The organism is Agreia sp. PsM10 (assembly GCF_030433855.1).
GTDB lineage: Bacteria > Actinomycetota > Actinomycetes > Actinomycetales > Microbacteriaceae > Agreia.
This window is the reverse complement of sequence record NZ_JARUXC010000009.1, coordinates 1-53,093: the sequence shown is the minus strand read 5'-3', so window position 1 is coordinate 53,093 and position 53,093 is coordinate 1. Positions and strand designations below refer to the sequence as shown.

The 53,093-nt window shown below is 67.4% G+C and carries 61 protein-coding genes; 25 read left to right on the top strand and 36 right to left on the bottom strand.

All coding sequences use genetic code 11. The annotated features are described in order from the left end of the window. Nucleotides 1–36: 36 nt before the first annotated feature. Together QCD70_RS12450 and QCD70_RS12445 are read right to left on the bottom strand one after the other, a co-directional pair. Entirely contained in the window at nucleotides 37–666 is a 630-nt protein-coding gene (locus QCD70_RS12450; RefSeq protein ID WP_301216678.1) for a class F sortase, read from the bottom strand. A gap of 80 nt (nucleotides 667–746) precedes the next feature. After that, entirely contained in the window at nucleotides 747–1,577 is an 831-nt protein-coding gene (locus tag QCD70_RS12445; protein ID WP_301216676.1) for a DUF4397 domain-containing protein, read from the bottom strand. Nucleotides 1,578–1,734: 157 nt separating this feature from the next. On the opposite strand from QCD70_RS12445, the gene mgrA reads away from it, so the two are divergent. Beyond that, complete coding sequence (mgrA, locus tag QCD70_RS12440) at nucleotides 1,735–2,760, top strand: L-glyceraldehyde 3-phosphate reductase (RefSeq protein ID WP_301216674.1); 1,026 nt, start codon at nucleotides 1,735–1,737, stop codon at nucleotides 2,758–2,760. A gap of 57 nt (nucleotides 2,761–2,817) precedes the next feature. Here the strand turns inward: mgrA and QCD70_RS12435 are convergent, their stop codons facing one another. The 11 genes from QCD70_RS12435 to QCD70_RS12385 form a co-directional block, all read right to left on the bottom strand. Then, on the bottom strand, nucleotides 2,818–3,657 hold the full coding sequence (locus QCD70_RS12435; protein ID WP_301216672.1) for an HpcH/HpaI aldolase/citrate lyase family protein: 840 nt from the start codon (nucleotides 3,655–3,657) through the stop codon (nucleotides 2,818–2,820). A 102-nt stretch (nucleotides 3,658–3,759) separates the two neighbouring features. After that, a complete protein-coding gene (locus tag QCD70_RS12430; RefSeq protein ID WP_301216670.1) occupies nucleotides 3,760–4,503 on the bottom strand; it encodes an SDR family NAD(P)-dependent oxidoreductase in 744 nt (247 codons plus the stop codon). Then, on the bottom strand, nucleotides 4,500–5,768 hold the full coding sequence (locus QCD70_RS12425; protein ID WP_301216668.1) for a flavin-containing monooxygenase: 1,269 nt from the start codon (nucleotides 5,766–5,768) through the stop codon (nucleotides 4,500–4,502). Before QCD70_RS12425 ends, QCD70_RS12430 begins: the two co-directional genes overlap by 4 nt. Before the next feature lie 86 nt (nucleotides 5,769–5,854). After that, nucleotides 5,855–6,568 carry a GntR family transcriptional regulator gene (locus QCD70_RS12420; RefSeq protein WP_301216666.1) on the bottom strand — a complete coding sequence of 238 codons (714 nt, stop codon included), beginning with the start codon at nucleotides 6,566–6,568 and terminating at the stop codon, nucleotides 5,855–5,857. A gap of 38 nt (nucleotides 6,569–6,606) precedes the next feature. After that, complete coding sequence (locus QCD70_RS12415) at nucleotides 6,607–7,344, bottom strand: ABC transporter ATP-binding protein (RefSeq protein ID WP_301216664.1); 738 nt, start codon at nucleotides 7,342–7,344, stop codon at nucleotides 6,607–6,609. Beyond that, a complete protein-coding gene (locus tag QCD70_RS12410) occupies nucleotides 7,331–8,128 on the bottom strand; it encodes an ABC transporter ATP-binding protein (protein ID WP_301216662.1) in 798 nt (265 codons plus the stop codon). The genes QCD70_RS12415 and QCD70_RS12410 overlap by 14 nt, the downstream gene beginning before the upstream one ends. After that, nucleotides 8,125–8,841 carry an SDR family NAD(P)-dependent oxidoreductase gene (locus tag QCD70_RS12405; RefSeq protein ID WP_301216660.1) on the bottom strand — a complete coding sequence of 239 codons (717 nt, stop codon included), beginning with the start codon at nucleotides 8,839–8,841 and terminating at the stop codon, nucleotides 8,125–8,127. Before QCD70_RS12405 ends, QCD70_RS12410 begins: the two co-directional genes overlap by 4 nt. Then, complete coding sequence (locus QCD70_RS12400; RefSeq protein ID WP_301216658.1) at nucleotides 8,838–9,680, bottom strand: aspartate/glutamate racemase family protein; 843 nt, start codon at nucleotides 9,678–9,680, stop codon at nucleotides 8,838–8,840. Before QCD70_RS12400 ends, QCD70_RS12405 begins: the two co-directional genes overlap by 4 nt. 8 nt (nucleotides 9,681–9,688) lie before the next feature. Next, on the bottom strand, nucleotides 9,689–10,723 hold the full coding sequence (locus QCD70_RS12395; RefSeq protein ID WP_301216656.1) for a branched-chain amino acid ABC transporter permease: 1,035 nt from the start codon (nucleotides 10,721–10,723) through the stop codon (nucleotides 9,689–9,691). Continuing rightward, nucleotides 10,720–11,598: a branched-chain amino acid ABC transporter permease gene (locus tag QCD70_RS12390; protein WP_301216654.1), complete on the bottom strand. Its 879-nt coding sequence runs from the start codon at nucleotides 11,596–11,598 to the stop codon at nucleotides 10,720–10,722. Before QCD70_RS12390 ends, QCD70_RS12395 begins: the two co-directional genes overlap by 4 nt. 33 nt (nucleotides 11,599–11,631) lie before the next feature. Further along, complete coding sequence (locus QCD70_RS12385; protein ID WP_301216652.1) at nucleotides 11,632–12,792, bottom strand: ABC transporter substrate-binding protein; 1,161 nt, start codon at nucleotides 12,790–12,792, stop codon at nucleotides 11,632–11,634. A gap of 338 nt (nucleotides 12,793–13,130) precedes the next feature. Here QCD70_RS12385 and QCD70_RS12380 point away from each other — a divergent pair, with 338 nt between their 5' ends. The 4 genes from QCD70_RS12380 (at nucleotide 13,131) to QCD70_RS12365 (ending at nucleotide 15,941) form a co-directional block, all read left to right on the top strand. Then, a complete protein-coding gene (locus QCD70_RS12380; protein WP_301216650.1) occupies nucleotides 13,131–14,363 on the top strand; it encodes a pyridoxal phosphate-dependent aminotransferase in 1,233 nt (410 codons plus the stop codon). After that, on the top strand, nucleotides 14,360–14,758 hold the full coding sequence (locus QCD70_RS12375) for a RidA family protein (protein ID WP_301216648.1): 399 nt from the start codon (nucleotides 14,360–14,362) through the stop codon (nucleotides 14,756–14,758). The genes QCD70_RS12380 and QCD70_RS12375 overlap by 4 nt, the downstream gene beginning before the upstream one ends. A 120-nt stretch (nucleotides 14,759–14,878) precedes the next feature. Then, nucleotides 14,879–15,544 (top strand): GntR family transcriptional regulator, encoded by a 666-nt coding sequence (locus QCD70_RS12370; RefSeq protein WP_301216646.1) that lies wholly within the window; start codon nucleotides 14,879–14,881, stop codon nucleotides 15,542–15,544. A gap of 43 nt (nucleotides 15,545–15,587) precedes the next feature. Beyond that, a complete protein-coding gene (locus QCD70_RS12365; protein WP_301216644.1) occupies nucleotides 15,588–15,941 on the top strand; it encodes a hypothetical protein in 354 nt (117 codons plus the stop codon). Here the strand turns inward: QCD70_RS12365 and QCD70_RS12360 are convergent. Continuing rightward, on the bottom strand, nucleotides 15,938–16,381 hold the full coding sequence (locus tag QCD70_RS12360; RefSeq protein WP_301216642.1) for a MarR family winged helix-turn-helix transcriptional regulator: 444 nt from the start codon (nucleotides 16,379–16,381) through the stop codon (nucleotides 15,938–15,940). The two genes, QCD70_RS12365 and QCD70_RS12360, sit on opposite strands and share 4 nt — an antisense overlap. A gap of 58 nt (nucleotides 16,382–16,439) precedes the next feature. Between QCD70_RS12360 and QCD70_RS12355 the strand changes: the two genes are divergently transcribed. Then, entirely contained in the window at nucleotides 16,440–16,805 is a 366-nt protein-coding gene (locus tag QCD70_RS12355) for a VOC family protein (protein ID WP_301216640.1), read from the top strand. Nucleotides 16,806–16,938: 133 nt separating this feature from the next. Here the strand turns inward: QCD70_RS12355 and QCD70_RS12350 are convergent, their stop codons facing one another. Beyond that, nucleotides 16,939–17,616 (bottom strand): NADPH-dependent F420 reductase, encoded by a 678-nt coding sequence (locus QCD70_RS12350; RefSeq protein WP_301216638.1) that lies wholly within the window; start codon nucleotides 17,614–17,616, stop codon nucleotides 16,939–16,941. Nucleotides 17,617–17,627: 11 nt separating this feature from the next. Continuing rightward, nucleotides 17,628–18,656 carry an LLM class flavin-dependent oxidoreductase gene (locus tag QCD70_RS12345; RefSeq protein WP_301216636.1) on the bottom strand — a complete coding sequence of 343 codons (1,029 nt, stop codon included), beginning with the start codon at nucleotides 18,654–18,656 and terminating at the stop codon, nucleotides 17,628–17,630. Nucleotides 18,657–18,705: 49 nt separating this feature from the next. On the opposite strand from QCD70_RS12345, the gene QCD70_RS12340 reads away from it, so the two are divergent. From QCD70_RS12340 to QCD70_RS12330, 3 genes are all read left to right on the top strand, one after another. Beyond that, nucleotides 18,706–19,272: a MarR family winged helix-turn-helix transcriptional regulator gene (locus QCD70_RS12340; protein WP_301216634.1), complete on the top strand. Its 567-nt coding sequence runs from the start codon at nucleotides 18,706–18,708 to the stop codon at nucleotides 19,270–19,272. Nucleotides 19,273–19,750: 478 nt separating this feature from the next. Continuing rightward, a complete protein-coding gene (locus QCD70_RS12335; RefSeq protein WP_301216632.1) occupies nucleotides 19,751–20,230 on the top strand; it encodes a hypothetical protein in 480 nt (159 codons plus the stop codon). Then, nucleotides 20,227–20,985, top strand: coding sequence for a ParA family protein (locus QCD70_RS12330; RefSeq protein WP_301216630.1), 759 nt, complete (start codon nucleotides 20,227–20,229; stop codon nucleotides 20,983–20,985). Before QCD70_RS12335 ends, QCD70_RS12330 begins: the two co-directional genes overlap by 4 nt. Nucleotides 20,986–20,991: 6 nt before the next feature. Here QCD70_RS12330 and QCD70_RS12325 read toward each other — a convergent pair whose 3' ends face one another. Both QCD70_RS12325 and QCD70_RS12320 read right to left on the bottom strand, forming a co-directional pair. After that, the gene (locus tag QCD70_RS12325) at nucleotides 20,992–22,737 is read right to left on the bottom strand and encodes an alkaline phosphatase family protein (protein WP_301216628.1); all 1,746 of its coding nucleotides are present in this window, start codon (nucleotides 22,735–22,737) and stop codon (nucleotides 20,992–20,994) included. 149 nt (nucleotides 22,738–22,886) lie between these two features. Beyond that, nucleotides 22,887–23,579, bottom strand: coding sequence for an SDR family NAD(P)-dependent oxidoreductase (locus QCD70_RS12320; RefSeq protein WP_301216626.1), 693 nt, complete (start codon nucleotides 23,577–23,579; stop codon nucleotides 22,887–22,889). 102 nt (nucleotides 23,580–23,681) lie between these two features. Here QCD70_RS12320 and QCD70_RS12315 point away from each other — a divergent pair, with 102 nt between their 5' ends. Then, a complete protein-coding gene (locus QCD70_RS12315) occupies nucleotides 23,682–24,539 on the top strand; it encodes a helix-turn-helix transcriptional regulator (RefSeq protein WP_301216624.1) in 858 nt (285 codons plus the stop codon). 77 nt (nucleotides 24,540–24,616) lie between these two features. On the opposite strand, the gene QCD70_RS12310 is transcribed toward QCD70_RS12315, so the two are convergent. Then, the gene (locus tag QCD70_RS12310) at nucleotides 24,617–25,363 is read right to left on the bottom strand and encodes a DUF429 domain-containing protein (RefSeq protein ID WP_301216623.1); all 747 of its coding nucleotides are present in this window, start codon (nucleotides 25,361–25,363) and stop codon (nucleotides 24,617–24,619) included. A gap of 89 nt (nucleotides 25,364–25,452) precedes the next feature. On the opposite strand from QCD70_RS12310, the gene QCD70_RS12305 reads away from it, so the two are divergent. Further along, nucleotides 25,453–25,947, top strand: coding sequence for a DUF4870 domain-containing protein (locus QCD70_RS12305; protein ID WP_301216621.1), 495 nt, complete (start codon nucleotides 25,453–25,455; stop codon nucleotides 25,945–25,947). On the opposite strand, the gene QCD70_RS12300 is transcribed toward QCD70_RS12305, so the two are convergent. After that, nucleotides 25,944–26,882, bottom strand: a complete 939-nt coding sequence (locus QCD70_RS12300) for an aldo/keto reductase (RefSeq protein ID WP_301216619.1) — start codon at nucleotides 26,880–26,882, stop codon at nucleotides 25,944–25,946. The two genes, QCD70_RS12305 and QCD70_RS12300, sit on opposite strands and share 4 nt — an antisense overlap. A 46-nt stretch (nucleotides 26,883–26,928) precedes the next feature. Beyond that, nucleotides 26,929–27,129, bottom strand: a complete 201-nt coding sequence (locus tag QCD70_RS12295) for a hypothetical protein (RefSeq protein WP_055946071.1) — start codon at nucleotides 27,127–27,129, stop codon at nucleotides 26,929–26,931. Between the two features lie 169 nt (nucleotides 27,130–27,298). On the opposite strand from QCD70_RS12295, the gene QCD70_RS12290 reads away from it, so the two are divergent. The 3 genes from QCD70_RS12290 to QCD70_RS12280 all read left to right on the top strand — a co-directional run bounded on the left by QCD70_RS12290 (nucleotide 27,299) and on the right by QCD70_RS12280 (nucleotide 29,277). Then, nucleotides 27,299–27,709 (top strand): DoxX family protein, encoded by a 411-nt coding sequence (locus QCD70_RS12290; RefSeq protein WP_301216615.1) that lies wholly within the window; start codon nucleotides 27,299–27,301, stop codon nucleotides 27,707–27,709. Between the two features lie 108 nt (nucleotides 27,710–27,817). Beyond that, nucleotides 27,818–28,615 (top strand): alpha/beta fold hydrolase, encoded by a 798-nt coding sequence (locus tag QCD70_RS12285; RefSeq protein ID WP_301216612.1) that lies wholly within the window; start codon nucleotides 27,818–27,820, stop codon nucleotides 28,613–28,615. Next, nucleotides 28,612–29,277 carry an esterase/lipase family protein gene (locus QCD70_RS12280; protein WP_301216610.1) on the top strand — a complete coding sequence of 222 codons (666 nt, stop codon included), beginning with the start codon at nucleotides 28,612–28,614 and terminating at the stop codon, nucleotides 29,275–29,277. Before QCD70_RS12285 ends, QCD70_RS12280 begins: the two co-directional genes overlap by 4 nt. Before the next feature lie 4 nt (nucleotides 29,278–29,281). Here QCD70_RS12280 and QCD70_RS12275 read toward each other — a convergent pair whose 3' ends face one another. Together QCD70_RS12275 and QCD70_RS12270 are read right to left on the bottom strand one after the other, a co-directional pair. Further along, nucleotides 29,282–29,830 (bottom strand): helix-turn-helix transcriptional regulator, encoded by a 549-nt coding sequence (locus QCD70_RS12275; protein ID WP_301216608.1) that lies wholly within the window; start codon nucleotides 29,828–29,830, stop codon nucleotides 29,282–29,284. 75 nt (nucleotides 29,831–29,905) lie between these two features. Further along, nucleotides 29,906–31,126 carry a low temperature requirement protein A gene (locus QCD70_RS12270; protein ID WP_301216606.1) on the bottom strand — a complete coding sequence of 407 codons (1,221 nt, stop codon included), beginning with the start codon at nucleotides 31,124–31,126 and terminating at the stop codon, nucleotides 29,906–29,908. Between the two features lie 145 nt (nucleotides 31,127–31,271). Here QCD70_RS12270 and QCD70_RS12265 point away from each other — a divergent pair, with 145 nt between their 5' ends. The 4 genes from QCD70_RS12265 to QCD70_RS12250 all read left to right on the top strand — a co-directional run bounded on the left by QCD70_RS12265 (nucleotide 31,272) and on the right by QCD70_RS12250 (nucleotide 33,959). Then, complete coding sequence (locus QCD70_RS12265) at nucleotides 31,272–32,240, top strand: ATP-binding cassette domain-containing protein (protein ID WP_301216604.1); 969 nt, start codon at nucleotides 31,272–31,274, stop codon at nucleotides 32,238–32,240. Next, complete coding sequence (locus QCD70_RS12260) at nucleotides 32,237–33,103, top strand: ABC transporter permease (RefSeq protein WP_301216603.1); 867 nt, start codon at nucleotides 32,237–32,239, stop codon at nucleotides 33,101–33,103. Before QCD70_RS12265 ends, QCD70_RS12260 begins: the two co-directional genes overlap by 4 nt. 4 nt (nucleotides 33,104–33,107) lie before the next feature. After that, nucleotides 33,108–33,557 (top strand): YybH family protein, encoded by a 450-nt coding sequence (locus tag QCD70_RS12255; RefSeq protein ID WP_301216601.1) that lies wholly within the window; start codon nucleotides 33,108–33,110, stop codon nucleotides 33,555–33,557. A gap of 87 nt (nucleotides 33,558–33,644) precedes the next feature. Then, nucleotides 33,645–33,959, top strand: a complete 315-nt coding sequence (locus QCD70_RS12250) for a hypothetical protein (RefSeq protein ID WP_301216599.1) — start codon at nucleotides 33,645–33,647, stop codon at nucleotides 33,957–33,959. A gap of 102 nt (nucleotides 33,960–34,061) precedes the next feature. On the opposite strand, the gene QCD70_RS12245 is transcribed toward QCD70_RS12250, so the two are convergent. From QCD70_RS12245 to QCD70_RS12220, 6 genes are all read right to left on the bottom strand, one after another. After that, a complete protein-coding gene (locus QCD70_RS12245) occupies nucleotides 34,062–35,726 on the bottom strand; it encodes a cation:proton antiporter (RefSeq protein ID WP_301216597.1) in 1,665 nt (554 codons plus the stop codon). A gap of 111 nt (nucleotides 35,727–35,837) precedes the next feature. Beyond that, nucleotides 35,838–36,707 carry a hypothetical protein gene (locus QCD70_RS12240; RefSeq protein ID WP_301216595.1) on the bottom strand — a complete coding sequence of 290 codons (870 nt, stop codon included), beginning with the start codon at nucleotides 36,705–36,707 and terminating at the stop codon, nucleotides 35,838–35,840. Nucleotides 36,708–36,902: 195 nt separating this feature from the next. Further along, entirely contained in the window at nucleotides 36,903–37,733 is an 831-nt protein-coding gene (locus QCD70_RS12235; RefSeq protein ID WP_301216594.1) for a hypothetical protein, read from the bottom strand. Then, nucleotides 37,730–38,368 (bottom strand): SatD family protein, encoded by a 639-nt coding sequence (locus QCD70_RS12230; RefSeq protein WP_301216593.1) that lies wholly within the window; start codon nucleotides 38,366–38,368, stop codon nucleotides 37,730–37,732. Before QCD70_RS12230 ends, QCD70_RS12235 begins: the two co-directional genes overlap by 4 nt. 71 nt (nucleotides 38,369–38,439) lie before the next feature. Then, nucleotides 38,440–39,339: a methyltransferase family protein gene (locus tag QCD70_RS12225; RefSeq protein WP_301216591.1), complete on the bottom strand. Its 900-nt coding sequence runs from the start codon at nucleotides 39,337–39,339 to the stop codon at nucleotides 38,440–38,442. A 113-nt stretch (nucleotides 39,340–39,452) separates the two neighbouring features. Next, complete coding sequence (locus tag QCD70_RS12220; protein ID WP_301216589.1) at nucleotides 39,453–39,884, bottom strand: Hsp20/alpha crystallin family protein; 432 nt, start codon at nucleotides 39,882–39,884, stop codon at nucleotides 39,453–39,455. Nucleotides 39,885–40,048: 164 nt separating this feature from the next. Between QCD70_RS12220 and QCD70_RS12215 the strand changes: the two genes are divergently transcribed. Further along, entirely contained in the window at nucleotides 40,049–40,942 is an 894-nt protein-coding gene (locus tag QCD70_RS12215) for a helix-turn-helix domain-containing protein (protein WP_301216587.1), read from the top strand. Here the strand turns inward: QCD70_RS12215 and QCD70_RS12210 are convergent. Further along, the gene (locus QCD70_RS12210) at nucleotides 40,888–43,386 is read right to left on the bottom strand and encodes an ATP-binding cassette domain-containing protein (protein WP_441004941.1); all 2,499 of its coding nucleotides are present in this window, start codon (nucleotides 43,384–43,386) and stop codon (nucleotides 40,888–40,890) included. The two genes, QCD70_RS12215 and QCD70_RS12210, sit on opposite strands and share 55 nt — an antisense overlap. Nucleotides 43,387–43,411: 25 nt before the next feature. Here QCD70_RS12210 and QCD70_RS12205 point away from each other — a divergent pair, with 25 nt between their 5' ends. Continuing rightward, entirely contained in the window at nucleotides 43,412–45,763 is a 2,352-nt protein-coding gene (locus QCD70_RS12205) for a hypothetical protein (protein ID WP_301216583.1), read from the top strand. A 30-nt stretch (nucleotides 45,764–45,793) separates the two neighbouring features. Here the strand turns inward: QCD70_RS12205 and QCD70_RS12200 are convergent, their stop codons facing one another. After that, nucleotides 45,794–46,129 carry a VOC family protein gene (locus tag QCD70_RS12200; protein WP_301216581.1) on the bottom strand — a complete coding sequence of 112 codons (336 nt, stop codon included), beginning with the start codon at nucleotides 46,127–46,129 and terminating at the stop codon, nucleotides 45,794–45,796. Between the two features lie 65 nt (nucleotides 46,130–46,194). Between QCD70_RS12200 and QCD70_RS12195 the strand changes: the two genes are divergently transcribed. Further along, nucleotides 46,195–46,515, top strand: coding sequence for a hypothetical protein (locus QCD70_RS12195; RefSeq protein ID WP_301216579.1), 321 nt, complete (start codon nucleotides 46,195–46,197; stop codon nucleotides 46,513–46,515). An 88-nt stretch (nucleotides 46,516–46,603) separates the two neighbouring features. On the opposite strand, the gene QCD70_RS12190 is transcribed toward QCD70_RS12195, so the two are convergent. The 3 genes from QCD70_RS12190 to QCD70_RS12180 all read right to left on the bottom strand — a co-directional run bounded on the left by QCD70_RS12190 (nucleotide 46,604) and on the right by QCD70_RS12180 (nucleotide 48,181). Beyond that, nucleotides 46,604–47,095, bottom strand: coding sequence for an FBP domain-containing protein (locus QCD70_RS12190; RefSeq protein WP_301216578.1), 492 nt, complete (start codon nucleotides 47,093–47,095; stop codon nucleotides 46,604–46,606). Between the two features lie 250 nt (nucleotides 47,096–47,345). Continuing rightward, entirely contained in the window at nucleotides 47,346–47,732 is a 387-nt protein-coding gene (locus QCD70_RS12185) for an A1S_2505 family phage non-structural protein (RefSeq protein WP_301216576.1), read from the bottom strand. A gap of 32 nt (nucleotides 47,733–47,764) precedes the next feature. Further along, nucleotides 47,765–48,181, bottom strand: a complete 417-nt coding sequence (locus tag QCD70_RS12180) for a hypothetical protein (RefSeq protein ID WP_301216574.1) — start codon at nucleotides 48,179–48,181, stop codon at nucleotides 47,765–47,767. Between the two features lie 80 nt (nucleotides 48,182–48,261). Between QCD70_RS12180 and QCD70_RS12175 the strand changes: the two genes are divergently transcribed. The 3 genes from QCD70_RS12175 to QCD70_RS12165 are packed head-to-tail and all read left to right on the top strand — an operon-like array spanning nucleotide 48,262 to nucleotide 50,190. Next, the gene (locus QCD70_RS12175; RefSeq protein ID WP_301216572.1) at nucleotides 48,262–48,741 is read left to right on the top strand and encodes an SRPBCC family protein; all 480 of its coding nucleotides are present in this window, start codon (nucleotides 48,262–48,264) and stop codon (nucleotides 48,739–48,741) included. Continuing rightward, a complete protein-coding gene (locus tag QCD70_RS12170; RefSeq protein WP_367316719.1) occupies nucleotides 48,728–49,267 on the top strand; it encodes a tetratricopeptide repeat protein in 540 nt (179 codons plus the stop codon). The genes QCD70_RS12175 and QCD70_RS12170 overlap by 14 nt, the downstream gene beginning before the upstream one ends. Nucleotides 49,268–49,272: 5 nt before the next feature. Further along, on the top strand, nucleotides 49,273–50,190 hold the full coding sequence (locus QCD70_RS12165) for an alpha/beta hydrolase fold domain-containing protein (protein WP_301216570.1): 918 nt from the start codon (nucleotides 49,273–49,275) through the stop codon (nucleotides 50,188–50,190). Here the strand turns inward: QCD70_RS12165 and QCD70_RS12160 are convergent. Continuing rightward, on the bottom strand, nucleotides 50,187–51,200 hold the full coding sequence (locus tag QCD70_RS12160) for a TerC family protein (RefSeq protein ID WP_301216568.1): 1,014 nt from the start codon (nucleotides 51,198–51,200) through the stop codon (nucleotides 50,187–50,189). The two genes, QCD70_RS12165 and QCD70_RS12160, sit on opposite strands and share 4 nt — an antisense overlap. Nucleotides 51,201–51,408: 208 nt before the next feature. Here QCD70_RS12160 and QCD70_RS12155 point away from each other — a divergent pair, with 208 nt between their 5' ends. Next, the gene (locus QCD70_RS12155; RefSeq protein ID WP_301216565.1) at nucleotides 51,409–51,897 is read left to right on the top strand and encodes a pyridoxamine 5'-phosphate oxidase family protein; all 489 of its coding nucleotides are present in this window, start codon (nucleotides 51,409–51,411) and stop codon (nucleotides 51,895–51,897) included. Between the two features lie 117 nt (nucleotides 51,898–52,014). Here the strand turns inward: QCD70_RS12155 and QCD70_RS12150 are convergent, their stop codons facing one another. Continuing rightward, nucleotides 52,015–52,695, bottom strand: a complete 681-nt coding sequence (locus QCD70_RS12150) for a hypothetical protein (protein WP_301216563.1) — start codon at nucleotides 52,693–52,695, stop codon at nucleotides 52,015–52,017. Between the last annotated feature and the right edge of the window lie 398 nt (nucleotides 52,696–53,093).

The window sequence follows — 53,093 nt, the reverse complement described above, 5'->3', positions numbered from 1 at the left end:
CCTTGTTGACACCTCGAGCATACGTCGCCACCCCCGTCACGCGATCGGTGCCGCTGTGACGATCACGTTGCTCAGGTAGTGACCCGTGTCGTAGTCGAACTCTCCCCCGCAGGTGACGAGCGCCAGCAGGTGCGGGCCCGAGCGGTCGAAGACGGCGTTCCAGTCGACGCCGGTCTTGTCGACCATGGAGACCTGCTGCACGGAGAAGCGCGCGACCCGGCCATCGACCGAGGTGGTCACGATCTCGGTGCCGACCGGGGCATCCAGCAGCCGGGCGAACTGGCCGACGCCGTAGTCGAACGAGTCGACGTGGGCGGCGATCACGGCGGTTCCGGCCGTGCTCCACGGGGTCGGTCCGTAGCGGTACCACGACGCGACGGCGGGGTCGTCGGAGAGCGCGAGCGCCCCGGTCGCGTCGACTCCCTCGGGCGCCACCGTCACGTCGATGCCGAGTGACGGCACCTCGACGCGGGCCGGCTGCACCAGGGGCTGGGCGGTGTGCGCCCCCAGACTCGCGTCGGTCAGGGGCACGCCGGATGCCGCGGGCCCGGCCGGCGCGCCGGTCGCGCTGGGCGTCGGCGCGGGTGTCTCCGACCGCGCGACGCCGGCCGGCGGCGGAGTCGCCGGGGCGTCGGCGGCGACGCCGCATCCGGTGATCAGCAGCACCGAGGCGCACGCGAGCGCGCCGACGACCGCGGCCCGGGCTGCGTGTGCCCGAACCGCGGTCGCGAGGGAGTGCCTGCCGGTCAGCGCTCGGCCTTGGCGAGCACCCGGCTGCGCACGGCGGTGATTGCGAGCGCCGCGAGCAGAAGGGCGAGCGCCCCGCCGACCAGCAGACCGGTGGAGTCTGCAGGCTTGTTGGTGGCGACGAGGCCCGCGTTGCCCGCGGGAACACCGCCCGGGTTCGAGTGCAGTCCGCCGATGGTCTGCACCGCGAGCGCCAGGTTGTCGTCGGCGAGGCTGCCCCACGCGTAGACGATGGTGTTCGTTCCCTCGGCCACGTCGACGTCGGCCGGACCGATCACAGGGTCGGTGGTTCCTGTAGCGGCGACCGACGCCGACACGGTGCCGGCGGGAAGGGTGAGCACGGACTCGCCCGGGTTCGCGAGGTTCGTGATCACGGGGCTGCCTGCGGCGAGAACGTCGACCGCGGGAGCGGCGGCGACGTGGCGCACGGTCAGGCGTCCCTCGCCGGCGGCGAGGGTGGCTGTGTCGTTCGTGAACAGGGTGGCGGTCGGGTTTCCGGATGCGTCGAGGTGGGCGACGGCGGTGTAGTTTCCGTTCGCCGCCAGCGACAGATCGACCGGCCCGATCACCGGGGCGCTCGCATCGGCGGCGTCGGATGCCGTGATGGCCACCGAGTAGGTGCCGGCCGCAAGCGGCAGGGGGCCGGCGAGCGTGCCGGGCGTGAAGTCGTCGAGGGTGAGGGCCCCGTTCACGTAGACGTCGACGGTGACGCCGGGAACCGCGTGCAGCACCGAGAGCTGTGCGTCGCCTTCGGCCGCGGATGCGGGAAGAGCAGCAGCGGCTGCGATGAACGCGCCGGCCGCGATGCCGGCGATGAGGGTCTTGCGCATGGATACCTCCTGGTCGAGCCCCGGTCAGGGGCGAAGAGAGAACTGCCTACACAAAGCACTTCTCCCGTGGGCGGCCGTTTGGATGCACTGTCATGAAACTTTTTTCGAACGTGGCAAGCGGTAGCGGCCTGCGCGTCGAGTGACCCATCATCGAGTAATGACCTACCTCGCCTCAGACACTCGCTACGACTCCTTTCCCTATCGACGCACGGGGCGCAGCGGCCTCAAGCTGCCCGCCGTCTCGCTCGGGCTCTGGCAGAACTTCGGTGACGACGTGGCCCTCGACACGCAGCGCGCCATTCTGCGCCGCGCCTTCGATTCGGGAGTGACCCACTTCGATCTGGCCAACAACTACGGGCCGCCCTACGGCAGCGCCGAGACCAACTTCGGCCGCATCTTCGCGGAGGACTTCGCGCCGTACCGCGACGAGCTCGTGCTCTCGACGAAGGCCGGCTACGACATGTGGCCCGGGCCCTACGGCGACCACGGATCGCGCAAGTACCTGCTGGCCTCGCTCGATCAGTCGCTCGCCCGCATGGGCGTCGACTACGTCGACATCTTCTACAGCCACCGAGCCGACCCCGACACTCCCCTCGAAGAGACGATGGGCGCCCTGCACACCGCGGTGCAGTCGGGCCGGGCCCTCTACGCCGGCATCTCGAGCTACTCGCCCGAGCGCACGCTCGAGGCCGCGCGCATCCTCGCCGATCTCGGCACGCCGCTGCTGATCCACCAGCCCTCGTACTCCATGTTCAACCGCTGGATCGAGGACGGGCTGCTCGACACCCTCGGCGAACTCGGCGTCGGCTGCATCGCGTTCTCGCCGCTCGCCCAGGGCCTGCTCACCGACCGCTACCTCGACGGCATCCCCGCCGATTCGCGCGGCGCGCGCGGCGGCTCGATGCAGAAGCGGATGCTCACCGACGAGACGCTCGGGCGGGTGCGGGCCCTGAACGACATCGCTTCAGGACGCGGCCAGACCCTCGCCCAGCTGGCGCTCTCGTGGGCGCTGCGCGAAGAGCGCGTGACCTCGGTGCTCATCGGAGCGTCGTCGGTGGCGCAGCTCGACGACAACCTGGCCGCCGTTCAGAACCTCGCGTTCACGGGCGACGAGCTCGCGAAGATCGACGAACTCGCCGGCGATCGCGACATCAACCTGTGGGCGAGCTCGAGCGCGGTCTAGCTCGACCGTGATGGGCGGCGCGAACCCTCGTGGTGCGGGCCGCCCATCGGAGCTCGGCTAGCGCCGAGCGATCGGCACGACGCCGAAGGCCCGCGCGAGGCGGTCGATCTTCTCGGCACGGCCGAGCCTCGGCAGGTCGCTGCCGTCGCGGATGACCCGGCCCCGCGACTCGAAGTCGTCGAGGAAGTCGCGCGCCCACGTCGCATCCGACACCGTGGGGCTGATCGTCTCGTTGATCACCGACAGCTGGTCGAGGTCGAGGCACAGCTTTCCGGTGAGGCCCATGGCCACGGCGTGCTCGGACTTCTGCCGCAGAACCGGGTGATTGCTGCCGACCGTCGGACCGTCGATGGGACCGGGCAGGTTGCCGATGCGGCTCGCCACGACGAGGCGCGAGCGCGGATAGGCCATGGCCAGGTCGTCGGCGCTCGTGCCCGTGTCACGGCGGTAGTCGCCGCTGCCGAATCCGAGACGGAACGCGCCCCGGGCCCGGGCGATGGCCGGCGCCTCTTCGATGCCGAGCGCCGACTCGACGAGGGCCAGAATCGGCACGGTGCCGCCGAGGCGATCGAACGTCTCGGTGACCTGCTCGGCCGACTCCGTCTTGGCCAGCATGACGCCCGACAGCCCCGGCACGCCCTTGAGGCCGTCGACGTCGTCGGACCAGAACTCGGTGGTGCGGTCGTTGATGCGCACCCAGCCGGCCCCGCCGCTGCTGAGCCAGTCGATGACCGAGGTGCGCGCATCCGCCTTCAGTTTCGGGTCGACGGCGTCTTCGATGTCGAGGATGATCTGGTCGGCGCGCGAGTCGGCGGCCGGATCGAAGTCCTCGGAACGGATGCCCGAGACGAGCAGCCAGGAACGCGCGATCTGGGGGTCGATGGTCGATGCTGTCATGTACTTTCAACTTCTCTATCGGCATGGAGGGCGCATGCGCGACCCAGACGATCGGCGCTGCTCGTGCCTCAGCATCGTATCGAACCCGGCCTGACCATGGCGTCACTGGGCTGTGAACCCTCCGTCGATCACCACCTCCGACCCGGTCATGAAGAACGACTCGTTCGACATCAGGTACACGACCAGAGGCGAGATCTCATCGACGACCGCGCGACGGCCCAGCGGTGTCGACGGCCCGACACCGCCCGGGGGCTCGTCGTCATTCATCGCCGTCGAGACGCCTCCGGGGCACAGGGCGTTGACTCTGACGCCGGAGCCGGCGTATTCCAGCGCCGCCACCCTCGTGAGGCCGAGGACGGCGGCCTTCGACGCGCAGTAGGCGGCGTACCCCGGCGAGCCCACCAGGGCCGAGGTCGACGACACGTTCACGATCGAGCCTCCGCCGTGGGCGACGAGGATGGGCGCGACCGTCTTCACCCCGAGGAAGGCGCTGGCCGCGTTCACGCTGAGAACCCGCGACCATCCGTCGAGCGTCTCGTCAGCGATGGGCACGACACGAACGATTCCTGCATTGTTCACCAGCCCGTCGATCCTGCCGTGGGTCTCGACGACGGAGCCGACCACGCTGATCCACGACTCCTCCGATGTGACGTCATGGTGAAGGTACGAGACATCGAGGCCCAGCGCCGAGAGCTCCGCCGCGGTCTGCTCGCCGAGCTCATCGCGCAGATCCGTGATCACGACTCTCGCGCCCTCGCGAGCCAGGTGCCGCGCGTGCGAGGCACCCTGGCCGCGAGCACCTCCCGTCACCAGCACGACCCGGTCGTCGAGCCTCGCCCCGCTCATGCGACCGAGACCCGCGACAGCAGATACGCGGTCTGCTCGAGCTGTTCAGTCCAGAGCGGGCGGAGGATGTCGATGCGCCATTCCGGTGTCTGCTGACCGGCGAGCAGGGCCTGGATTCCCGCACCCGACTCCCCCGCGGCCTCGTGGGCCCGCAGCATCTGCGCGATGACCTTGGTCTGCATCGGGTAGACCGGCGGCTGCGGGCCCCTGGGTGCGATGAGTCCGACGAAGTACAGCTTCTCGAGACCGACCGGAACCGTCGCCCCTCCGAGGCGCAGCGGTACGCCGTCCTGCCACTCGAGGATGGCATCGTCGAGGAACGGCAGAGCCGCGTTGAATCCCGTCGCCCAGAGGATGGTGTCGAACTCCTGCGAGGAGCCGTCGGTGAAGAACACCGTGTTTCCCTCGAAGCGCGACACTCCGGGAACCGGCTTGATGCGTCCGTGGTGCATCCAGTAGAGCAGCAGGTTGTTCACGACCGGCGCACCCTCGGCCAGTGTGCGGGCCTCCGGCGCGGGGAGGCCCGGGTAGTTCTCATGCGTGCCCACCGACATGCGGATCAGCAGCCGCGTCAGCAGGTCCTGCTCCTCGAAGGTGAACTCCTGCAGGAAGGAGAGTTCCGAACGGGGAACGCCCATGAACGTCTTCGGCTGGAAGATGTGGCCGTGGCGAACCGAGATCGCCACGTCGTAGCGGTGCTGGGCCGCGTCCACGGCGAGGTCGCATCCCGAGTTGCCCGAGCCGACCACGAGCACGCGTCGACCCTCGATGTCGTCGACGTTGGTGTACTGCGACGAGTGCAGCTGCGTTCCCGCGAAGTGGCCCGGGATCTCGGGCATCTTGGGGTCGACCAGGTGCCCGTTGGCCACGAGCACTCCGTCGTAGACGCCCTCGTCGCCACGCGAGGTGATGACGGTCCACCCGTGCGAACCCGTGGTGCCCTCGCCGGCTACGGGCGCGACGGACAGAACCTCGACGCCGAATTCGATGTGCTCGTAGAGCCCCTTCCAGGCCGCGTACGACTCGAGGTAGGAGCGCATCTGGTCTCGGCTCGGAAAGAGCGGGTAGTCGTCGGGCATGGGAAAGCCCTCGTAGTTCGTGAGATTGCGCGAGGTGATGAGGTGCAGCGCCTCGTAGTCGGTGTGCCAGTGGCCGCCGACGACCGTCGACTTCTCGAAGCAGTCGACCTCGAATCCCTGCTCGAGCAGCACGGCGAGGGCTCCGATGCCGGCGGCGCCGGCACCGATCAGGCAATATCTGGGCATCGTGATGACCTTTCTTGACCGGTTTTCAGGCGCGGTCGAACGCACGCCCGGAGGGCGTGCCGAGTGGATGGATCGAAGAGCGGCTGTTAGAAGAGCTGTCTCATGAGCGGGCGCTCGAAGGGCTTCTCGTTGCGTGCGTCGAATGCGGGAACGAACTCGTTGACGGTCGTCTGGATGTGGCTGCGCCATTGCGCTGCCGCGCTCGTCGCGTCTCCATCGATGATGGTGTCGACGAGGAGGCGGTGACGGATCATGAGATTCGTATGGTTGGCGTCGTCGTACTCGATTCCGAGCACCTGCACGTAGAACCGGATGTCCGTGTCGGTCTGGGCGAAGATGTCCGTGATCCGGGGCAGTTCGCCCGCCGCGATCAGCGCGGCCTGGAAGGCCAGATCGGCGTCGACCATGCGGTGACGGTCGTCCTGGATCGCCGGGTTGTCCATGCGCTCGAGCAGCTGCGTGACTCTACGCAGGGTCGGTCCGGTCAGGAGGTTCGCGTAGGCGGCGTGCTGCAGTGCAATCTCGCCGAGTCCCATGCGAAGCGCATAGACCTCGAGCACGTCGTCGGGTGTCGGCGTGCTGACCACGGCGCCACGATTCTTGCGTATCTGCACCAGCCCCTCGCCGGCGATGGTGCGCATCGCTTCGCGCACCGGCCCCCGGGAGATGTCGAAACGCTCGGCGAGTTCGGCCTCGACGAGCCGGTCGCCCGGTTTGTAGACGCCGGTGACGATCGCCTCACGCAACTGCCCCGCGAGCACATCGCTCGTGCTGACTCTCGAAATAGCCCCGAGTTCCATAGGATCTCCTTTCCGCATTCCCTATCCAACCGCACACTCTATGAGTCGCCTTTGCCCAAATAGGCCTCCTTCATCTCCGAGCTCTCCGCGATCTCGGCGGCGGTCCCCTCGAGCACCAGCTCGCCGGCGCGCAGCACGTAGGCGTAGTCGGCGATACGCAGCGCCGCGTTGGCGTTCTGTTCGACGACGAACACGCTGGTGCCGGCATCCCGGACCTGCTCGATGAGGGCGAACGACTTCTTCACCATCGAGGGCGCGAGGCCCATCGACGGCTCGTCCATGAGCACCAGTTTCGGCTTGCTCATCATGGCCCTGGCGAGGGCGCCCATCTGCTGTTCCCCACCCGAGAGGGTGCCGGCCAGCTGGTGTCGGCGCTCGACGAGCCGGGGGAACATGTCGTAGAGGTTGTCAAGGTCGCTCTTCACCGCGTGCGAATCCTTGCGGTTCACCGCGCCGATGAGGATGTTCTCCTCCACGCTCATGCGCCGGAACAGCCTGCGGCCCTCCGGAACGATCGCGAGCCCCGCCCTGACGCGGCGCTCCGTGGTCCAGCCCGTGATCTTCTCGCCATTGAAGTACACGTCTCCCGACGTGACCTTCGCGACGCCGAAGACCGACTTGATGCTCGTGGACTTTCCCGAGGCGTTGCCGCCCAGGAGACTCACCATCTGGCCCGGGAAGATGTTGTAGGACACGTCGCGCAGCGCGACGAAGCGACCGTACTGAACGGTCACCCGGTCGAGCTGCAGCAGGGCCTCGCCCCTATTCGATTCCAAGGAAGGCCTCCTCGACGGCAGGGTCCTTGACGACATCGCGGGGGCTTCCATGGGCGATCTCCACTCCGTGGTCGAGCACGTACACATCACTGCAGAGGTGCGTGATGATATCCATCTTGTGCTCGACGATGAGTGCCGAGCAGTCGCGGTCGCGCAGCAGGCCGGGCAGCTGCTCGGCCAATTCCCACGACTCGTGCGGGTTCATTCCGGCCATCGGCTCGTCGAGCAGCAGCAGGCTGGGCTGCAGCATGAACGCGCGCGTGATCTCGACGCGCCGCCGGTTGGCGTACGAGAGCGTGCCGACCGGATGGCTGAGGCGGGGCAGCAGTCGGTTGCCGAACGACGCGAGGATCTCCATCGCGAGCTCGCGCTGCACCTCGTCGTCCTTCTTCAGCCTGGGGGTCCTGAAGACGCTCGCGGCCAGGCTCGACCGGTAGTTCCGCGTCGCCCCGATGAGCACGTTCTCGAGCACGCTCATCGAATCGAAGAGTCGGATGGCCTGAAAGGTGCGGGCGATGCCGATCGAGGCGCGCTTCGGCACGGTCAGCCCGGTCACATCGGCGCCCTCGAACACGACGGATCCCGAGTCGACGGGGGTGATGCCGGCGACGATATTGATGAGAGTCGATTTTCCCGAGCCATTGGGTCCGATGACGCCGGTGATCGAACCGCCGCGCACGCGCAGGTCGAAGGCGTCGAGGGCGGTGAGCCCTCCGTAGCGCACGGTCGCCGCGCGCACCGCGAGGTCTCCCCGCAGGCTGGTCGTCGGTTCAGCGAGTGTCATCGCATCACGTCTCCGCCGGAGAGGTTGATCGTCTCTCCTGTCATGTACCCCGCGTGCCCGCCGCCGGTGAGGATCCACACCCATTCGGCTATCTCGCTCGCCTGTCCCACGCGACCGAGCGGGATGCTGGCGGCCGCGGCATCCATTCGGCCCGTCGCACGGTTGCCCGGGGTGTCGATCCACCCCGGCGCCACGGCGTTGACCCGGATGCGACGGGGCGCCAGCTCGATGGCGGTCGACTTGGTGATCATCACCACGGCGGCCTTCGATGCGCAGTAGAGCAGCTGGCCGGGCGAGTTGGCGAAGGCGTCGACCGACGCGAAGTTCACGATGGATCCCCCGTCGGAGAGCAGCTTCGCACCTGCCGCGGTGATGTTGATGACGCCGAGCACGTTGATATCGAACACGAGACGGTAGAGGTCCTCCGTGTACGTCTCGAGCGTCGAGGGCGGGTACACGCCGGCGACGTTCGCGACCACGTCGAGAGTCCCGCCCGCCTGCTCGACGAGCGACGCCAGTGCGGCGTCGACGGCGGCGCGGTCGCGCACATCGGCGACGGCGCTGAACACCTGTCCGGTCTCGGTGGCGATCTCGACGGGGGCGATGTCGAGGGCGAGAACCGTCCAGCCCTCGGCGAGGAACCTCTCCGCCGTGGCACGGCCCATTCCGCTTCCGGCACCGGTGATGAGTGCGACTCCCGGGGTGACTGTCATGAGTGTGCGACCTTTCGTGGATGCCTCGGCGCCAGTGCGTCGAGGGCGGTGCGGAAGACGGCGGCCCGGGATTCGGGCACGCCGCCGTAGCTGCGGGGTGCGGGGCGGATGCCCCGGGCCGCGAGTGTGTGGAGCATCGCCGCGTGCTCGAATGCGAGCGCGTTGCAGTCGTAGACCGGCACGTCGGGGTGACCAGACACGTGGGTGTAACCGTGGGCGGTGAAGAGGGGCGCGAGATAGCCGCAGCCCACGATCACCGCGTCGGCGCCGTCGTCGACGGCGGCGCGGGCGACTCCGTCGAAGCGGTCGATGAGTCGCTTCGGATCGTCGATGGCGTCGACCACGTCGAGGTACGTCGACTCGGGATCGTAGGCGCGCACGGCGTCGACGTCGAGCAGGCAGCTTCCGCCGAGGTCCTCCCAGTCGGCCGCGAACGGTCCGCGCAGGGCGGGAGCCACCGTCACGATCGCCGAGCGGGTGGTGAACGATGCGGCCGTCCGGGCCGACGCATCCGGCAACGAGGTCACCGGAATGTCGACGGCCGAGCGGATCTGCCGGATCGGCGACCCCCAGCATCCGAGCACCAGCGCGTCCGCACCGATCTCCGGGTCGTCGGCGATGGAGACGGCCGAGGCCATCAACGCGGCGTCCGACAACAGGCGGGTGGCCGGATGCCGCACACCGCCGGCGGCGAGCGCGGTGTGCCGGAGCTCGGTCTCGAAGCGCCCCCGGCTGAGCTCGGCGACCGAGCGATCGAGGAACTCCCACAGTCGTGCGAGCCGAGGGTCGCCCTCAGTGGCGTCGAGCCATACGAGACGGGGCCTGCCTGAGGTCGTCATGGATGCGCTCATTTCACGAGGGGCGACGTCGACGACGAACCGAGGATGCCGTTGGGACGGTAGATCATCAGCAGGATGATGATGATTCCGCCGAGCCCGAGCCGGATGTCCTGCAAGGGGCGCAGCAGCTCGGGCAGCGCAATGAGCAGCACCGCGCCGAGAATGGAGCCGCGCACGCTGCCGAGCCCGCCGATGATCGCCATCTCGAAGATCAGCAGCGACACCTGCGTGTCGAAGCTGCTCGGCCCCACGAAGCCCAGGTGGAAGGCGAGCAGCGCTCCGGCAAGGCCTCCCATCATCGCGCTCACCGCGATGATCCACACCCTGGGGGCGGTCGCCCTGATGCCCGACGCCTCGGCCGCCATCCGGTCTTCACGCAGGGCCGTGAGGGTTCGGCCGTAGCGCGAAGCTCCGATGGCGACGGCCAGGGCCGTGCAGACGGCGGCCACGATGAGCGCCACCCAGTAGAAGTCGTATACCGAGCGCGACACCCAGCCGAAGGCGGTGAAGAGCGGGATGCCCGGGGTGCCGGCGGCGCCGCCCGTCACGTCGATCCACTGGCGGGCGACGTCGAGCACGATGAGGTTGAGCCCCAGGGTGACGACGAACACGTAGTCGCCCGACACCCGCACCGCGGGGAGGCTGATGACGAAGCCCACGAGGCCGGCGAGGCACATCGCGATCAGAAAGATGATCGGATGCGGAATCTCTGTTCGGGTCGAGAGGATGGCGGCCGTGTAGGCCCCCACGGCGTAGAACGCCGCCTGCCCCATGACCGTGACGCCCGCGTTGCCTGTCACCAGATTCTGCCCGATAGACAGGGGAATCCAGATGAGGCAGACCACGATCACGTTCATGATGTACTGGCTCGGCACGATCACCGGCATCACGAAGAGCACGACGATGCCGACCACGATGAGGGTGATGCGAACGGGCCTGAGTGCGAGGACCTGCTTCACCCGCGCCCAGGGCGACGTCGCGACGTCGATCGGGGTGCCGTCGTCGGCGAAGACGGCGGCCTTTCCCATGTCGAGCTTGCTCATGCGCGGCTCACCTCCGCTCGACCCACGACACCGCGCGGTCTCGCGATGAGGAAGAGGATCAGGATCACGAAGGTGATCGCGTTCATGTAGCCCGACGACAGGAATCCGGCAGCGAGCGCCTGAACGACACCGAGTGTGAGGCCGCCGATGAACGAGCCCTTGATGCTGCCGATGCCACCGATCACCGCGGCGGTAAAGGCGTTCAGCGTGCCGGTGAAGCCCATGCCCACGTAGACGGTCGAGTAGTAGGCCGCGAAGAGGACGCCCGCCAGCACTCCGAGAATGGAGCCGAGTGCGTAGACCGACGAGACGATCCTGTTGACCGCGATGCCCATGAGCTGGGCAGTGGGCAGATCATCACGGATAGCCCGCACGCTCCGGCCCCACGGCGTCTTCTCGACCAGCAGCCACAGGCCGAAGGCGAGAACCGCCGCAGTACCGAAGACGATGCCGTGCATGGTGGTGAGAGTCACGCCGAGCACCTCGATCGATCCCTTGGGAAGCGGGGTGTCGAAGCGCCGCGCGGCCGGACCCCAGATGATGTTCGCGGCGTTCTCGAGCACCAAGGTCGCCGCCACTGCGGACACCGTCGGGATGATCCGGTTCGCGCCCCGCAACGGCCGGTAGGCGAAACGCTCCACGGCCATGCCGAGGCCCGCACCGATCACGAGCCCGCCCAGAATCGCGACGGGGAATGGGATGCCTGTGTCCATAAGACTCAGCACCACGAACGTTCCCACCATGTACACGTGCCCGTGCGAGAAGTTGATCAACTCGAGCAGCCCGAAGACCAGGTTGTAGCCCACCGCGATGAGCGCGTAGATCGCGCCCGCCGCGAGGCCGTTGACAATCTGTTGCATGAGTTCGGAACCCACGAGTCCTCCTTACGAGGTGTCGGCGTGCGGCGGTTACTGGGCGAACTTCGTGGTCAGCTCTGGATCGAGCGTGATCACGCCGTCGGTGACGCGGGCGACGACGCCGGTCTTGCCGGTCACATCGCCGTCGTCCTCGAACGCCGTCTTGCCGGTCGGCCCCTCGTAGGTCGTGGCGTGGATGGCCTCGGTGAGCGTCTCCTTGGTGCCGCCGTGGTCTTCGATGGCGCTCTTCACGATGTAAGGCACCTCGTACCAGTAGGCCGCCTGCTCATTGGGCTCTTCGCCGCCGTAGGCCTTCTCGTAGGCGGCCACGTACTTCTCGTTCGCCGGGAACGGGCTGCTCGGGTCGTAGAAGGCGAGCAGGTAGGTGCCCTCGGCCGCGGCACCGCCGAGGCTCACGTAGTCGGGCTGCGCCGTGCCCGCGGAGGCGACCTTGTCGACGCTCGCGAGGCTTCCCGAGATCTGGGTCACAAGAGTGCCCATGTCGTTGTAGTAGCCGAAGAGCAGCAGCACATCCGGATCGCTTGCAGAGGTCTTCGTGAGGATCGACGAGAAGTCCTTGGTCTCGTTCGGCACGAAGGTCTCGGCGGAGACGATGTCGACGCCCGCCTCCTCGGCCTGATCCACGGCGGCCTCGTACAGGCCCTGCCCGTAGTCGTCGCTCGCGTACACGATCGCGATCTTCGACTTGCCCAACTCCTCGGCGGCGAAGTCGATCATCTGCGCGCCCTGGATGTCATCGGTAGGAATGGTGCGGCTGAAATTCGTGAAGCCCTGCTGGCTGACCGCGGGGCTCGTCGACGACCCGCTGATGAGGCTCAGACCCGCACGCTCGTACACCGGATCCGCCGCGAGGGTGGCGGAGGAGCAGACATGCCCGAGCACGGCTTCGAAGCCGCCGTCGGAGACGATCCTCGAGGCCACGTTGGCGGCAGTCGTCGGATCGCACTCGTCGTCGAACATCTCGAGTTCGACCTGCTTGCCGTCGATTCCTCCATCGGCGTTGATCTCGTCGACGGCCAGCTGGATGCCGTTCACCTGGGTCTCGCCGTAGACGGCGTTCTCGCCGCTCATCGGTCCGGCGACGGCGAACTTGATGGTGTCCGAACCTCCCCCGCCGGCCGAACATCCGGCGAGGACGAGTGATGCGGCGGCCACCAGGCCGACTGTTGCTGCAGTTCTCGTGAATGACATCAGTGCTACTACTCCTTGTTCGTCGCCGGGCTGTGAGGGCCGTGGGGCGTTCTAGACAATTGGGAAGGTGGTGCCTGCGGGTCGATGTGCCGTGGTGCGACCTCGAGATGCGCTGCATAAGGCGGGGTCTGGTTGTAAACAATCCGCAATCCACGACGGATGAGCAAGAGCCCACCACTCGTCGTTACATATTGTTAATAATCGACACCTCGGCTTGCCCGTTTAACACATGCTGGAAACACAACCGACGCCCGCATGGAACCGCAATCTCAAACGAAGAGGGTAGATTGCATATCGCATAGTTGTAGACAATCCGACGATCCTTGAACGGAACCCGAATGCAGCAGACACCGGCCACCCCGCGCTATGAGCCGAGCGAACGCGTCGTCAGAACCCACATGCCCGAGCGCTCCGGCGCCCTCGGCAGCACCGTTCGCGAACTCGATAGAGCGCTCCAACTGAACGGAGGCGGCAACGGCCTGCTCGACACGACCCACTTCGACACCGTGCGGTTCCCGCCTCCCGAGTGGGCGGCGCCCGTCATGCTCGAGGCGATGGCCGACGGCGCGCTCGCCTACACGCCGTATCGTGGGCATCCGGCCGTTCTCGACGCCCTGGGCCACTCGCTCACGACGTTCCTCGGCGTGCCTGTGGCACCCGAGAACATCGCCATCACGGCAGGCACGCAGTCCGGCCTGTTCACAACCCTGTCCGCGCTGGTCGACGAGGGCGACCTCGTGCTCCTGGCCGACCCCGAGTACCTGTTCGCAGAACGCATGCTCGCACTCCTCGGCGCGCGCGTCGTGCGGATCCCGATCGACTATCGCGCGGCCCAGCCGACACTCGACCTCGATGCAGTCGAGGCGCTGCTGCTCGAGAAGCCCGTTCTCTTCATGTTCTCGCACCCGAGCAACCCCACGGGGGCCGTCTACGCGCCCGAGACCATCGACAGGCTCGCTGCGCTGGCCGTCGAGGGCGACTTCCTGGTTCTCGCCGACGAGCTCTACTCGCGCCTCGTCTATGGCGAGACCGAGCTGCCGCACATGGTCGCGGCACCGGGCATGCGCGAGCGTTGCATCACCATGCTCGGACCGTCGAAGACCGAGTCGCTGAGCGGATTCCGGCTCGGCGTCGTGGTCGGCCCCGCCCCCGTGATGGAGCTCGTCGAGCAGACGCTCGCCTTGACCTCGCTCCGCGCGCCGGCCTACGCACAACAGCTGCTGACGCATTGGCTCGTCGACGACGCGGACTTCGTCGCCGAGCGCGTCCTCGACCTCGAGGCCCTGCAGGCGATGACGGTGGCGCGGCTACGCGAGGTTCCCGGTCTCACCGTGCTGCCCCACCGGGGAACGGCTTATCTCTGGGTCGACGTGTCGGCGCTCGGCGCCAGCGACTACGAGGTAGCCGCCGCCCTGAGGTCGGATGCGGGAGTGATCGTGTCGCCCGGCTATCAATTCGGGCCGTCGGGCACCGGCATGTTCCGGGTGTGCTTCGCCCGAGACGAGATCGAATGGGAGGCGGCGCTCGACCGCATGGTCGCGACGCTCAGTGCAATGGGGGTGCGCTCGTGAGCGGCGGCACACCCATCCGCACCGACGAGGCGCCACCTCCGGCGGGACCATACAGCCAGGCCATCCGCGCCGGGGACATCGTCTACCTGTCGGGCCAGACGCCGCGCGACGCCGTGGGCAACCGTCTCGGCGAGCTGCCCTTCGAGGCCCAGGTGCGCCAGACCCTCACCAATCTCGAAGCCGTGGCACGGGCATCCGGCGGCAGCCTCGCTGACGCGGTCAAGGTGACCGTCTATCTCGCGCCGGGCCGGCAGACGTCGGAGTTCAACACGGTCTATGCGGAGTTCTTCGCCGAGCCGGGGCCGGCTCGTACCACCATCGTGTCCGAGCTCGCGAACGGGGTGACGGTCGAGGTGGATGCCGTGCTGTGGCTGCCTGAGGAAAGTCGCGAATGAGAGTCTGAGCGAGGGTCGCGGGGCGGCCTCCGGCAGGGCTGTGCAATGCTAGCCAACCGAGGAGCGACGACGGACATCCGCTGGCCGCCGGAACGAGACGAAGCGAGGCGCAGGGTGGAGATGAGATCCGCTGAGATCAATCCGGCCGCGAGGAGCTCTCTCGGCGATGAGGTCGCGGAACGTATCCGCCAGTCGATCTTCTCGGGAGAGTACCCGCTCGGATCGCGGCTCGGCGAGGTCGAGATCGCCACCCGCCTCGACGTGAGCCGTGGACCGGTGCGCGAGGCACTCGGGCAGCTGCGACAGGAGGGGATCGTCGAGATCCGCCTGCATCGCGGCGCCTCTGTGGTGCGGGTCACGTCGGAGGACGTCAGGGAACTCGCGAGCTTGCGGGTCGTACTCGAGAGTTTCGCCATGCGAAGCGCCGCGAAGAATGCGACCGAGCACGACTTCGCCGCCCTGCAGGGCATCGTCGACGATATGCAGCGGGCGATCGATGCGCTCGACGACGCACGGCTGATTCAGCTCGACATCGACTTCCACGACCGGGTCTATGTGGCCGCCAAGCATTCACTGCTCTACGCCACCTGGGTTCCGCTGCGCTCGCGAGTGCAGCTGTTCCTCTCTCAGAGCATCGGCGAGCACACCGCCTATCGAGCCCGGGCCGTGCGCGAACACGGCGAACTGCTGCAGACGCTGCGCAGCCGTCACGCAGGAGCGGCGGCGAAGGTCGGCAAATCGCACATCGAGGCGGCCTACGACAGGCTGCTGGCGCAGTTCGAGTAGCTGCGGCGTTCCCTTCCGTGCTCGATAGGTGAAGGATGGGCGCATGCCCGCGACCGCGAACGTGCCCGAGAGCCAGCCCGGTGTCCCCGCGCCCTCCGCGCGCGGGCCGAGGAGACTGCGCGCCGGCGCGATCGCCGTCGGGGCAATCGTCGGCGTGGCCGGCGTGCCCCTCTGCTACCTGATCCTTCAGCTGCTCGGCGTGATCATCTCCGACACCGGGCTCATCGTGTGCCTGGTCGCACCGACGGCAGTGCTGCTGCTCGTGTGCCTCATCCCGAGGGCGCGTGCGTGGGCGTTGCAGGCCGCCGTGGCATCGGCCCTCGCATCCATCGCGCTTGTCGTGTTCGTGTTCGGCGGCATCACGCTGATCACGGCGATGCTGTCGGACCCGGCCTAGGCCCGCAGCGATGCCGCGCAGGTCGACAGCATCGCGCGCAGCGCATCCTGTTCGCCAGCCTCGAGGCCCGACTTCATGCGGTCCTCGACTTCCCTGACCGCGGCGCTGGCCGTGGCGAGCTGAGCCCGGCCGGCCGTCGTGAGCTGTGTCGGCAGAGCGCGCCCGGAGGCGGGCTGCTCCGATCTCGTGACGAGCCCGTCGGCCTCGAGCGCCTGCAGCAGCACGTTCATCGCCTGCCTCGTCACGAACGTGCCGCGGGCGAGCTCCGAGTTCGACAGGCCGGGCCGCTGGGCGAGCAGTTCGAGGCAGGAGTAGTGCGTGACGCTCATGCCGAGCGGACGCAGCACGGCCTCCATGGCGGTGCGCAGCGCACTGGAGACCTCCTTCATCAAGTACCCCAACGACGTCTCCAGCTCGATTCCTGATCCGTCTTGACTCATGTCAATATTCTGACATACTGAGTATGTCAACAAACTGACATTCACGAAGGAGAACATCATGACCGCATCCGGCCCCGGCTTCATCTCACTGCAGGTCCGCGACATCGAGGCATCCGCCGCGTTCTACGAGAAGTACCTCGGACTCACCCGCCAGCCCGGCCCGCCCCACGCCATCGTCTTCGGCACGACGCCCGCGGCCTTCGCGGTGCGCGATGCGATGCCCGGCGTCGACCTGAACTCGGGCGCCCAGCTCGGCCTCGGTGTCGGCGTCTGGATGCACGCGCCCGACGCCCAGCGGATCTACGACACCCTCGTCGCCGACGGGTTCACCATCGTCTCCGCCCCCGTCGACGGCCCGTTCGGCCGCACCTTCACCTTCGCAGACCCCGACGGCTACGCCATCACCCTGCACGACAAGGCCTGACCCTTCGGCTCACGCGTGTCGCAACCTCATGGTCGAGCGCGCCTTCATCCGGCGAACGCTCCTGCGCCGACGGCGCGTTCGCCCGATACGGCGCACTCGGCCGGATGGAGCACCGCGCACAGGGCGCCTGACCTCAGGCGGCGGCCTGCTCCACGACGTCGCGGATCTCGGCGGCACCGAGGTTCGCGCCGAAGAGCTCACGCCCCGGCTGCAGCACCGCGCCTTCGACGAGCAGGCCCAGGTCGACGGCGTCGAAGCCGAGCGAGTCGATGAGGTCGGCGACCACGTCGTTGGCCGCGACGTCGTCTCCCGACAGCGCGATCGCCTTGCGATCGGGGTCGCCCGTGGGCCGCGCCCCTTCGTCGAGGTCGTGGTAGCCCATGTGGTTAAACGCCTTCACCAGGCGAGAGCCGGGCAGGGCCGCCGCCACCAGCTCGCTGGTCGTGACGTCGTCACCGGTCAGATCCGGGCGAACTCCATCGACCTCCCACCAGTAGTTCATGGCGTCGATCACGATCTTTCCGCGCAGCTGGTCGACCGGCAGGGTCTCGACTCCGTCGAGGGGCACGGCCTTGCCCAGCGGAAGAGCCAGGATGACGATGTCGGCCCGGCCCGCGGCATCCGAAGCAGTAGTCGCCCCGGCGCCGTGCGCCAGCACATCGATCGTGAGCTCGATCGCGGCGGGCGGCCGCGAGCTCGCGATGAGCACGGGGTAGCCGGCTGCGATCGCGAGACGGGCGAGCACGGTGCCCACTTTTCCGGCGCCGAGGATGCCGATGGTCGCCTTCTTCGGGTCGGTCAAGGAATGCATGAGGGCGCCTCTCAGGCCAGGATGTCGCGGACGAGGGGAACGACCTCGGTTCCGTAGAGCTCGACCGCACGCATCCGGTCGCTCATCGGGGTGGTGCCGGCCGAGTAGATGAGGTCGAATCGCCCGGCCCCCAGCGTAGCGATCGCGCTCGCCATGCGGCGCGCGACCGTCTCGGGCGAGCCCACGTACATCGAGCCGTGCGCGACCTCGTTCTCGAACTCGGCGCGGGTCACAGGCGGCCAGCCGCGCAGAGCCCCGATGCGGTCGCGCATCACCTTGTAGTGGGGAAAGAAGATCTCCTTGGCCTCGTCGTCGGTGCGGGCGATGAAGCCCGGCGAGTGCATGCCGATCGGATGCGCCGTGGTGCCGAACTGCTCGGCCGCGCGTCGGTAGAGATCGGCGTAGGGCGCGAAGCGCTCGGGGCTGCCGCCGATGATGGCGAGCATCAGGGGGAATCCGTACTGAGCGGTGCGCACGACCGACTGCGGCGAGCCGCCCACGCCGACCCAGGTCGAGAGATGCCCCGACTCGGTCTTGGGAAAGACGTCGGCGTCGTGCAGTGCGGCGCGGGTCGTGCCGCTCCAGCTCACGGGCCGCTCGGTGAGCAGGCGCGAGAACAGCTCGATCTTCTCTTCGAAGAGGGTGTCGTAGTCGTTCATGTCGTAGCCGAAGAGGGGAAACGACTCGGTGAACGAGCCGCGTCCCAGGATCACCTCGGCGCGCCCGTTCGAGAGGGCGTCGACGGTGGCGAAGCGCTGGAACACGCGAACAGGATCGTCGGAGCTCAGAACGGTGACACCCGAACTCAGTCGGATGCGCTCGGTCTGCGTAGCGATACCCGCCAGCACGGTCTCGGGACTCGAGATGGCGTACTCCGGCCGGTGGTGCTCGCCGACGGCGAAGACCTCGATGCCGAGCTGGTCGGCGAGCACCGCCTCGGCGACCACGTGCCGGATCGCCTGCGCGTGGGAGGCGAGTTCTCCCGTGTCCGTCTGCGGAATGTCTCCGAAGGTGTCGAGCCCGAATTCGATGTCAGCCATGATCGCGTCCTTTGATGATCTAATTGACATGTCAAATGAATGGAGCGTCGTGAATATTCCCGAGGACGAGGCCGAGCCCCGGGTCGTCGGTGGATCCGCCGGCCGGAGGTCGCCCACCCGCGACGAACTGCGGGTCTGGCGCACCTTCACCGAGACGACCGACCTCGTGAAGCGGCACATCGAGGTCGAGCTGCAGCAGGCATCCGGCGTCTCGTCGGGCGACTATGGGGTTCTGCTCGCCCTCTCGGAGCAGCCCGACCACCGGCTGCGCTCGTCACCGCTGGCCGAGCAGATCGGCTGGGAGCGCAGCCGCCTCTCGCACCACCTCGGGCGCATGGAGCGACGCGCGCTGATCGCGCGGGAGCGGGCATCCGACGACAGCCGCGGCGCCTGGGTCGTGCTCACCGACGAGGGTGCCCGCGTCTTCCGCCGCGCCTCGTCACCGCACCTCCACTCGGTGCAGAGGCTGTTCGTCAGCGCCCTGACGGCCGAGCAGCTCGCGGCCTTGGACGACGCGATGCGCGCGCTGGCCGCCCAACTCGAGGGGTCGCCGACGGTTCAACAGGACGAATCGACGACACTCCGTGTTTCGACCGACGACACACCGACCGCCTGACGAAACGACCTGTGATAGGTGAGGAACTAGCGACGACGACGTCCACGCCCGCGGCTCTGGCCCCGACCGGTCGACTTTCCTCCCCTGGCGTCGGCCGCCTGGCGCTTCTTCAGCTGCTTGGCCGCGATTGACAGGATGAATGGGAGAAGTCGAAGAAACACGGGGCATCCTTTGCGTGGAGTGGGCGAGCAGAATGCTCGGTCACCCTCGAGCGTGGTCGAGAAGACTGTTTTCTGCAGAAGGCTTGACTTCGCACCCCTCCTTCTCACAACCTGATCAGCTGAACGCGACTGCCCCGACCGTTCGACAGGACGAATCGACGACACTCCGTGTTTCGACCGACGACACACCGACCGCCTGACGAAACGTCCTGCAGTACGGTCAAGTTCTGGCGTTGCCTGTGAGTCCGGCCGCCCTCACACTCCCCGTCGCTACGGTGGTGGGAGGCCCACTGCGGCCGACGAAGTGAGGAAACACGATGGCACAGAACGACAAGAAGAACGACGCGTCGAAGAAGACGGCCGAGAAGCAGGCGAAGAAAGCCCTCGCCCGCGCTGAGAAGTCTGTTCAGGCCGCCCACGACGCAGTGCGCAAGTCGAGCAAGAAGCTGCGCAAGAAGGCCCTCGAACTCTCGAAAGAGACCGAGAAGCTCGCGGCGAAGCACGCCAAGGCGGCTCGCAAGCTGGAGTCGGCCTCCAAGAAGGCTGACGCCGAAGCCGCTGCGGCCCCGTCTGCCACTGCCCCGACCGAGACCCCCGAGGCCGGGGCTCAGCCCGGGACCGCTCCGCTGCCCACCGACGCGCCGCTGCCCCTCGATCAGCCGCTGCCGACCCCGCAGCCCTCCACGCCCACGCTCATCCATCTTCGCGAGCAGGCGAAGGCCCGCAAGATCGTGGGCTACACCCGTATGAACAAGGCGGATCTGACAGCTGCACTCGACTCGTCGCAGCCGTCGTGAAGGTCGTCGCGGTCTACAGCACCAAGGGAGGTGTGGGAAAGACCACGACCGCGGTGAACCTGGCCTGGGAGGCGGCGAAAGACTTCCGCGTGCTGCTCTGGGATCTCGACCCGCAAGGCGCGACCACCTTCCTGCTGCAGGTGAAGCCCAAGGTGAAGGGCGGGGTGGGGGCCCTCGTCGGGGGCAAGAACAAGGTGTCCGGCGCCATCCGTTCGACCGCGTACGCGAACCTCGACGTACTTCCGGCCGACGCCAGTTACCGCGATCTCGACCTCGTGTTCGATCAGGCCAAGAAGTCGGAGCAGCGCGTCGCGAAGATTCTCGGCCAGGTCGCCGACGACTACGACGTGGTCGTGCTCGACTGCCCGCCCGGCGCCTCGCTGGTGGCGGAGAATGCGATCTTCTCGGCCGATGCCGTCGTGCTTCCCCTGGTGCCGTCGCCCCTGTCGATGCGCTCGTTGCAGCAGGTGGCCGAGTTCGTCGCTTCGATCTCGAAGGCACCTGTCGTCGCGTTCCTCTCGATGGTCGACCGTCGCAAGACTGTGCATCGCGAGGCGGTCGAGCAGCTGCCCTCCGCCCACAAGTCGGTCACCGACGTGGTCGTGCCCGCCACCGTGCAGGTCGAACGGATGGGCACGGAGCGCGCACCCATCGGAAGCTTCTCGCCCACGACCGAGGCGGCTCGCGCATACGGTTCGCTCTGGGCGCGGGTGCAGGCCGTCGTCAAAGCCAAGGCGCGCAAGCACAAGCGCTGACAGCGGTCAGTCGCGCACTCCGAACAGTCCGTCTCCGTGCTTCATGAGCACGTCGTAGGCGTCGGCGTAGTTGTCGGGCAGGGGCGCGTCCGGCTCGTACTTCGCGAGCAGGATTCCGATGAGCCCCAGCGCCGGCGGGGTCAGCGGGCGGGTGCGATCCTTATCCTTGTCGGCGCGCGGGTTCGCCTCGGGGTTCGGCGGAACGTAGGCCGGCGTGACCGTCGGCCAGAGCGCGGGCTGCCGCGGCTTCGTGAGATTCACCGCGTTGAAGATCGGGGTGGCGGATGCGTCGCGCTCGGTGAGCGGGTCGAGTCCGTGGAGCTCGGCGAGGGTCTTCGCGAGCGACCCGTGGTGCATCTCGTCGTTGATCACCGTGCCGGCCTTCGTGTACGCCGACACCACGATCGTGGGAACACGCAGCCCGAGCCGGTCGAAGGCGAAGCCCATCTCGCCCGGACCCTCGTTCTTCACCGGAGGCACGGCGGTCGGCGGCGCGACGTGGTCGTAGAGCCCGCCGTGCTCGTCGAACGTCACGAGCAGCACCGTGTTCATCGCGTTCGACCCGGTGGCCGAGGCGCCGTTCTTGACCGCCGTGTAGACCTCGCCGAGCAGCTGCTCCCCCGCCCGCATGTCGGAGAAGGCAGACGCCATCTCGGGCGTCTGCGGGTCTGTGCTGTCTTTCGAACGGCGCACCACGGGCGGGTGCATGTCGTTGTGGTCGAAGACCATGCGCGGCTCGACGAAGGCGTAGTCGGGCAGGTTGCCCTTCGCGGCGTCGTCATGGAACTGCTCCATGCTGCGGAAGTTGCTCTTCCAGTACTTCTCGATCGACGGCGCGCTCAGCAGCCCGGTCAGCGAGACCACCTGCTGGGCGTCGTAGTACACGCGCCACGACTTGCCCGCCTCCTCGAGCCGGGTGAACACGGTCGGCACGGCCGGCGCATCCAGCCATTTGCCGATGCCCGCGCTCTCGGCGTTCGTGACGTAGCCGTGCGATGTGCTCGCGTGAAAGAACGAGCGGTTGCAGAACGTCTGCGACGGCACCGCCGCGTGCCAATGGTCGTAGACCCCGAAGTTCTTCGCCAGGGTCGAGAGCACGGGCAGCATCGTGGGCGAGAAGCCGCCCATCACCACCGCGTACTCCTCGGGGGTGGGCTTGCGTCCGCGCGAGAGCGTGGAGTTGACGATGTAGTCCTTCACGAAGCCGTTGTTGAGCGGCTTCGACGTGTCCTTCGGCAGGTTCCACGGCTCCTTGAGCGGGTTCCTGAGGTCGGAGTTGCTCTCGGGGTCGATCGTGCCGAAGAGCTGCGTGTTCACGTGCGGATAGAACTCGCCCGGGTCGGGATCGGGCTGAGCCATGATCTGGTCGGTCGGCCCGCTGTACACGTGGGCGGGCACGGCCTCGCCCGACTCGCCCGGGTTGCTGTACGAACCCTGGTGCAGGCCGTCGAAGGTCTGCCCGGCGGGCTCCTGTCCCGACTCGTAGAGCCAGCCCAGCATGTGGTCGAACGAGCGGTTCTCGAACATCACCACGACCACATGGTCGAAGCCCGGCTCGCTGCGAACGGGCAGCGGCGTGAAGCCGAGGTCGTCGGCATCGGCCTCAGACGATCGGATGCCGGCGGTCACGCCGCCGACGGCGGCTCCACCCACCGCAAGACCCGCGACCCCGATGCCGGCCGTGCGCAGAAAGTTGCGACGCGATGCGCCGCGATCGGTCAATCCGTCGTTGTTCTTCTTGTCGTCGGCCATGGCGCGACCCCCTCCCGATCCCGCCAGATTACAGCGATCTGGCGGGATGGCCTCGATACGCCGGCTCGTTCCTCGCGCGACTACTCGACCGGCGCGTCCACTGCGCTGGTCGAGTAGGCCGCCCGCGGCCGTATCGAGACCACCGCCGGCTAGAAGGCAGCTATTCCGTCTCTGTTGATGAAGGTGCCCGTCGGCCCCGCGCCGCCGCGGGTGGCGAGCTCCACGATCGCGTCCGTGCCCTCGGTCACGGTCTGCGGGCCGCTGTTGTTGTTGAAATCGGTGGCCGTGTAGCCGGGGTCGGCCGCGTTGATGCGGATCTCGGGGTAGGCCTTCGCGTACTGCACCGTGAGCATCGTGACCGCCGACTTCGACGACTGGTAGATCGGCGCGATGATGGTCGATTCGATGTGGTCCGGGCTGAGCACCGACGCGAACGAGCCCATTCCGCTCGAGACGTTCACGATGGTCGCCTCGTCGGAGCGGCGCAGCACGGGCAGGAACGCGCGGGTCATGCGCACGATGCTCACGACGTTGGTCTCGAAAACGCGGGTCGCGTCGTCGGGGGCCAGTTCCTCGGCGGGCACGTAGGGCTGCGAGATGCCGGCGTTGTTCACGAGCACGTCGATTCCTCCCGCCGCAACGATGGTGTCGACGGCGGCGGCGACCGACTCGTCGCTCGTCACGTCGATCGGAATGAACCGGCCGCCCAGCTCGTCGGCGGCCGTGCGGCCGCGGGTCTCGTCGCGTGCGCCCATCCACACGGTGTGGCCGGCCTCTATGAGTCGGCGGGCCGTCTCGTAGCCGAGGCCCTTGTTGGCCCCGGTGATCAGTGTTGTTGTCATGTCGAGAAGTCTGCGCCGACCGCGCACCCCTGTCGTGGCCCGTCTCAGCGTACGGACGCGCAGTACCACCCAGCCCGGGCAACCCGCTGTCACACTGAGTGAATGCAGGATGCGCACGGCGATCTCGGGTCTCTCCTTCGTGCGTGGCGCGACCGGCTCTCGCCCCTCGACGTCGGCTTCCCCGCCGGCGACTCCCGCCGCGCAGCTGGCCTGCGGCGCGAGGAGCTCGCCTCGCTCGCCGGGCTCAGCGTCGACTACATCGTGCGTCTCGAGCAGGGCCGGGCGCGCAGGCCATCGGAGCAGGTGGCCTCGTCTCTGGCCAGAGCCCTTCAACTCACCGATGCGGAGCGCGACCACCTCTTCGTTCTGGCGGGCCTCCTCCCTCCCTCCCCGCATCAGGTGCCCGCGCACATCCCTCCGGGAGTGCAGCGGCTCGTGGCCCGGCTCGGCGAGATTCCCGTCGCCGTCTTCACCGCATCGTGGGACCTGCTGAGCTGGAGCCCGCTGTGGACCGCGCTCCTGGGCGAGCCGGTGCGACCCGCGTCGGGCCGCCCGAATCTGCTTCGCGCGCACTTCGGCAACCTCATGCTCGGCGACGGCGGCGGCAGAATCGTGAGCCGTTCCGGCAGCGTGGATGCCTTCGGCTCGTCTCTCGTCGCCGACCTGCGTCGGGTGGCGGGCCGGTACCCCGAAGACCGCGGGGTGCGGGCTCTCATCGCCGAACTGCTCTCCACGAGCGAGGAGTTCCGGGTGCTGTGGGAGAGCGGGATCGTGGGCGAGCACGAGTCCGAGAGCAAGGTCGTGAGCAACGAGCTGGTGGGCGACATCGCACTCGACTGCGATGTCTTCAGTGTCGCCGGAACCGATCTGCGCATCGTCGCCTACACCGCACCGGCGGCGTCGGAGGCCGCGGCCAAGCTCGACTTCCTGCGCGTGACGATGGCCGCCGCCCTTCACTAGCGTGCCGCGCCGCATCCGCTCCCCCTGGGGCCATCCGCGTCCGGTCGTCAGACAGCGGATGCGCCGGGCGGGCGCGGTTACGCCGGCCGCAGCGCGGAGAGTGGGGCCGTGGGCAGGGCGGTCCAGCCCTCGCGGCGCGCGCGGGCGAGCTGCTCGGGCGCCGGGGCGTCGTAGTGGCCGAGCGCCGCACTTCGCGAAGCGAGGGCCGCGATCACGGCGTCGAACGCGTCGCCCGACCGCACCATGAGGTCGGCGAAACCCTGCAGGTCGAGCCACGGGGCGGCATCCACAATCTGCGCCAGCAGCAGCTCGCGCGCCGGCGCGCCCACCCGGTACCCGGTGGTGTCGAACCCCCACAGCCTGAGGCTCGCACCGGGATAGATCTCGACCACGACGCCGGCGCCCGAGCGATCGACCTCGATGCCCCTGGCCTGGATGCGGCCGAGCAGACCTGCACACCGCATCGCGGTGAGGCCGAGCCGGTCGGTCGATACGCTGAGCGGCCAACGGCCCGTCTTGACACGCACGTGGCGATCGGTCTCGCGGTAGGCGAGGGTGCGGCGCCAGTCCATGCCTCCGTCGACCTCGAGCCCGTCGACGGATTCGTGGTCGGAGTGGGCGACGACGAAGCTCACGAACTCGTCGGGCCAGCCGAAGGCACAGTCGATGCCGAGCTTGTCGACCGTGGTGGCCGCCTCGGCGATCAGCGCGTCGCCGACCCCGAGCCGAAGCTCCGCGAGCGTGGCCCTGGCGCCCGACCAGTCGATCACCGCGAGCGCGGTTCCCTTGTTCTCGGCGGCGAGATCGACCCCGGCGGTGCGCATCCGTCCAGCGTAGTCGCGCACACGGAACGGCTCCTGAGTGGGGACTTCTCCCCATTCTCGATGAGCAGACCGATCGATAGCGTGGAACCATGACAACCGGATCCTCTTACGAATCCCTGCCACCCCGGACTCCCGGCCACCCCGATCCGGTCGGGCAGCAACCGTATCCGCCGGAGGGCTACTCGCAGCCCCTCGCGACTCCCACTACGGGAGCCCTGCCCTACGGACTCGGCTTCCTCGCCTACATCCCCATCCCCTACCTGAGCCTGCTGGTCGCCGGAATCGTGATGGCGGCGGTGTACCCCTCGCAGAAGACGAAGGGCGAGCTCGCCGCCGAGAACGCGCGCCATGCCGCGAACTGGGGCCTCAGCCTCATCGCGTACATCGTGATCGACTTTCTCTTCTTCGCGATCATGCTCGCGACCCGCGGCGACGACAGCACGGGGTTCTTCCCCATCGGCATTCCTGTCGTGCTCTTCTTCGCCCTCGGCATCGCCCACCTCGTGGTGATCATCATGGGGCTCGTCGCGGCGAACAAGCGCACAGTACTGCCCAACCGCATCGCGATCCCCTTCATTCGCTAGGGCAGCAGGGCGCCGCCCGCGACCAGCAGCCGATACCACTCCGGCCTGGTCAGCTCGATCTCCGAGCCGGCGGCTGCCTCGCGCACCCGCGAGCCCTTCGTCGTTCCGAGCACGAGCTGAATGCGGGCCGGATGCCGGGTGATCCACGCGGCGGCGATGGCGGTGGGTGTCACCCCGTAGACGGCCGCGAGGTCGTCGAGCACGTCGTTCAACTCGGGGTAGTTCTCGCGGTCTCCGATGAAGACCCCGCCGGTGCCGCCCGACTGGAACGGCGACCACGCCTGCACGGTGATGTCGTTGAGGCGGCAGTAGTCGAGAACGCCGTTGTGCCGATCGACAGACTGCTCGGAATGCGCCATGTTCATGGCGAGCCCCGACGTGATCGAGGGCGCGTGGGTGACGCTCAGCTGCAGCTGGTTCACCACGAGCGGCTGCGCGACCGACTTCTTCAGCAGCTCGATCTGCCCGGGCGTGTGGTTCGAGACGCCGAAGTGCCGCACTTTGCCCTCGGCGTGCAGTTGCTCGAATGCGGCGGCCACCTCGTCGGGCTCGACGAGCGCGTCGGGGCGGTGCAGCAGCAGAAGGTCGAGGTAGTCGGTCTTGAGCGCCGTCAGCGATCCGTTCACCGAGTCGAGGATGTGCTCGGAGGAGAAGTCGAAGTAGCCCGGCCGGATGCCGCACTTGGTCTGAAGCACCATCTGCTCGCGCTCGGCCGACGTGTAGTTCAGCGCGTCGGCGAACAGGCTTTCGCACACGTGCTCGGGGCTTCCGCCCGAGCCGTAGATGTCTGCGTGGTCGAAGAAGGTGATGCCCTCGGCTCGGGCGTCGCCCACGAGCGTGCGAATCTCAGATGCCGACAGCTCGGGAATGCGCATCAGCCCCAGGATGTGCTGGGAGACGGTCAGATCGGTTGTTCCGAGGGGCACGTATTTCATGCTCCGCAGGCTATCGCGCCGCACCGACGGCCGGGTGGGGCACGGGTCAGATGTTGTCGGGCTCCGCCGGAGTCGGCGTCGGGGTCGGCGTCTCCGTCGGCGTGGGGGTGGGTGTCGGCGTCTCCGATACCGACGGGGTCGGAGTGGCCGTACCGATGTAGTCGGTGTCCTGAGCCTCGCCCGTGCATCCGGCGAGCAGGAGCAGGGCGGCGGTCGCGACGAGAGAGTGAGCGATGAACTTCTTCATTCCGCCAATCTACGAAGAACCAACAGATCGCGGCCGACCCATAGATATACGAGCCATGCGATGGTAGCCGACCCGGCGCATCCGACCGGCGCACCTGTCGGCCCCCGACCATCGTTCGGATGCGAGGCGTATCGTCGAGTCAGACCATTCGATCCACCCGAGGAGCCCCATGACGAAACAGCTCGACACGCCCGCCTCGAAGGGCCGCACCGCAGCCCGCATCGCGCTCGGAGCGATTCTGGTGTTCGCCGGCACCAGCCATCTCACCTTCGCCCGCGACGATTTTCGCGCGCAGGTCCCCGAGTTCGTTCCCCTGAAGGAGGACACGACCGTTCTGTTGAGCGGTGTGGCCGAGATCACGCTCGGCGCGGCGCTGCTCTTCGCTCCGCGCTCGCAGCGCGAGCGGGTCGGCGGCCTGGCCGCGGCCTTCTTCACCGCGATCTTCCCCGGCAACATCGCGCAGGCGATCCACCATAGGGATGCGTTCGGTCTCGATTCCGACGCCAAGCGCGTCGGCCGCCTGTTCGGCCAGCCCCTGCTGATCGCGTGGGCATGGTGGTCGACGCGCACGGCCAAGTAGGACTTCTTCCCTACTCGGCAGGCTTCGCCGAGGCATGCCGCCTACCCGACGCGCTCCCCGCGGTCAACGCCACCCCGCACATCCATCGCGACGGCCTACCGTGAGGGAATGCCCTCCGCTCGCGCCCTGACCAGCGGCATCCGTGTATTCGCCGGCGACACGTACGCGAGCGACGCAGTGGCGGCATCCGGAGCGCGGCCGGCAGTCGTGCTCGTGCACGGCATCGGCACCTCGCACCGCTACTTCTCCCGCCTTCATCGAGAGTTCGAGATCGACGGCCCGGTCTATTCGCTCGACCTGCCCGGATTCGGCGGCACGCTCAAGCCGAGCTTCTCGCCGACCGTGCGCGAGGTGGCCCTGCTGCTGGCACGCTCGCTCGACGAGCTCGCACTGCGCGACGTCGTGCTCGTCGGTCACTCGATGGGCGCGCAGTGGGTGGTCGAACTCGCACTCCTCCGGCCCGACCTCGCATCTCACGTCGTGGTCATCGGACCGGTATCCGACTCGAAGCACCGCTCGCTGCTCGCGCAGTCCCGAGCGCTGGCTGTCGACATCCTGGGCGAGCCGCCGCGGACCAATGCCGTGGTCTTTCTCGACTATCTGCGCTGCGGTCCCGCCTATTTTCTCGCGCAGTCGACACCCATGCTCAGCTATCCGATCGACGAGCGGGTCGCGTCGCTCACCCGGCCGCTGCTGGTGCTGCGCGGCGGCAATGACCCGATCGCGAGCGAAGACTGGTGCCGTCGGCTCGTCGCGCGAGCGCCGATCGGATGCCTCGTGACGGTTCCCCGCAACAGGCACGTCGTGCAGTTCACGGCTCCCCGAGCCGTGGCGGGCGCTCTCCGCAGCTTCGTAGCGGGAAGGCTCGCGTCATCGACGTCCGCCGCAGATGGACCACGATCATGAGGACGCTGAGTATCGCCGGATGGTGGGCACGGGACTACGCCTACGCTCTCTACTGGCAAGCGCGGGCGATCCTCGGCAGAACCGATCCCGCGTCGTTCCGGTCGGGCACCGCGAAACCCATCGTGGTGATCCCCGGCGTGTACGAGACCTGGCGTTTTATGCAGCCGATGATCCGCGCGATGCATGACCGTGGGCATCCGGTGTACGTGGTCGACGCGCTCAACTGGAACAACCGCCCCGTCGTCGAGGCCGCAGACCTCGTTTCGTCATTTCTGGCCACCCACGACCTGCACGGCGTCGTCCTCGTCTCGCACAGCAAAGGCGGGCTCATCGGCAAATATGCGATGACGGCGGGTCGGGAGGCCGCGCGGATCGAGTCGATGCTCGCCGTCGCCGCACCCTTCGGCGGATCGTCGTACGCGCGGTTCATGGTGCTGCCGAGCCTGCGGATCTTCTCGCCCACGAATGCCACGATCGTGGCGCTGGCGCACGACGAGTCGGTGAACGCCCGCATCGTGTCGGTGTACGGAGAGTTCGACCCGCATGTTCCCGCGGGCAGCGAACTGGTCGGCGCCAAGAACGTGCGGCTCGACACGGGCGGGCACTTCCGCGTGTTGGCGCACCCGCGCGTGATGGCGGAGCTGGCCGCCCTCGCGGAGTAGCGAGTCAGTCCATGCCCTCGAGGCGTTCACGCAGTCCGGCCACGATCTGCGCCTCGCTGTCGTAGTAGGCGAGGCCCCAGTCGGCCACCATCGCGGCGTAGCGAACGCGATGCTCGTCGCCGAGCATGTCTCGCACACCCTGCAGGTCGGCCCGGCGCGCGGCCAGGTCATCCAGGTGCGTCTCGAGCATGGAGCCCAGCTGATCGGGCGTCGACAGCCGGCCCATGAGCAGGCGCAGCGCCACCGGGTGCTTGAGAATGGGGAATCCGACCTCGCCGTGGAAGAGCCAGGTCTGCAGCTGCTCCTCGCCGAGTTCGGTCACGCGGTAGCGGGCCGGGCCGTCGGAGGGGGCCGTCTCGACGAACTCGGCCTCGGAGAGCTTGCGCAGCTCGGTGTAGATCTGGCTCATCGCCGGACTCACCCAGTAGTAGCGAAGAGTGAAGTCGGCGCGCTGCTTGAGTTCGTAGCCCGTCATTCCCTCGGGATTCTCGCGATCGAAGACGAGCAGCCCCAGCAGGGCGTACGCCGTGGGCGACAGAGCGGGGTTCACCATGGATGCAACCTTAGATTCCCGACACGGCCATTCCTACTAGGAACAATCGGCTCAGTGAGGAACAGCCGGGTCGATTCAGGCACGCACTCGTGCGAGCTGCGCCGCCTGATGCCGGTGACCGATCGTCTCATAGCCGACGACCACGACGTAGGGGCTGAGCGTGACCAGCATGAGGCAGATGCCGATCGATGCACCCGCCGCCGCCGCGATGACACCTCCGGCCAGAAACGCCGCACTGATGGCGACCAGGAGGATGTGGAGCGGATCGAGTGAACGCATCAGCCAGGCGTAGAGAGCGAACGAGGTGATCATGAACACGAAGACCGGAATGGCGACGGAGAGCACGGTGCCGACGATGCCGATCTCCGTATGGTGTTCGATCAGGTATTCCACGAGGTGCAGCCCGGTGCCTGTTGCCGTGATCGACGCGAAGATCAGCACGTGGCCGTAGCCCCAGACGAACGCGCGTGACCTGAATCTCTGCAGAACAGCGCCGGCATCGAGGATGAAGTAGGTCCACCAGAGTCCGAACGCCAGGCCGACCCCCGTGATGACGAGGATGGCGGTCTCGCCGTTCCACCCCGACTCCTCGATCACTGCGGTCGCTGCCGTCACCGTTCCGAAGATCACCTCACCCAGCGTGATGATCGCCAGCAGCCCGTAGCGCTCCGCGATGTGGTGCGCGTGCCATGGTGTGGAGCCCACCCCCGACCGCACACCCTTGCCCTCGGCGAAGACGGGCGCCGCCATCTCGGCCGCGAACAGCGCCAGCGAGATCGGAATGGCCACGGCGATCGGAATCTGCAGGATGGCGACGACCACCCATCCGATCTGTATCAGAGCGATGTTCTTCGCGTAGGAGAGCGCGACGACCTTTCGGCCCGGATCCTGCGCGGCGGCGCGGAGCCACTGCAGCACGAGCGCAACGCGCATGATCACGTAGCCCAGCACGACGATGGTGTTGTCGAGGTGGTGCCCCTCGTCCAAGGAATGAAACAGCGCGGGCAGTCCGAGCGCGAGCACGATGACGCCGATCATCTGCACCATGGTCAGCACCCGGAACAACCAGTCGTCGGTGTCGTAGGCCGACGCGAACCACGAGAAGTTGATCCACGCCCACGAGATCGCGAACAGAGCGAAGCCGAATCCGAGCAGCGCGGGACCGATGTGTCCTTCGGAGAGCAGGTGGGCCGTCTGCGAGCTGGCAACACCGAAGGCCACGACGAAGGTCAGATCGAAGAGCAGCTCGAGCGGAGTCGCCGCGCGGTGGACCTGCTGCGGATCCCGACCGGTCATGCGGCGGAGGCTGTGTGCGAAATGCGGGAGGGACGTCACGAGGACATCATGCCGCGCGCATCGCATCGCGTGCATTAACTGTCGATTCCTGTTTACAATCTTCCTACTAGGAATAACGTCGAAGCCGACCCCTCAGGAGAGCCGCATGGCCGAACTCGCGATCGAGACACATGCGCTCGTGAAGACATTCAGGAAGACCATCGCAGTCGACGGCATCGACCTGGCGATCCCCCGCGGTGGTGTGCACGGCTTCCTCGGTCCCAACGGGGCGGGCAAGACCACGACCATCCGCATGCTGGCCACCCTCACCAAACCGGATTCGGGCACCGCCCGCGTTCTGGGACGCGACGTCGTGACAGAGGCCAACGAGGTGCGTCGCCGAGTGAGCCTGACCGGACAGTTCGCGTCGGTCGATGAAGACCTCACCGGCGCCGAGAACCTGCGCCTCATCGGCCGCCTCTTCGGCTACACCGGCACCCGCGCTACACGCCGGGCAGACGAACTGCTCAGCGCGTTCGGGCTGTCGGATGCGCGGGACAAGCAGGTCAAGAAGTACTCCGGCGGCATGCGTCGCCGCATCGACATCGCCGCGAGCATCGTCGTCACCCCCGAGCTCCTGTTCCTCGACGAGCCGACGACCGGCCTCGATCCGCGCAGCCGCAACGAAGTGTGGGACATCATCCGGGCCATGGTGTCGTCGGGCACCACGGTGCTGCTCACCACGCAGTACCTCGACGAGGCCGACCAGCTCGCCGATCGCATCAGCGTGATCGACACAGGTCGAGTCATCGCCGAGGGCACCTCGAGCGAGCTCAAGGCCAGGGTCGGCAACGGCGCATTGCACGTGCGCGTGATGCACCCGGCCGACCGGCCACGGGCATCCGCTGTTCTCGCGCGGGTGTTGCGTGTCGAGATCCGAGACGAGGTCGATCCGGCCGCCGTCAGCGCGACCGTCGCCGATCCGGCCATCGTCACCGCCGCGCTCACGGCGCTGGCCGACGAGAACATCGAGCTGGCCCAGTTCTCGCTCGGCCAGCCATCGCTCGACGAGGTCTTCCTTGCGCTGACCGGGCACACATCCGAATCGCAGACAGACGAGGAGGCCGCAGCATGACGCGTCTCGACAAGCTCGACGAACGAACTGATGTCGTACCCGCGAGCGCGGAGTCGCTCGCGGCGGCAATGCGCGCGGCCCTGGCCGACGTGGAACGACCGAATCCGCCCGGGCCGCTCTCGACTTCGCTCACCTTCGGCTGGCGGGCGCTGCTCAAGATCAAGCACGTGCCCGAGCAGCTGTTCGACGTCACCGTGTTCCCCGTCATGTTCACCCTGCTGTTCACATTCCTGTTCGGCGGCGCGATCGCCGGAAGCGTGGGCGGATACCTGCAGTACGTGCTGCCCGGTCTGCTCGTGCAGGGCGTCATCATGATCACGATGTACACGGGGTCGACCCTGCGCACCGATATCGACAGGGGCGTCTTCGACCGCTTCCGCTCGCTGCCCATCTGGCGCCCCTCCGCACTCGTCGGAATGCTGCTCGGCGACGCCGTGCGTTACACGATCTCGGCTGCCGTCACGATCTCACTCGGACTCGCGCTGGGCTACCGACCCGAGGGAGGAGTCGCCGGCGTGCTGATGGCCGTGCTGCTGATCCTGGTCTTCGCCTTCAGCTTCAGCTGGCTCTGGACCTTCTTCGCTCTCGTCCTCCGCACCCCTGGCGCCGTGATGGGGGTGAGCATGCTCGTCATCACGCCCCTCACCTTCGCGAGCAACATCTTCATCGAGCCGTCGACGCTTCCGACCTGGCTGCAGGCGTTCGTCGAGGTCAACCCCGTGTCGCACCTGGTCACGACCGTGCGCGACTTCATGGGCGGCACGGATGCGTCGGGCGAGTTGAGCATCACGCTCCTGTGGTGCGCGGGGCTGGTCGCCGTGTTCGGCCCGCTCACCATGATCCGCTACAGAACGGCAGGATAAGCAGATGCCCCTCGAATCCAATCCCGTGACGACGATGTTCGAGAACTACACCTCCCGGGTGCTCTCCAAAGACGTGGAGGGCTTTCTCGAGCTCTATGCGCACGACACCCTCGTCTTCGATGCGTGGGGCATGTGGGAGTTCGCCGGCGTCGACGCGTGGCGACCGATGGTGACGATGTGGTTCGAGAGCCTGGGCGACAAGCTCTGCGAGGCGCGATTCACCGAGGTCGTGGCAACGGTGCGCGACGACGTGGCCTTCGCCCACGCTGCGGTGCGATACGCCGAGGTCACGGCCGATGGCGAGCAGGTCGACTCGATGATGAACCGCATCACGGTCACGCTGGAGAAGCGAGACGGCGAGTGGAAGATCACGCACGAGCACACCTCGATGCCTCTCGACATGCAGAGCGCGAAGGGCATCTTCGACGCCTACGAGAAGCGCGACGCCGGCTGACTCGAGATGCGATCCGAGCTCGTCAAGGGCTGGATGCGCACGCGCCGACGTCGTTAGCCTGATGCCTCGTCAACCATTAGGAGCACCATGAACACCTCTTCACTCATCAACCAGGTCAACGAGTCCCTCGCCACCCTCGGAGCGGGGCCGTTCATGACCGACAGCTCGAAGGACACCGAGACCGGAGCAGTGGTCACCGGCCGCCTCGACGGACGCGTTCTGCGCATCGAGTTCGTCGAAGAGGGCAGCGGAGACGGCCCGGAGAAGGGCCACACGGTCGAGGTCATCGACGACACCACGGGGGAGAACCTCGGTAAGGGACGCGGAGACTCCACCTTCGCCGACGCCATCTCGTCGCACAGCTGGGCCGGCACAGTCGAGGCACTGAAGCAGCTCGGCTAGTCTCCGAATCCGTTCAACAGGATGGATTGAGGCGACCACGGCGTTTCGCGCTGGCGCAGACGGCGTGTCGCCCATCCATCCTGTTGAACGGTCTGGCCGGCCTCAGCCCTTCGGGCCTCCGCGCATCTCGAGCGCGATCTGCGACGCGTCGAGGATCCGCAGTGCGTAGGCCAAGACGTCGGCGTCGAAGGTGCCGTGGTCCCGGGCCTCGAGCAGCGCCGCTCTCTGCGCCGCGATCACACTCAGCTCATGCTCTTTCGCCGAGATGAACCCCTGCACCGTCGGCTCGACGGGCGGAGCGGGCGGCACGGCATCCGCGCTCGTTCTCATGAGCTGCATGAGGCGGGATCGCTCGGCATTCGACTTCTCGTCGACCGCGGCCTGATCTACCAGAGGCGAGATCGCGCGCAGCAACGGTCCGATCGTGCCGCCCTGCACGAGCAGGGACATGACAGCCACCGCGAACGCGATGAGCACGAGCACCGACCGTTGCGGGGTGTCGTCGGGCAGAGTCTGCGCCGCGGCCACCGTGACGGCCCCGCGCATGCCCGCCCACACGACGGCCGTGCCATCCCGCCACCCGAGCGGCGCGTTGCGGAAGTACGTGATGTCTGCGAGCGACTGCACGATGCGGCGGCCCAGCCGCTCGATCTGGTTGTCGGATGCCCGGCGACGTCGCCCGTTCGCCTCGCCGAACATCTGCTCGGCCCCCTCGGGGGTGCTCATCTTCTCGCGCATCTCGAGCAGCCTGTCCTGCATCTTCGCGTTGCGGTTGCGCAGGGTCGAGAGCCACCACAGCAGCGGAGCCACGTAGGCCGCGCGCACGACGATCGTCAGCACCAGGGCGCCGGCCGCGATGAGAACCGCAGGCCCGACTCCGGCGTGATCGCGCTCGACGTTGGCCACGATCGACGAGACCTGGACCCCCATCGTCAAGAAGACGGCACCCTCGAGCACGAGCTCGACCGTGCGCCAGTTCTGAGAGTCCGACAACCGGTTCTGCGCCGAGAGATACCGCGGGGCCCGGATGCCCGTGACGAGTCCGGCCACCACGGCCGCCACCAGGCCGGATGCGCTCAGCAGCTCGGCGGGCACGGCCGCGGCGAACGGCACGATGAACGAGATGACGGTGTTCACCGTGGGATCGGTGACCCGCTTGCGCACCACCAGGTTGCCCCAGCCGACCAGAACGCCGATGATGATGGCGATCACCACGGAGTACGCGAAGGTGCCTGCCGCAGCCCAGAACGAGAACGACGCAGCGGTTGCCACGATAGCGGTGCGCAGCAGCACCAGCGCGGTCGCGTCGTTGAGCAGGCTCTCGCCCTCGAGCATCGCCACGACCCGCTTCGATACCGAGGTCTGCTTGACGATCGACGTGGCCACCGCGTCGGTCGGGCTGACAATGGCCCCGAGCGCCACGCCCCACGCGAAGCCGAGGTCGGGAATCACGAGCATGAAGAACACGCCCAGAACGAGCGAGCTCGCGATCACCAAGGCGACGGACAGGCCGCTGATCGCGCCGAACTCGCGCCGGAAGTTCATGGCCGGCATCGACACCGCCGATGAGTAGAGCAGGGGTGGAAGCACCCCGGCCAGGATCCACTCGGGTTCGATCTCGATCGTGTCGAAGAGGGGAAGGAAGCTGGCGCCGACGCCGATCGCGACGAGGATCAGCGGCGACGCGATACCGAGCCGCGGGCCCAGCAGGGTCGACGCCGCGATCACCGCGAACGCGGCCACCAGAACGACGAGAAGTTCAGTCACGAGTCCAGACTGGCATGGACGACGTGCTGCAACTCAGGAAGGACCAGCTAGTGCGGCGGTTTTCGATCGCGGCGGCTCGGTTTTTCCTGCGTTGCGGCGTGCTGCGGAAGGCTAGTCGCGGCCGAAGAGGCCCCCGAGCCCACCCAGTCCGGGGATCTCGAAGTTCGAGCCCAGCTCGGTGAGGTGGTCGCCGATTCCGCTCGCGTAGTCGCCCGCGCCGGAGGCCACGTCTCCGAGGCCGCCCTCGAGCCCGTCGAGCCCCTCGATCCCTCCGAGAGCCTCGAAGTCGACGCCCATGCCCGATGCCTGCTCGAGCAGAGGGCCGGCGACGCTGCTGAGCACCGCTCCCCCGGCGACGGCAGCGAGAAGCCCGCCCGCGACAGCACCGACGCCCACTCCCGCCACGGCGCCGGCGGCCCCGGCGACTCCGGGCTTCGCGAAGAGCCCGCGCAGGAATCCGGGCTTGTGCGCCTCTCCGCGCACGGCCGAACGCGCCAGATCATCGGGCGACGACGACGCCGGCTGCTCGCCGACGGGAAGCTCGTCGCGCAGTCGCGACTCGACCTGCTGCCGCTGCGCCGGCGTGAGCCGCGCGAATGCGTCACGGTGCACCTGCTCGAGCTGCTCGGGCATCGCGGTCTTCAGCAGGTAGTCGTAGCGGGCGATCGCGGCCCGGTCCTCGGGGCTCGCGGCGGCCTGTCCGGCCACCGCGTCCTGAACCGGCGCCCCCGTGGGCGTGCCGTAGACGGGCACGTCGTGCACCGGCGCATCCTGAACCCGAGACGGTGCCGGATGCGTGGCCGCGCCCGTCGCGCTCGGCCGGGGTGTCGAGGGGGTCGGGCGGGCATCGCCCGTGACCTTATCTGCGGCGGTGCGCACGAGGTCGCGCCAGTCGGTGCCACCCGACCGCGACGAGGTGGACTGCCCTGACGAATCGAGTGCCTTCGACGCCATCTTCATCAATCGCTGGAGGGTGCTCATCTCGGGCCTTTCATTCGAACGGTCAGGGTCGTCCAGCATGCCGCATGGCTCTGGGCAGAACCCCTGAGCAGCCTGATGAAACGCCGGTCAGAGCGTGTCGCCGACCGGCCTCGCAGGCTCACGATTGGCACCGAGTCACATAAGCTCTGGACTTATTTCACGCGGATATTAGTTCTGTGCTGATATCTGCGGAGGTCACGAAGACCCATGTGCATTGAGTCCGATGAGGAGGCCCACCGCAGCTACGAGTGCCCAACTCGTGAAACTACCGACCAGAAAGTACTCCGCTTTGGAGCCTTCCGTGTCTTTCGAGATCTCAGGAAACCGAATGATGCCCTTGGCCGCCACGACCGCTGCCATCACGCCGAATTGACCGACCAGAACGAGGACCAGAAGGAATAGACGCTCGATCGGCCCGATGAACCGCCCGCCTCTGAGTTTGACGACATCATCAGCGGGGTCCTGCTGAAGCGCCGGGAGTCGTCGCTTCCAGCCGAACATGCCGAATGGGTGCGAAGGCGTCTCGGCCACCACCGGGGGATCGTTGCTCGGGTGTGATTCTTCTGCACGGGGTGCCGCCTGTTCCGCACGCAACGCGAGCCGAACGATGACGTTCGACGTTTCGATGAGAAACAACGCGCCGCCGACGACCAACGCAAACGTCGTAAAAGAAACACTCGCTGCTGCACTGTATGGGAGTTCGTCATACCAGTCGACGAGCGCACCACTCGGCTCGGGAATGGATGACCCGGCTGCGACGACTGTGATCGTGACGGCCACGAGACCCGACACCGCGACGAGACTTGCGAAATTCGATCGAACACGGGCCGACGTCGCGAAACGCCACAGGACGATAGCCGCCGTTACGGAGCACGCCCACCACCAGTCGATCCCAGCGGCGGTCGCCATGACACCACCGACGCCGACAGCGATGGCTATCGAACAGATCGTTGCCAGGGCGGCGATTCGAACGGCGACGAAGTCGGCTGCGCCCAGCCCGAACAGAAGAAAAGCGAGCAGGATCACAGCACTCTCGCCAGCAGGAGAGACTCGCTCGCCGCGAGAGCATTCGCTCCGCTTTTAGCCAGGCTCTGCGACACCGCAGACTGGGTGATGCCCTCGTCTTCGGCAAGTCGAGCTTGCGTTCCTCCCAAGAGATGGCCGCGGAATAGACGACACGCTCGGGCGCTCATCGAACCGATGATGTGATCACGCGATAGCAGGTAGGCGTTCACAAGGCTCTCTTCACCAAGAATCCCGGAATCGCGGGTCTCTGCGTCTGTCGCACGAAACCAGGTACGAACAAAGCCGAGCTTCGAGTATTCGTGCTTTCTCGCTTCATTTACTGCCTCTCTCGCGCGCCACCATGCCGACCCATCCTGCACCGCACCTACGACACCCTCTCCGACCGCGCGCATTTCGCCCGAGCCCAGGCCGAATCGGCACTCGATCCCCACCGGCAGGAACAACTGAGTCAGCATCGTCGCGCGAAGGGCCCGACCCAGGTCGGAATAGACCGCCTGGAACTCATCGCCCACCGTGGGTTCGATCAGCTGCTCGCCGGGTTCAATATCGTTGATCTCAGCGAACACCCGTTGGAGCTCCCGTTGAAGAGCGCGGCGATCCGGATGCTCACGCGATCGCGAGACATCGATGATCACGGCGATAGACGATGCGAAAAAACTCACACTATTAGCTTATCGCTAATATTCGCCAAATATAAGTAATGAACTTATTCCGCGTGTGGCACCCGCGGCCACCAGCACCGCACGTCGTCGGCGTAGCGCACGAAGTCGTCGCCGAAACGGGCCTCGAGGTCGGCCTCCTCACTCGGCCTCACGGCGTAGTTCCACAGCAGCGACCCCACGATGGCGTAGGCGACGACCAGCCACGACGACAGGATCAGCCCCGCGGCGACACCCTGCAGGACGCCGGCGACGGCCATCGGGTTGCGCACCCATCGGTATGGACCCGCGATGACCAGACGGTTGGGCATGGCCGAGGGCAGCGGGGTGCCGTGCCCGCGCGTGGACATGACGAAGGCCGACGACAGCCCGAGGGCACTCGCGAGTACGAGCACGACGACGCCGGCGGGCGGCACGAATCCGGCGAACCCGAATCCGACGCCCCAGCGCCTCTCGAGGAACGCGATGATCACGGGAAGCACGACCAGGAACAGACCCCAGAACACGACGATCTGGCCACCGGTCGCCGCCGCATATGCACCCCGTCGCGAGTGGTCCTCCGCCGCGCGGAAGGCGAATGGGCCGCGCACGATCCACTCCGTCGGCACCCGGCCGGTCGTCTGCAGGAGCACGCCGACGATGGATGCGGCGGCGGCAGCGGCCATGATCAGAACACCCCAGCCGGCCTCGGTCGTGACCGTGGCGTAGACCGCGAGTGCGGCGGCGACCACGACAGTCCAGCCCGCGGCAACGATGGCGGCGGCGCGGATGCCGAAGGCCGCCAGGGCGGACGCGACGACGAAGAGCGGGATGTCGAACACTGCCACCACGATCGGGTCAAGACGACCGAGGGTCGCCTCCCGAACGAACGGCACCGTGAAGACGGCGATCCACCAGGCCGCTCCGGCGATCGCCTGAACCGCGAAGTACGCGCGTCCCAGAAGCATGCTGCTCACCTTATCCGCCACACGCGCAGGACTCGGGGCGGGGTGGGAGAACGGAGAGGGGCGGGCACTCGGCCCGCCCCTCTCCTGGCGTTCTGCTGTTCGTGCGACGACGATCAGACGGTCAGTGTCTTGTGCTCGTCGGCGGCCTGCGCGGCCTTGACCTCGACCTTGCGCGGCTTCGCCCTCTCGCTCACCGGGATGATCACGGAGAGGACTCCATTGTCGTAGCTCGCGGAGATCTTTTCGGAATCGACTCCGTCACCCAGGCTGAACTGGCGCAGGTAGTCGCCATTCGGTCGTTCGCGGGTGAGCCACTTGACCCCGTCGTGCGCGGCGGCCGTGCGCTGCGCGCGGATGGTCAGCAGCTGCCCGTCGACATCGACATCGACGGAACCCGGATCGACACCGGGGAGGTCGGCGCTCAGCACGTACTGGTCGCCGTCTCGGTACAGATCGACGGGCATGAACTTCGGTCCCGGGCGGAAGTGCAGCAGGTCACCGGTGAGCCGGTCGAGCTCGCTGAAAGGATCAAAAGACATTGCCATGAGAATTCCCCTTTCTTGAACCTGAGTCGGGTTGACTCAACTTGTGAAAAATACGTTAGCACTCGACACCCGAGAGTGCCAATATTTTTCGTCGGCCACATCGGGTCCCTCCATCTCGCACGTTTCTTTCATGGCCGCTCCAGAATGCTCGTATGCTGGAGCCCATGACGGCAAAGCAGGTGGTTCTCGCGGAGTACCTGCGTGCTCGACGTTCCGCTCTCAAGCCCGAAGACGTCGGCCTGCCGTCCGATCCTCAACGACGGGTGCAGGGGCTCCGGCGCGAAGAGGTCGCCGAACGCGCAGGCATCAGCCTCGAGTACTACGTGCGCATCGAGCAGGGTCAGAACCACAGGATCTCCGAGCAGGTGCTCGACGCGCTGGCCCGCGCGCTCGACCTCGACGAGAGCGGACGGAGCTACCTCTACAGACTCGCCCTGCCGTCTCCCTTCGACTCCCGACCGGCGCGGCCCGATCACGAGGTCAGCGAGCTTCTGCGCTCCATGCTCGACCAGTGGGCGGGAACGGCGGCGGTCATCTTCGATCGCAATCAGGACCTGCTGTTCGTCAACACCCTCGCAGCGGCGTTGTCGCCCGGCTACGTCGTGCCGGGCAACAACTACGTCGAGATGATGTTCGGCACCCCGGCCGAGAACCGGTCGAACGAACGCTGGCGCGACACCGCGAGCGACACCGTCGCCGCCCTGCGCTTCCACGCCGACCCCGACGATCCACGCCTGCAACAGCTGGTCGCGACGCTCACGCCCGACCCCGACTTCCACGCCATGTGGGCAGCCCACGAGGCCCGACCGTTCTCGTCAGGACTCGCTCCCAACTTCGTCGAGGGCTACGGCTGGGTCGAGCTCCCGTTCCAGGTGCTCGACGTTCCCGACGGCCTCTTCATGAATGTGATCGTGTGCGAACCCGACTCCCCGGCGGGGTTCGCCATAGAGCATCTGCTGGCTCGGCTGCGCGCCCCTGACGAGTTCGACGAGTCGCACGCCCCTCAGCCCGAAGCAGGCGCCGCAGCGACCGCCGAGCCGAGCGCTGCCGCCAGATAGGGCGCCGTTCGACTGTCGACGTGCCCCGCCACGACCTCCGGCGCTCCCGCCGCGACGACGCGCCCGCCCTTGTCGCCGCCTCCGGGTCCCATGTCGATGACCCAGTCCGCGTCGGCGACCACACTCATGTCGTGCTCGACGAGAACGACCGTGTTGCCGGCATCCACGAGGCCGTTCAGCTGGGTGACGAGCAGGCGCACGTCGGCCGGATGCAGGCCCGTCGTCGGCTCGTCGAGAACGTAGAGCGTGTGGCCGCGCCGGGCACGCTGCAGCTCCGTTGCGAGCTTGATGCGCTGCGCCTCACCGCCCGAGAGCTCCGTCGCGGGCTGGCCGAGTCGCAGGTAACCGAGCCCCACCTTGCGCAGGGTGTCGAGGCTGCGCGCGGCCGCGGGCACGTCGGCGAGGAAGCCGGCCGCGTCGTCGACGGTCATCGCCAGCACATCGGCGATCGACGCCTCGCGGTAGAGCACCTCGAGGGTCTCGGCGTTGTAGCGGGTGCCGCCGCAATCGGGGCAGGGAGCGTAGCTGCCCGGCAGAAAGAGCAGCTCGACCGATACGAAGCCCTCGCCCAGGCACGTCGGGCAGCGGCCGCCGTCGACGTTGAACGAGAAGCGGCCGGCGTCGTAGCCACGCTCGCGCGCCTCGTCGGTGGCCGCGAAGGTCGCGCGCACCGCGTCGAAGAGCCCCGTGTATGTGGCCAGGTTCGACCGCGGCGTGCGACCGATCGGCTTCTGATCCACCTGCACGACCCGGTCGACGGCCGCGTCCGACAGGGCCTGCTCGGCGAGCACGCCGCCGACCAGGCTCGACTTGCCCGAGCCCGACACCCCGGTCACCGCCGTCAGCACGCCCAGGGGCACGTCGACGTCCAGGTTCCGGATGTTGTGGCGCGAGACCGCGCGCAGGCTCAGCCAGTCGCGGGGCTCGCGGGCGGCCCGCCGTGCGGATTCGTCGCCCGAGGGGAACAGGAACGGCCGCGTGACCGACTCGGCCACCTCGGCGAGCCCGCCGACGGCGCCGCTGTACAGCACGCATCCGCCGCCCGAACCGGCCCCGGGGCCCACGTCGACGACCCAGTCGGCCTGGCGCACGACATCCATGTTGTGCTCGACCACGAACACCGAGTTGCCCGACGCCTTGAGCTGCTCGAGCACGGTGATGAGCGGCTCCGCGTCGGCGGGGTGCAGCCCGGCAGACGGCTCGTCGAGCACGTAGATCACGCCGAACAGCCCGGAGCGCAGCTGAGTGGCGATGCGCAGCCGCTGCATCTCGCCGGGCGACAGCGTCGGCGTGGCACGGCTGAGACCGAGATAGTCGAGTCCCAGGCCGACGAGAACCTCGATGCGGGCGAGCAGATCGCGCGAGATGGTGACGGCGACCTCGGTGAGCTCTCCCGACGAGCGGTCGGAGCGCGCGGCGCCCGCCGTCTTCAGCTCTGCAGTGGGACGCAGAACCTCGGCGAGGGCCGCGAACGGCATGTCGTTCAGCTCGGCGATGCTGTGCCCCGCGAACGTGACCGCGAGCGCGGCCCGGGTGAGCCCGCTGCCCCCGCACAGCGTGCAGGGCGCGGTCTCGACGAAGCGCTCGGCGCGGTTTCGCTGCGCCTCGCTCTTCGAGTCGGCGAGGGTGTGCATGATGAAGCTCTTGGCGCTCCAGAACCGACCCTTGTAGGGCTTGGCCACGCGATCGCGCTGCGGGGTCACCTCGACCACGGGCTGCTCGTCGGTGAAGAGCAGCCAGTCCCTGTCCTTCTGGGGCAGCTCGCGCCAGGGCCTGTCGATGTCGTAGCCGAGGCCGGCCGTCACGTCGCGCAGGTTCTTGCCCTGCCAGGCGCCGGGCCAGGCCGTGATCGCGCCGTCACGGATGCTCAGGGCCGGGTCGTGCACGGCCGTCGCCTCGGTCACGTCGTGCGCGATGCCGAGTCCGTGGCAGCGGGGGCATGCCCCGGCCGCCGTGTTGGGGGAGAACGAATCGGAGTCGAGCCGGCCCGTCGCATCCGCCGGATAGGTGCCGGCGCGCGAGTAGAGCATGCGCAGCAGGTTCGAGAGCGTCGTCAGGGTGCCCACCGTGGAGCGCGAACTCGGCGCACCTCGGCGCTGCTGCAGGGCGACCGCTGGCGGCAGTCCCGTGATCTCGTCGACATGCGGCGTGCTGCCCTGGGCGATCAGGCGCCGGGCGTAGGGAGCCACCGACTCGAGAAAACGGCGCTGCGCCTCGCCGAAGATCGTGCCGAATGCGAGCGACGATTTGCCCGATCCCGACACGCCCGTGAAGGCCACGATGCGATCGCGTGGCACGTCGACATCGACGTCGCGCAGGTTGTTCTCGCGGGCGCCGCGCACACGCACGAACCCCGGTTCGGCGGATGCGATGGGCTGGTTCGGGTCTGTCTGCACCGTCTCAATCGTATGGGGCCATGGGGAGTTCTCCCCCTGTGTGGGCATTCGTGCCGCTGTTAGTGTCCTGTAGGTGCCCGAATCAGCCCCACAGACCACTTCCGCCCCACAGGCCTCGACACCCGAGCCCTCCCGCACCGAGCAGCGCGCAGCCCTGCGTCGCATGTACGGTCCGCCCCGCGCGTTCGAGCTGGCGTTCCTGTCTCCGGCGCCCGCGCTGGCCTACGCGGTTCCCGTGGTGGTCGCCGTGATCCTGTCCACGGTGGTCGCCCTCACGATCGTGCCGCGCGACGCGGTGGTGATCGTTAACGGCAACATCACCCAGCTGGCCTCGTCGACCGCGGTTCTCGTGGCCTCCGTGATCGCCGCGATCCTCCTCTGCGCGGGACACGCCTTCGGCATCACCGCGGCCACGCACTCCCTCATCGCGAACGCCACCGACTCCAGCCTTCCGGCTCGCGGCGCCTGGCGTCGTGCTGCCCGCCGCCCCGGCCTCGTCGCACTGGCGTTCGTCGGCGCGCTCGCCCTCTTCGTCGCGGCCGTGGCCGCATCCGTCGCGCTCATCATCGCCCCGCTCTGGACGATCGCCGGCCTCGTCGTCGTGCTCATCGCTCTGATCGTCACCGCCCCGCTGCTGCTGGCCTGGCCGCAGATCGCGCTGGGCGACACGTCATGGGGAACGGCGCTCGCGCGCGGCTGGCGTTCCGGTCGCGACATCGTGTCGGGACGAACCGAGGATCGCACGCCGCGTGTCAGCCTGATCATCGCGGCCCTCATCGTCGGCGGGCTCGGGGTCGGCCTCAGGCTCCTCGCCGGCCTGATGATGCAGTCCATGCTCTCCGCGATGGTCGCCATCGCGCTCGGGCTCGTCGTTCCCGCGGTGTTCGCGCTGCTCATCACAGCCATCGCCGTGCGCGCCGTGATCGTTCGGGAGGAGACCCGCGCCCGCATCGGAACCGAGCCCATCGTGCCGCATCCCACGCCGTCGTGGGCAGACCCAGAGCCGGATGCCGGCACGCGCGGCGGCGCACTCGTCGGGCTGGCCGTGCTGCTGGTTCCCGCGCTGCTCGCGGCGCCGCTCGCGCTGGTGAACCCGTGGGGATTCGTGTCGTATTCGGCCGTCACCGTGCCCGGAGTCGATGACTCGGCGAGCATCCTGCCCGTGGGCGACGGAGACACGGCCGTGCTGAGCGTCAATGCAGGCTACGACCGGTTCTCGCTGAGGCTCTGCCACGGCGCGAGCTGCGCACCGCTCTTCGGCATGCCGTCATACCTCTCGACAGACACGGTCGGTACAGCCGACGGCGATCTCTTCACCGCGCAGTGGATGTTCGTCGGAGACGAAGAGGACACCGCCGACAATCGGTTCGAGCTCGACGCGGTATCGACGAGCGCCGACGAATTGCGTGAATGGGAGAAAACGACCCGCAGTGGCGAGCCGTCCTCTCCGGAGCCTCCCGGAAGCCGCACGACGGTCGCGACGCTGGATTCGACGTTCGATGAAGACGACGAGGTCGACACCCGAACCGTGTCCGACCGTAGTGCCGTGGCCGTATCGAACGACGGCGAGCATCCGGTGATCGCAGCCGTGGCACGGCGCACCGGCGGTCCGCCCGAGGCGACGATGTGGATCGTCTTCTGCGACGACGACGCCTGCTCGTCGGCCACCACGAAGACGACGCAGCTCGAGTGGATCGGGGGGAGCCCGAGCAGCGCATCCATCGACGTCGTCGTCACCGACGACGGCACAGCGGTCGTTACCCTGGCCGACCGTGAGGATTCGCGAAGCCCGGAACCGATTCCCGCCCTGCGGGTGATCTCGGCGAAAGCCGACGGTGCCGAGCCCCGCATCGAGGCACCACCACTGGCCGGCCTCACAGAGAGCGACGAGTCGCGCTACAGCGAATACGACGAGACCTTCGGTGCACGGCTCGAGCTTGGCGCCGACGGGCTGCCCGTCATCCTCTCGCGCGCCGAGGGGAGCTCTCTGCTGCGACTCATCACCTGCGCAGACGCGTCCTGCTCGTCTGCCGATGCACGAGACCTGACAGGCTTCGACTCCGGGTCGCGGACTCCCGCCTTCGCCATCGACGAAACCGGCCGCCCGCTGATCGCGATCGTTGGTGAGCGGCGCTCATCCCTCGACCTGATCGACTGTCTCGACGCGACGTGCAGCGAACTCGAGGCACGCTCGATCGCGAAGCTGGTTCAGGGCGACGCCCTGTGGTCGACCGAGGCGCTCGCCCTGAACCTCGATTCGAGCGGCAAGCCGATCATCGCCGTGGGCGACAGACTCGCGGGCGACGTCAGACCAGCCGTCGACACGATCTCCTACGAACCCGGCGAGGACAGGCCGCCGAGAGACGACGACAGGTGGGCCGGGGCCGTGCTGAACTGCAGTGACGCGCGGTGCGGATTAAGGTGAGGACCGACGCTCCGCCTGGCGCCCGTCGACTCAGGAACCCGCGAAGACGATCCTGTTGCCGTCGGGGTCGACGACCGGCAGGATCCGGAACGCGGTCGCGGGCCTGATGCCGCCGTTCTCGATGCCGGCGCCGTCGAGCAGCCGAAGCCGGGCATCCAGATCGTCGTCGTCGAGCACCATGCACGAGGTGCCGGCCCTCTCGGGCTCCACCCACACCTGCACGCCGAACGTGTCGGCGAGATACCACTCGACGAGTCCGTCCATGGGATGCGCGTCGGGGCCCCGCCCGAACAGCAGGGAGTACCAGGGAATGGACTGCGCGGAATCGCTCACCGTCATCTGGGCGAGCAGGCGCGATATCGTCACGACGACCTCCTTGTCTCGTGCAGCAAGGGTACGTCCGTTGAGGCCGTCGCTCTAGGCTCGAAGCTATGAACATCGTGGATTCCGATGAGCGCGACAGCACCTGGGAGCAGCACTCCTCACTCTTCCGCGTCTACTTCGCGACCGTTCCCGACGGCGCGGTGCGCACCGTCGATGTGTCGGATGCGACGTTCACGGAGACGCTCGCCTGGGCACGCGGCGAGGCGGACGCAGGCGAGTCGATCTCGGTCGCGCTCGTCGGCACCGACGATCGAGGGCTGCGTGGCCTGACCTGGCTCTTCGGAATGGACCCGAACGACTCGTCCGAGTCGGAACTGCACGACCGCATGCTCACCGAGATGCACGGGGAGCGCCGCGACCGGGCGTGACCCCGCCACACGCCACTGAGGTGCCGAGAATGGTCGCTTCGACGCGTGCCGAAGCGACCGATCTCCGCACCTCAGCGCGCGGGGCTTGTCAGGCGGTCGCGCTGATGTCTTCGGCGAAGGAGGCTGCGCGGATCTGCAGCGACGCTATGCGGTCGAGACGCGCGGCCTCGATGTCGAATCCGATGTACGCCATGGTCGGGCGCTTGCGCACGTTGCGCGAGCACTCGAAGTCCGAGCACACGAGGGTTCCGACGGTGTCGCCGTTGCGCCCGGCCGCGCCCGCGCGACGGGCACTGAAGAACACGACGTCGTTGGGCAACTGCACGTCCTGGCACCACGAGCACTGGGCTCGGGATGCGGGCTTCGTGTCGGCCCGCCGCAGCAGCACGCCGACCGCGACGTCGCCGACGGGAACCACGACGTACGCGCGACGGGGACGCTTCGGGTCGTTCCAACCGAAGTAGTCGAGCTTCGCCCAGTCGATCTCGGCGAAGCCCGCGGGCAGCGTGAGGTCGGAGAGTTCTTTGCGGGACGCGTTCACGAAGGAGTCGCGGATGGTTTTGTCGTTCAGAGAAAACATGTGGTCTCACCAATTCATTCGACTCGCGGCGAGATGCAGCGCGAGTGGATGTTCGTTCGGACGGTGCAGAAGGGATGCACACCGCTGAGCCGCGCGCGATGAACGCGTGCGGCTGAGGGGCGGGGCTACCTGATGCCGGCCAGAAGTCGGCCGGCAACCCCCTCACGCCCGGAGGGCGTCACGAACGAATGGGAGATACTCACGCGTCGATTGTACGCGCGCATCTGCGACGCGTGCCCGACGCGTGCGCCTACCGGTCGGGATTCAGTTCACGGATGAACGACTCCGGAAGTCGCACGTTCAACGGAACCCGCGGAAAGAGGGCCGCAACGTCGGCCGGCGTGTAGCCCGCGATTCCGCAGCCGATCTCGGTGACCAGGAAGGTGAGCTCGGGGCGCATCTCCGCGAACTCGACGAACGTGCCGATCTCTCGCTCCAGAACACCGAGTCCGCTCATCGTGTCGATCGCGTACGACTGCCCGTGCAGTCCATAGCCTTCGCCCCAGACGGCGCCGAAGTCGCGCTGGGCCTGCGCTGCGGCGCCGGCGCCGTGATGCCCGCTCGCGTTCGAGCCGAAGACGAAGATCTCACCGGGCTGCAGTGCCCCGATCCTCGAAGCGGAAGACTGAATTGGCATGGCGGAAGACTACGTCGCTCGCGTGCGCATCTCTAGCCCATGAGAGCAGCGAGAACGGCGGTGCCGAGTCCGAGCACGACGACCGCGCCGAGCACCCCGAGCAGAGTCCACACGAGCCACGTGCCGTTGGTCTTCGTCGTACCGACCGCGCCGATCTCACCCTGGAACCACTGCGACGCGGGCGGACTGTACTCGAGCTCGGGCAGGTGATTCGGCTGAAGCAGGGCGACCGCCCTGCCGTAGGTGAAGATGAACGGCATCTCGCATTGAACATGCACAGGGCGGTCCGCAGGAATGGTGAGCACGTTCGGTCCCCAGGCCAGACGGAATCGATGACCGTCGAGCAGCACATCGGGAGCCACCCAGCTCGTTGCGATGAGCGGCTGCTTCTTCGCGATGAGCGTGAGGGTTCGGGTCGGAATCTGTTGAGGCATGGCGTCGTACGGCATGACGGGAGCCTAGCGGCAGCGTTGCAGCAGTGTTGCGGCAGGCATGGCGTGGTCGCGGCCCGCGCAGTAACGTGACGATCATGTCGAGCGAATCATTCATCTACACGATCTACATTCGCGCGACGCCGGAACGCATCTGGCAGGCGATCACCGATCCGTCGTCGGCAAGCCAGTTCTGGGGCGTCACCCACATCACCGATTGGATGCCGGGCTCGAGCATGACCTGGCAGGTCGCGGGCGCCACGATCGCAGACCCCGAGCAGGTGATCCTCGAATCCGAGGCTCCGCACCGCCTCTCGTTCACCTGGCACACCATCACCGACGAGTTCGTGCTCGCCGTCGGCGACGACGACGATCTCGGCGCCTCGATGGCCGCCGAGGAACGCTCCACCGCGACGTTCGACGTCGAGCGGTTCGGCGCGCAGTCGAAGCTCACGGTGACCCACACCGGATTCGCCCCGGGCAGCGCGATCCTCGCCGGAGTGACCGAGGGATGGCCGATGGTGTTCTCGAGCCTCAAGTCGCTGCTCGAGACGGGAGACGCGCTTGTCTTCGCCTGACGAGACGCAGACCGAGCTCGATGCGGCGATCGCCGAGGGCTACGCGCGCCGTGACCGCGACAACATGGCCCCGACGATCGAGTACTTCACGGCGCTGCTGGCGAAGCATCCCGATCACCCCCACGCCATCTACGAGGTCGGCGGGGCGTACGACACGGCCGGCGACGAGGAGCGGGCGCGCGGTTTCTACGAACGCGCCCTCGCCGCAGGCCTGCAGGGCGATGCGCGCCGTCGTTGCCTGCTGCAATACGGCAGCACCCTGCGAAACCTCGGACTCTTCGACGAGTCGATCGATGTTCTGCGCGAGGCGTGCTCCGACTACCCCGACTCCGACTCGTTGCGCGTGTTCCTCGCGCTGTCGTTGCACGCGGCGTCACGCAGCGATGCGGCCGTCGCCGAGCTGCTCTCGTTGGCGGCCGATCGCATCCACTCGCCCGACATCGACCGCTACGAACCAGCACTGCGCAGCAACGCCGACTATCTGAGAGCACGCGATGCCGACGCGCAGGAGCGCACTCCAGAATAGGAGGCATGGTCACCCTCCCGAGCGGCATCGTCGCTCCCGCCCTGCGCATCGCCCACGCCAATCGCATCTTCGTCTCGGCCGACGAGGCCCGGCGCCACGTGCGCGCCCGTGAGCTCAGGCCGGCGTCGTACGCCCCACCCGGCCGCCTGCATCCGGATGTTCGTGTCGACGTCGAGCATCGCGACGGCTGGCCCGTGTACACGGTCGCGCCGCGCGTCGGAACCCCGGTGGGCAGCCTCGTCTACGTGCACGGAGGAGGATGGGTCAACGAGATCGTGAGCCAGCACTGGAACCTCGCCGCACAGATCGCGGCCGAGGCGAACACCACCGTCACCCTTCCGATCTACCCGCTGATTCCCTTCGGAACGGCTGCCGACACTGCGGCATTCGTCGTCGATCTCGTTCGACGCAACATCGATCGCTTCGGCAGCGCGAGCATCGGGGGCGACTCCGCCGGCGGCCAGATCTCGCTGTCTGCGGGCCTCGCCCTGCGCGACGACCACGACATCACTCTCGCCCAGACGATCCTCATCTCACCGGCCCTGGATCTCACATGGAGCAACCCCGAGATCCCTCGAGTTCAGCCCAGCGATCCGTGGCTCGCGACCCCGGGCGGCAAGGTCCTGGCCGAGTACTGGCGCGGTGAACGCGATCTGCTCGACCCGGTCGTGAGCCCGCTCTACGGAGACCTCGCGGGCCTCGGGCCGATCACCCTGTTCTCGGGAACGCGCGACGTGTTGAACCCCGACGCCCGCCTCCTTGTCGAGAAGGCGGCGGGCGCCGGGGTCGAGCTCGACTACCACGAGGGAGTCGGGCAGGTGCACGTGTTCCCGCTGCTGCCGACCGCCGTGGGGCGCGACGCACGCGCGATCATCGTGGCCCGCATCCGGAATGCGCTCCGCGCGAGCGGGCCTGCGGCCTAGAGCCTGCCCTCTTTCGCGTCGGCGGCGACCTCGACCTCGTCGCGGCGGGCGTCGCCGCGCGTCTTGCGCAGGCTGAGCACCGTGGCGACGGCGATCGTGAGACCGATGAACACGAGCGAGAACCAGATCGGGATCTCGGGCGCCCACTCCACGTGCTGACCGCCGTTGATGAACGGAAGCTCGTTGACGTGAAGGGCGTGGAACACGAGCTTCACGCCGATGAAGGCGAGGATGACCGCGAGACCCTGGGCGAGGTACACGAGGCGCTCGAGCAGGCCGCCGATGAGGAAGTACAGCTGGCGCAGGCCCATAAGAGCGAATGCGTTGGCGGTGAAGACGATGTACGCCTCGTTGGTGAGTCCGTAGATGGCGGGGATCGAGTCGACCGCGAACACCAGGTCGATGAAGCCGATGGCCACGATCGTGAGCAGCATCGGGGTGAAGAAGCGCTTGCCGTCGATCTTCACGGCGATCTTGTCGCCGTGGTAGTCGTCGGTGATCGGCAGGACCTTGCGGGCGAACTTCACGATCTTGCCGTTGGCCGGGTCGGACTCGTGGTCGCTGAACGCCTGGCGGTAGGCCAGCACGAGCAGCAGGGCGCCGAAGATGTAGAAGATCCACGACACGTTCTCGATCAACGTCGCACCCACGGCGATGAAGGCACCGCGCATGATGAGCGCGATGATGATGCCGATCATCAGCACCTTCTGCTGGAACGCCTTGGGGACGGCGAATCCGGTCATCACGATGAGGAACACGAAGAGGTTGTCGATCGACAGAGCCTTCTCAGTGAGGTAGCCAGCGAAGTACTCGCCGCCGAAGTTCCACCCCGAGACCATGCCGATGCCGACTCCGAAGAGCAGGGCGAGGCTGATGTAGAAGACCGACCAGCGAGCCGACTCGGCGATGGTGGGCTCGTGCGGCTTGCGCACGTGCACGAAGAATTCGAAGACGAAGAAGGCGATCGTCACCGCGATGGTGATCAGCCAGATCAGAGGGGTGATGTGCATAGGGGTAACTCCACGGTCGGGTGTCGTCGGACCAAGGTCTCTTCCACCCTCAGAGATCTGAAGGCCGGCTGCCCGGAATCCGTCGATGGATCCGTACTGACGAGTCAGCCGTGCGGGAATACTCCCCTTGCAGGCTCAAGTCTATCCCCTGTCGGCCGCTCACGCACTGCATGAAGCTGGACGAGTACCGACAAAAGGAGACAAACACATGTCCGATTCACCCGCCGACGTCGCCAAGGTCGCCGAGCTCATCAAGGATTTCCGCTTCGCGATGGTGACCACCGTCAACACGCTCGGCGAACTCGTCGCGCGCCCCCTCACCGTGCAGGAGGCCGAGTTCGACGGCGACCTGTGGTTCATCGTCGCCCGCGACTCCCACGAGGTAGCAGAACTCGAGGTGAACCCCGTGGCCGGAGTCTCGTTCGCCTCGAACGACACCTGGGTCTCGCTGACCGGTACGGCGAAGCAGCTGGATGACCCGGCCCGACTGAAGGAGTACTGGAACCCGTTCGTCGAGGCCTGGTTCCCCGACGGACCCGAGGACCCGAACGTGACCCTGCTGCAGTTCTCCGCCTCGGGCGCCGAGTACTGGGACAGCCCCGGAGGCCGCATCGCCTCGGTCATCAGCTTCGTGAAGTCGAAGGTCACCGGCTCGGTCGGAGGCGGCAGCGAGAACGCGAAGGTCAACCTCGACTAGCCCGCAGACGCAGGAATGGCCCGCCACTCATGTGGCGGGCCATTCGGCGTTCGTCCCTTTTCGTTCCCTGAGCTTGTCGAAGGGTGTGCGTCTCGACAGGCTCGACGAACGAGGGAACTACTTGGTGTTGACGGTGATCTTGGCGATTCCGACGAGGAGGCCGGCCTTGACGGCGTCGGTCTTGAACGTGTCGTTCAGCAGTCCGGCGGCGTCTTCGGAGATGTGCACCGTGGTGCCCTCGAGGATGGCGGTGTCGTTCGGGCCGGTCTGGAGGGGCTTCAGGGTTCCACCGTGCAGGTCGAAGAGCAGGGCCTGCTCGACGGCGACGGTTCCGTTGACGGCGACGTCACCGTAGAGCTTGGAGGTGCCGGGGTCGATGGTGAAGTTGGTCAGTTCGACGACGGTGTCGCCGGCGGTGAGGGAGAAGCCGGAGCCTTCGTGCTCGATGGTTCCCTGCACGTAGGGGCGGTAGGACTCGTTGGGGTCGTAGTAGTCGACGTTTCCGCCGGTGATGGGGAAGATGAGGGAGCCGTCGACGAGGGTCGCGGTTCCGACGGTGCCGGGGGTGAGGCCGAGGCTGGTGAGGGCGGCGGCGAAGTCGGCGTCGAGGAGCACGGCGGTGTCGACACCGGTGAGCTCGGGGATCGACGCGACCGGGGTCGGGGTGGTCTCGGCAGAGGACGACGGCGACGACGAGGTCGATCCGGAGTCCTCAGACGTCGTCGAGCAGGCGGCGAGCGAGAAAGCGAGCAGACCGGCAGCGGCGAGGCTGATCGAGGTCTTGGCGATATTACGCATGAGATGAGTTCCTTTTGCTGGGGAGTTGTTGCGGACACATATAGTTCGCCACCCCCGACAGATCGGATTGGTCGCAGCACTGCACATCGAAGAAAGCCCCGCTCGACGCGAGCGAGAACACCGGAAATGCCTGATCTTTACTGAGGCGCAGCCGCTCTAGACGAGCGACTTCTCCCACCGCGATTCGAGGTCGAAGAGAAAGTCGGCATCCCCGGGCTCCCAGGGCCGAATCACAAGACGGGGACTCCCGATGACGCGCACCACCCCATCATGCCGCGCGGGCAGCTCACTCAGGTGCGGGAAATTGTCGCATCCCTGCTGGGCAGAGTCATATGGTCGTTGCAACGCTCTGATTGATCGGAGTGTTGATGTCGACGAAGAAGTATGGCGTTCGGTAC

What these genes read in the sequence shown, in the direction of transcription:
- QCD70_RS12445 (WP_301216676.1), bottom strand. Translation starts at nt 1,577, where the DNA reads ATGCGCAAGACCCTCATCGCCGGCATCGCGGCCGGCGCGTTCATCGCA.
- mgrA (WP_301216674.1), top strand. Translation starts at nt 1,735, where the DNA reads ATGACCTACCTCGCCTCAGACACTCGCTACGACTCCTTTCCCTATCGA.
- QCD70_RS12435 (WP_301216672.1), bottom strand. Translation starts at nt 3,657, where the DNA reads ATGACAGCATCGACCATCGACCCCCAGATCGCGCGTTCCTGGCTGCTC.
- QCD70_RS12430 (WP_301216670.1), bottom strand. Translation starts at nt 4,503, where the DNA reads ATGAGCGGGGCGAGGCTCGACGACCGGGTCGTGCTGGTGACGGGAGGT.
- QCD70_RS12425 (WP_301216668.1), bottom strand. Translation starts at nt 5,768, where the DNA reads ATGCCCAGATATTGCCTGATCGGTGCCGGCGCCGCCGGCATCGGAGCC.
- QCD70_RS12420 (WP_301216666.1), bottom strand. Translation starts at nt 6,568, where the DNA reads ATGGAACTCGGGGCTATTTCGAGAGTCAGCACGAGCGATGTGCTCGCG.
- QCD70_RS12410 (WP_301216662.1), bottom strand. Translation starts at nt 8,128, where the DNA reads ATGACACTCGCTGAACCGACGACCAGCCTGCGGGGAGACCTCGCGGTG.
- QCD70_RS12405 (WP_301216660.1), bottom strand. Translation starts at nt 8,841, where the DNA reads ATGACAGTCACCCCGGGAGTCGCACTCATCACCGGTGCCGGAAGCGGA.
- QCD70_RS12400 (WP_301216658.1), bottom strand. Translation starts at nt 9,680, where the DNA reads ATGACGACCTCAGGCAGGCCCCGTCTCGTATGGCTCGACGCCACTGAG.
- QCD70_RS12395 (WP_301216656.1), bottom strand. Translation starts at nt 10,723, where the DNA reads ATGAGCAAGCTCGACATGGGAAAGGCCGCCGTCTTCGCCGACGACGGC.
- QCD70_RS12385 (WP_301216652.1), bottom strand. Translation starts at nt 12,792, where the DNA reads ATGTCATTCACGAGAACTGCAGCAACAGTCGGCCTGGTGGCCGCCGCA.
- QCD70_RS12380 (WP_301216650.1), top strand. Translation starts at nt 13,131, where the DNA reads ATGCAGCAGACACCGGCCACCCCGCGCTATGAGCCGAGCGAACGCGTC.
- QCD70_RS12370 (WP_301216646.1), top strand. Translation starts at nt 14,879, where the DNA reads ATGAGATCCGCTGAGATCAATCCGGCCGCGAGGAGCTCTCTCGGCGAT.
- QCD70_RS12365 (WP_301216644.1), top strand. Translation starts at nt 15,588, where the DNA reads ATGCCCGCGACCGCGAACGTGCCCGAGAGCCAGCCCGGTGTCCCCGCG.
- QCD70_RS12360 (WP_301216642.1), bottom strand. Translation starts at nt 16,381, where the DNA reads ATGAGTCAAGACGGATCAGGAATCGAGCTGGAGACGTCGTTGGGGTAC.
- QCD70_RS12355 (WP_301216640.1), top strand. Translation starts at nt 16,440, where the DNA reads ATGACCGCATCCGGCCCCGGCTTCATCTCACTGCAGGTCCGCGACATC.
- QCD70_RS12350 (WP_301216638.1), bottom strand. Translation starts at nt 17,616, where the DNA reads ATGCATTCCTTGACCGACCCGAAGAAGGCGACCATCGGCATCCTCGGC.
- QCD70_RS12345 (WP_301216636.1), bottom strand. Translation starts at nt 18,656, where the DNA reads ATGGCTGACATCGAATTCGGGCTCGACACCTTCGGAGACATTCCGCAG.
- QCD70_RS12335 (WP_301216632.1), top strand. Translation starts at nt 19,751, where the DNA reads ATGGCACAGAACGACAAGAAGAACGACGCGTCGAAGAAGACGGCCGAG.
- QCD70_RS12325 (WP_301216628.1), bottom strand. Translation starts at nt 22,737, where the DNA reads ATGGCCGACGACAAGAAGAACAACGACGGATTGACCGATCGCGGCGCA.
- QCD70_RS12320 (WP_301216626.1), bottom strand. Translation starts at nt 23,579, where the DNA reads ATGACAACAACACTGATCACCGGGGCCAACAAGGGCCTCGGCTACGAG.
- QCD70_RS12315 (WP_301216624.1), top strand. Translation starts at nt 23,682, where the DNA reads ATGCAGGATGCGCACGGCGATCTCGGGTCTCTCCTTCGTGCGTGGCGC.
- QCD70_RS12310 (WP_301216623.1), bottom strand. Translation starts at nt 25,363, where the DNA reads ATGCGCACCGCCGGGGTCGATCTCGCCGCCGAGAACAAGGGAACCGCG.
- QCD70_RS12305 (WP_301216621.1), top strand. Translation starts at nt 25,453, where the DNA reads ATGACAACCGGATCCTCTTACGAATCCCTGCCACCCCGGACTCCCGGC.
- QCD70_RS12300 (WP_301216619.1), bottom strand. Translation starts at nt 26,882, where the DNA reads ATGAAATACGTGCCCCTCGGAACAACCGATCTGACCGTCTCCCAGCAC.
- QCD70_RS12295 (WP_055946071.1), bottom strand. Translation starts at nt 27,129, where the DNA reads ATGAAGAAGTTCATCGCTCACTCTCTCGTCGCGACCGCCGCCCTGCTC.
- QCD70_RS12290 (WP_301216615.1), top strand. Translation starts at nt 27,299, where the DNA reads ATGACGAAACAGCTCGACACGCCCGCCTCGAAGGGCCGCACCGCAGCC.
- QCD70_RS12285 (WP_301216612.1), top strand. Translation starts at nt 27,818, where the DNA reads ATGCCCTCCGCTCGCGCCCTGACCAGCGGCATCCGTGTATTCGCCGGC.
- QCD70_RS12280 (WP_301216610.1), top strand. Translation starts at nt 28,612, where the DNA reads ATGAGGACGCTGAGTATCGCCGGATGGTGGGCACGGGACTACGCCTAC.
- QCD70_RS12275 (WP_301216608.1), bottom strand. Translation starts at nt 29,830, where the DNA reads ATGGTGAACCCCGCTCTGTCGCCCACGGCGTACGCCCTGCTGGGGCTG.
- QCD70_RS12270 (WP_301216606.1), bottom strand. Translation starts at nt 31,126, where the DNA reads ATGACCGGTCGGGATCCGCAGCAGGTCCACCGCGCGGCGACTCCGCTC.
- QCD70_RS12265 (WP_301216604.1), top strand. Translation starts at nt 31,272, where the DNA reads ATGGCCGAACTCGCGATCGAGACACATGCGCTCGTGAAGACATTCAGG.
- QCD70_RS12260 (WP_301216603.1), top strand. Translation starts at nt 32,237, where the DNA reads ATGACGCGTCTCGACAAGCTCGACGAACGAACTGATGTCGTACCCGCG.
- QCD70_RS12255 (WP_301216601.1), top strand. Translation starts at nt 33,108, where the DNA reads ATGCCCCTCGAATCCAATCCCGTGACGACGATGTTCGAGAACTACACC.
- QCD70_RS12250 (WP_301216599.1), top strand. Translation starts at nt 33,645, where the DNA reads ATGAACACCTCTTCACTCATCAACCAGGTCAACGAGTCCCTCGCCACC.
- QCD70_RS12240 (WP_301216595.1), bottom strand. Translation starts at nt 36,707, where the DNA reads ATGAGCACCCTCCAGCGATTGATGAAGATGGCGTCGAAGGCACTCGAT.
- QCD70_RS12225 (WP_301216591.1), bottom strand. Translation starts at nt 39,339, where the DNA reads ATGCTTCTGGGACGCGCGTACTTCGCGGTTCAGGCGATCGCCGGAGCG.
- QCD70_RS12220 (WP_301216589.1), bottom strand. Translation starts at nt 39,884, where the DNA reads ATGGCAATGTCTTTTGATCCTTTCAGCGAGCTCGACCGGCTCACCGGT.
- QCD70_RS12215 (WP_301216587.1), top strand. Translation starts at nt 40,049, where the DNA reads ATGACGGCAAAGCAGGTGGTTCTCGCGGAGTACCTGCGTGCTCGACGT.
- QCD70_RS12210 (WP_441004941.1), bottom strand. Translation starts at nt 43,386, where the DNA reads ATGCCCACACAGGGGGAGAACTCCCCATGGCCCCATACGATTGAGACG.
- QCD70_RS12195 (WP_301216579.1), top strand. Translation starts at nt 46,195, where the DNA reads ATGAACATCGTGGATTCCGATGAGCGCGACAGCACCTGGGAGCAGCAC.
- QCD70_RS12190 (WP_301216578.1), bottom strand. Translation starts at nt 47,095, where the DNA reads ATGTTTTCTCTGAACGACAAAACCATCCGCGACTCCTTCGTGAACGCG.
- QCD70_RS12185 (WP_301216576.1), bottom strand. Translation starts at nt 47,732, where the DNA reads ATGCCAATTCAGTCTTCCGCTTCGAGGATCGGGGCACTGCAGCCCGGT.
- QCD70_RS12180 (WP_301216574.1), bottom strand. Translation starts at nt 48,181, where the DNA reads ATGCCGTACGACGCCATGCCTCAACAGATTCCGACCCGAACCCTCACG.
- QCD70_RS12175 (WP_301216572.1), top strand. Translation starts at nt 48,262, where the DNA reads ATGTCGAGCGAATCATTCATCTACACGATCTACATTCGCGCGACGCCG.
- QCD70_RS12165 (WP_301216570.1), top strand. Translation starts at nt 49,273, where the DNA reads ATGGTCACCCTCCCGAGCGGCATCGTCGCTCCCGCCCTGCGCATCGCC.
- QCD70_RS12160 (WP_301216568.1), bottom strand. Translation starts at nt 51,200, where the DNA reads ATGCACATCACCCCTCTGATCTGGCTGATCACCATCGCGGTGACGATC.
- QCD70_RS12155 (WP_301216565.1), top strand. Translation starts at nt 51,409, where the DNA reads ATGTCCGATTCACCCGCCGACGTCGCCAAGGTCGCCGAGCTCATCAAG.
- QCD70_RS12150 (WP_301216563.1), bottom strand. Translation starts at nt 52,695, where the DNA reads ATGCGTAATATCGCCAAGACCTCGATCAGCCTCGCCGCTGCCGGTCTG.